The following is a 57671-nucleotide window of genomic DNA, read 5'->3' on the forward strand; positions in this document are numbered from 1 at the left end:
TCGTGGCCGACCCGGGCGGCGCCGCCTTCTACGGCCCGAAGATCTCCGTCCAGGCCAAGGACGCCATCGGCCGCACCTGGCAGATGTCGACCATCCAGCTCGACTTCAACCTGCCGGAGCGCTTCGACCTGGAGTACACGGCCGCGGACGGCTCCAAGACCCGCCCGGTCATGATCCACCGCGCGCTGTTCGGCTCGATCGAGCGGTTCTTCGCGGTGCTCCTGGAGCACTACGCGGGCGCCTTCCCGGCATGGCTGGCGCCGGTGCAGGCGACCGGCATCCCGATCGGTGACGCGCACGTCGAGTACCTGGAGCAGTTCGCGGCGAAGGCCCGCACGCGCGGGCTGCGGGTCGAGGTGGACTCCTCCTCCGACCGCATGCAGAAGAAGATCCGCAACGCGCAGAAGCAGAAGGTCCCGTTCATGGTCATCGCGGGCGACGAGGACATGGCCAACGGAGCCGTCTCCTTCCGCTACCGCGACGGATCGCAGGAGAACGGCATCCCCGTCGACGAGGCCATCGCGAAGATCGTGAAGGTCGTCCAGGAACGCGCGCAGGTCTGATCCGCACGACGGCACGGGCCCCCGGGAGCGATCCCGGGGGCCCGTGCCGTCGTACCCCCAGGACGCCATATGCTGCACATATGACGAGTGAGCCGGAGCAGCAGTGGGGAGTGGGGACGCAGGACGCATTCCAGCGTCTGTGGACGCCGCACCGGATGGCCTACATCCAGGGCGAGAACAAGCCGACCGGCCCCGGCGCCGACGACGGCTGCCCCTTCTGCTCGATCCCGGCCAAGTCCGACGAGGACGGACTGGTCCTCCGGCGCGGCGAGCGGGTCTACGCGGTGCTCAACCTCTACCCGTACACCGGGGGCCACCTCATGGTGGTGCCGTACCGGCACGTGGCCGACTACACGGACCTCACCGTCGAGGAGACCGCCGAGCTCGGCGAGCTGACCAAGCAGGCGATGACGGCGCTGCGGGCCGCCTCCGGGGCGCACGGCTTCAACATCGGCATGAACCAGGGCACCGTGGCCGGCGCCGGCATCGCCGCGCACCTCCACCAGCACGTCGTCCCGCGCTGGGGCGGCGACACCAACTTCATGCCGGTCGTGGGCCACACCAAGGTGCTGCCGCAGCTGCTCGGGGACACCCGCACGATGCTGGCGGACGCCTGGCCCTCCGCCTGAACCGGCGACGCCCCGGCACCCGGCCGAGCGCCGCGCCGGGGGCGGAAGGGTCTGGGCGGGTCTGGCGGGTGCCCCGGCCGGGGCACCCGCGCTCAGGCGTCGTAGACGTCGGCCTTCTTGGGCGCCGCCTCCTGCACCGCCCCGCTGAGGGCCGAGGAGCGGGCGCCGAACTTCTCGGTGTCCACGCCGTTCTCCGCCAGGACCTTGATCGCGGCGGAGTGCACCGCGCGCAGCACCGGCGTCGCGGCGCGCAGCGCGTCGTCGGCCATGAAGCGGTGCCGCCACGGCTTGTCCGCCCAGGCGTGCCGCAGGCCGAAGGGCTCGGGCAGGGTCAGCTTGCCACCCAGCCAGTACAGCAGCGGCGGGTACCAGGTCAGCGGCGCGCGGGCGGCCAGGCGCACCACCTCGTCCGCGTCGACGAGGGGGAGCTTGACCGTGCGGGTCTCCCAGAACTTCACCGACTTCTGGACCGACTTCTCCTTGGCGGCCGGTGCCGTGGTGAACAGCGGGTGCACGGGGCCCAGCGCGTGGCCGGTGACCTCGATGCGCAGGGTCTCGTGGAGGACGGTCACCGTGATCAGCATGGTGATGACGAGCTGGCCGTCCCACAGGGTCCACTGCACCCCGAGGTAGTGGCGGTCGCCGGCGCCGAACTGCTGCTTGTTGCAGATCTCCTGTATGGCGTGCGGCTTGACCTGGTACGCCTCCACGTCCGTGCCCTCGGGCCGGGACACGGCGGTGGCGTTCTCGCCGATCGGCGTGACGATCCAGTGGCGCACGGAGGGCTTGGTGAAGCCGCCGGTGTGCAGGGGGCCGCGCTCCAGCATGCGCAGCCGGTCGTGGATCGCCTTGATGACGTCCCAGCTGCGGAAGGGGTTGATCTCGCGGTCCGGGTCGGCGGGGACCAGCTCCTCGGCGAGCTGCCAGCTGCCCCACCGGGTGCCCATGCCGAGTATGCCCTTGGGGCCGGCGTAGAAGACGGAGTTGGACTGCTGCTCGGCGCTGAGCCGGGCCAGGGACTGGCGCAGCTGCTCGGCGGCGGTCTCGCCGGGGCTGCTCGGCACCGCCTCCGGGACCTTGGCGCCCACGCTGCCGCCGGAGAGCAGGCTCTCCCACTGCCCCCGCAGGGCGTGCGCGGTGCGTTCGCAGATCCGCTTGGCCCAGAACCAGCCGATGACGGGAGCGACGACACACGCGCGGGCGTACCAGCCCCAGAACCCGTCGAAGGGCATGCGGAGCAGGAAGAGGACCGCGAGGGCCCCCACCCCCACCAGCAGCGTGGTGGCCAGGGCTCCGGCCCGCTTGTCCTCCCGCCGGGTCATGGTGGTGCGGATCTGGAAGACCAGCAGCCAGACCAGCAGGCCCGGCAGGAAGAGCACGCCGCACAGGACCATGATCGCGCTGAGCCAGTTGTCGCGCTCCCGGCGGATGCGGTGGGCGGCGAGGCTGTGCTCGACGACCACGTGCGGCTGGGTGCCGAAGGACTGGACGAGCGGCGCCCGCCCGGAGCCCAGCATCCGGTCGATGATCGCCCGGGAGAACGCCTCGCCCAGGTTCGGGCGGAACAGCTTGATCCGGGGCGGTGCGACGGCCGACTTGTGCCACTCGTTGTTGGCCTTGAGGATCTCGTCGGCCTCGTTGTCCCGGTAGGACGCCGAGGCCAGCGCGAAGGTCGGCGTGTGCCCCTCGTCACCCGTGCGCGGCACCTGCGGACCGAAGAAGTCCGCGTAACCGCTCTCAACGGTCATTCCCCGCCCCCGATCGCCGCGACTGTCGTCTTGCGGTCTTCCCGACTTCCTTGCCGCGCACACCTGTTGATCAGGTCTTCAGCGTATCCGCAGCGGGGCCGGTTCGTCTGCGGACGGCGACAACCCGTGTGCGGACGGGACCGGCACGGTGCCGCACGGGGTGAAGCGTTCCGGGCACGCGCGGCGTGCGCGGCGCGTGCGCGGGCGCCCGGCGACGGCCCCCGCGGGCGCCGGGCGCCGCCTCACGACGCCCGTCCCGGGCCGCACCCACCGCCGGGCGCGCGCCCCGGGCGGGACGCCTCCCGAGCCCGCTACGACGCCGCCCGGAGCTCCTGACGGAGGCGCTGCGCGACCTGCGGCGGCATCGGCTCGTGCCGCGCGTAACGGCGGCTGAAGCGGGCCGTGCCGTGGGAGAGCGAGCGCAGGTCCACGGCGTACCGGCCGATCTCGATCTCGGGCACGTCGGCCCGGACGAGGGTGCGGCCGGCGGCGTACTGTTCGGTGCCCGAAACCCGCCCGCGGCGGCCCGACAGGTCGCTCATCACCGGGCCCACGTAGTCGTCGCCGACCAGGACCGTGACCTCGGCGACGGGTTCCAGCAGGTGGATCGTCGCCTGGGCCGCGGCCTCCCGCAGGGCCAGCGCGCCGGCCGTCTGGAAGGCGGCGTCGGAGGAGTCCACCGAGTGCGCCTTGCCGTCCAGCAGGGTCACCCGCACGTCGATCAGCGGATGCCCGTCGGCCACCCCCCTCGCCGCCTGCGCCCGCACGCCCTTCTCCACGGACGGGATGAACTGCCGCGGCACCGCGCCGCCGACGACCTTGTCGACGAACTCGATGCCGGAGCCGCCGGGCAGGGGCTCCACCTCGATCTCGCAGATCGCGAACTGGCCGTGCCCGCCGGACTGCTTGACGTGCCGGCCCCGCCCGGACGCCGTGGAACCGAAGGTCTCCCGCAGCGCCACCTGGTGCGGCACCACGTCGACCTGGACGCCGTAGCGGCTGCGCAGCCGCTCCAGGGCGACGTCGGCGTGCGCCTCGCCCAGGCACCACAGGACCACCTGGTGGGTGTCCTGGTTCTGTTCGAGCCGCATCGTGGGGTCCTCGGCGACGAGCCGGGCCAGCCCCTGGGAGAGCCGGTCCTCGTCGGGTTTGCTGTGCGCCCGGATGGCCAGCGGGAGCAGCGGGTCGGGCATCTCCCAGGGTTCCATCAGCAGCGGGTCGTCCTTGGCGGACAGGGTGTCGCCGGTCTCGGCACGGCCGAGCTTCGCCACGCACGCCAGATCTCCGGCGATCACCTGCGGCACGGGGCGCTGCTGCTTGCCGAACGGGGTGGTCAGGGCACCGATGCGTTCGTCGACGTCGTGGTCCTCGTGCCCTCGGTCGGCCAGCCCGTGCCCGGAGACGTGGACGGTCTGGTCGGCGCGCAGGGTGCCGGAGAAGACCCGCACGAGCGACAGGCGGCCCACGTAGGGGTCGGAGGAGGTCTTGACGACCTCGGCGACCAGCGGGGCGCCGGGGTCGCAGGGCGTCAGCTCGCGCGGCTTGCCGTCGATCGTGGTCACCCGGGGCGTGCCGTGCTCCAGCGGCGTCGGGAACCCGCCCGTGAGCAGGTCCAGCAGCTCGACCGTGCCGAGGCCCTGGCGGGCGCCGTCCGCGGCCGGGGCGGCGGCCAGGACGGGGAAGAACACCCCGCGGGCCACGGCACGCTCCAGGTCCTCGATCAGGATGCCGGTGTCGATGTCCTCGCCGCCGAGGTAGCGGTCCATGAGGGTCTCGTCCTCGCTCTCGGCGATGATCCCCTCGATCAGCCGGTTGCGGGCGTCCGCGATGAGCGGCAGTTGGTCGGGGCCGGGCTCGGACTCCTCGCGCTCGCCGCTGGAGTAGTCGAACAGCTTCTGCGACAGCAGCCCGATCAGACCGTTCACCGGCGCGTGCCCGTCCGGCCCCGCGGGGCCGCGCAGCGGCAGGTACAGCGGCAGGACGGCGTCGGGGTCGTCGCCGCCGAACGCCTCGGCGCAGACCCGGGTCATCTCCTCGAAGTCGGCGCGGGCCGCCTCCAGGTGGGTGACGACGATGGCGCGGGGCATGCCGACGGCCGCGCACTCGTCCCAGACCATGCGGGTGGAGCCGTCCACGCCGTCGGAGGCCGAGACGACGAAGAGGGCCGCGTCCGCCGCGCGCAGACCGGCCCTGAGCTCCCCGACGAAGTCGGCGTATCCGGGGGTGTCGAGGAGGTTGACCTTGATGCCGTCCCATTCGACGGGCACCAGGGAGAGCTGCACCGAGCGCTGCTGCCGGTGCTCGATCTCGTCGTAGTCGGAGAGCGTGCCGCCGTCCTCCACGCGGCCCGCCCGGTTCACCGCTCCCGCGGTCAGTGCGAGAGCTTCCACCAGGGTTGTCTTGCCCGATCCGGAGTGGCCGACCAGCACCACATTCCGTACGGACGCGGGGTGGTCGGCCGCCTGTGCCCTGCCGGCGGCTCCGGGGTGGGTGTGCGCCTTGTCGCCCATGGTCCTGCCTCCCGTGCACGGTGAGGTCGCTGTGGGCGCGGACCGGCGGAATCCGCGTGCGGTGCGGCTCCGGCGGCGCCCGCGGTACTCCGAGCTTTCCACTCCCCTCACGGTGCGTCCATACGGCGGACGCCGACGGCCGCCGGGGTGGCGCCGCGGGCGGATCCGTGCCCCGGACTCCCGTGCCCCGGTGGGCGGTCCGGGCGGGTGCCCGGCCGCCCGCGCGGGTGCGTGACTACGATGGGCCAGCCGGTGGCCAGCAGGGGCCGCGCGGCCACACCGACCGTCGGGAAGGCCATGCTGAACAAGTACGCGCGTGCATTCTTCACGCGTGTCCTCACGCCGTTCGCCGCGTTTCTCATCCGGCGGGGGGTCAGCCCCGACACGGTCACGCTCATCGGTACCGCCGGCGTGGTCGCGGGTGCGCTGGTCTTCTACCCCATGGGGGAGTTCTTCTGGGGCACGGTGGTGATCACGCTCTTCGTGTTCTCCGACCTGGTCGACGGCAACATGGCCCGCCAGCTGGGCCGCTCCAGCCGCTGGGGCGCCTTCCTGGACTCCACCCTCGACCGGGTCGCCGACGGGGCGATCTTCGGCGGCTTCGCCCTGTGGTACGCGGCCGGCGGCGACGACACGGTGCTGTGCGCCGTCTCGATCTTCTGCCTGGCCAGCGGCCAGGTCGTGTCGTACACCAAGGCACGCGGCGAGTCGATCGGCCTGCCGGTCGCGGTGAACGGACTGGTGGAGCGGGCCGAGCGGCTGGTGATCTCCCTGGTCGCCGCCGGTCTCGCCGGGCTGCACGCGTTCGGCGTGCCCGGCATCCAGTACCTGCTGCCGGTCGCCCTGTGGATCGTCGCCGTCGGCAGCCTCGTCACGCTCGTGCAGCGGGTCGTCACCGTGCGCCGGGAGGCCGCCGAGGCGGACGCGGCGGCGGGTGACCCGCCGGCCAGGTCCGCGACGGCCGGGGACGCGACGGCCGGGGACGCGACCGCGCCGGACACCGGCGCGGCCGGCCCGCGCACCGGCGACGACGACACCGCGGGCGGCGCGGTCGCGGACCGCGGCCACCGCCGGGGGAGCGGGGCGGCGACGTGAGTGCCCGGGAGCGCCTGACCGACGGCCTCTACGGCGCCGGCTGGAGCACGGTGAAGAAGCTGCCCGAGCCCGCCGCCGCCGGACTGGGCCGGACCATCGCCGACGTCGCGTGGCGGCGGCGCGGCACCGGCGTGCTGCGCCTGGAGGGCAACTACGCGCGGGTGGTGCCCGACGCGGACCCGCGGCGGCTCGCCGAACTCTCCCGCGCGGGCATGCGGTCCTACCTGCGCTACTGGATGGAGTCCTTCCGGCTGCCCGCCTGGAGCGAGGAGCGCATCAGGAACGGCTTCGAACCCGACGACCTGCACCACCTCACCGAGGGCATGGCGGCCGGCAAGGGCGTCGTCCTGGCACTGCCGCACCTCGCCAACTGGGACCTCGCCGGCGCCTGGGTCACCACCCGGCTGGGCATCCCCTTCACCACCGTCGCCGAGCGCCTGAAGCCGGAGACGCTGTACGACCGGTTCGTCGCCTACCGCGAGGGCCTCGGCATGGAGGTCCTGCCGCACAGCGGCGGCACGGCCTTCGGCACCCTGGCCCGGCGGCTGCGCGACGGCGGCCTGGTCTGCCTGGTCGCCGACCGGGACCTGTCCGCCTCGGGCGTCGAGGTGGACTTCTTCGGCGAGACCGCGCGGATGCCGGCCGGCCCCGCCCTGCTCGCGCAGCAGACCGGGGCCCGGCTGCTGCCCGTGACCCTCTGGTACGACGACACCCCCGTGATGCGGGGCCGCGTGCACCCGCCGGTCGAGGTGCCCGCGTCAGGTACGCGCGCCGAGAAGACGTCCGTCATGACACAGGCGCTGGCCGACGCCTACGCCACCGGGATCGCCGCCCATCCGGAGGACTGGCACATGCTCCAGCGCTTGTGGCTCAAGGACCTCGACCCCGCCCGCGACCCCGCCCGGAAGGCCCGGGAGGACACCCCGTGAGAATCGGCATCGTCTGCCCCTACTCGTGGGACGTGCCCGGCGGCGTCCAGTTCCACATCCGGGACCTCGCCGAGTACTTCATCCGCCTGGGCCACGAGGTCTCGGTGCTCGCCCCCGCCGACGACGAGACCCCCCTCCCGCCGTACGTCGTCTCGGCCGGCCGCGCGGTACCGGTGCCCTACAACGGCTCGGTGGCCCGGCTGAACTTCGGCTTCCTGTCGGCGGCCCGGGTCCGGCGCTGGCTCCACGAGGGAGCCTTCGACGTCATCCACATCCACGAGCCGACCTCGCCCTCACTGGGCCTGCTGACCTGCTGGGCCGCCCAGGGGCCGATCGTCGCCACCTTCCACACCTCCAACCCGCGCTCGCGCGCCATGATCGCCGCCTACGCGATCCTCCAGGCGGCCCTGGAGAAGATCAGCGCGCGGATCGCCGTCAGCGAGTACGCCCGCCGCACCCTCGTCGAGCACCTGGGCGGCGACGCGGTGGTCATCCCCAACGGCGTCGACGTCGACTTCTTCGCCCGGGCCGAGCCGAAACCCGAGTGGCAGGGCGACACCATCGGCTTCATCGGCCGCATCGACGAACCCCGCAAGGGCCTGCCCGTGCTGATGCGGGCCCTGCCGGAGATCCTCGCCGCCCGCCCGCAGACCCGGCTCCTGGTGGCCGGACGCGGCGACGAGGAGGAGGCCGTCGAGAAGCTGCCGGCGGACCTCCGCTCCCGCGTGGAGTTCCTCGGCATGATCAGCGACGAGGACAAGGCCCGCCTGCTGCGCAGCGTCGACCTCTACGTGGCCCCCAACACCGGCGGCGAGAGCTTCGGCATCATCCTCGTCGAGGCCATGTCCGCCGGCGCCCCCGTCCTCGCCTCCGACCTCGACGCCTTCGCGCAGGTCCTCGACCGCGGCGAGGCCGGCGAGCTGTTCCCCAACGAGGACGCCGACGCGCTCGCCTCCGCGGCCGTACGGCTCCTGGCGGACCCCGAACGCCGCGCCAAGCTCCGCGACCGCGGCAGCACCCACGTCCGCCGCTTCGACTGGTCGACCGTCGGCGCCGACATCCTCTCCGTCTACGAGACGGTCACCGCCGGCGCGGCAGCCGTGGCCGCCGACGACCGCACCACCGGCCTCTGGTCCCGCTTCGGCCTGGCCCGGGACTGAACCCCTCGGGGGCGCCCGGGTGCCCTGGGCCAGGGGGCGTGCCTTGCCCGTGCGGCCTCCGGCGTGACTTCGGGGCCCGGGGCGGGGCGTGCTTTGCCCGTGCGGCCTCCGGCCTGACTTCGGGGGCCGGGCGGGGCTGGGTGCCCTGGGGCCAAGGGTGGACCCCTCCAGCCCGTCCGGCGTTTGAGGACGAGGCCGTCCAGGCCGACGCGGGGGTTCGGGGGCGGCAGCCCCCGAGGACAGCACCGACGGCCGACGGCACCGCACCGACAGCCGACGGCACGTCACACCACCCGCACCCCCAGCGGAGCGCCCCGGTAGCCTTGCCGCCCGTGACCGCAACCCTCATCTGGATCCTCGTCGCCCTCGTCCTGATCGGCCTCTACCTGAGCTGGACGGCGGGACGCCTGGACCGGCTGCACGCGCGGATCGACGCCGCGCGGGCCGCGCTGGACGCCCAGTTGCTGCGCCGCGCCTCGGTGACGCAGGAACTGGCCACCTCGGGCGTGCTCGACCCCGCCGCCTCGATCGTGCTGTACGAGGCGGCGCACGCCGCCCGGCAGGCGGTGGAGGAGCAGCGGGAGGTGGCCGAGAGCGAGTTGAGCCAGGCCCTGCGCGCGGTGTTCGCGGAGGCGCCGCAGGTCGACGTGGTCCGGGAGGCGCCCGGCGGAGAGGCCGCGACGCTCGAGCTGGCCGAGGCGGTGCGCCGGGTGCCGATGGCGCGCCGCTTCCACAACGACGCCGTCCGGGCGGCCCGCGCGCTGCGCCGGCACCGCAAGGTGCGCTGGTTTCGGCTGGCGGGGCACGCCCCGTTCCCCATGGCGTTCGAGATGGACGACGAGCCGCCGGCGGCCCTGATCGAGCGGGCGGCGTAGCACCGCCCCCGCGCACGGCACGCACCCCGCACCCGGCCGGTGGCCCCGAAAACGATCCACCGGCTTCCCATTGGCCCTTGCTGTGGACTGGTCCGCTCACGTTTCCTCGGTGCAGCAGAATCCGTCCCCATCCCCTCAGTGAGGTCACTCGTGTCCAGCACGCTCTCCGAAAACCAGGGTCCCGAGACCGGCACCGCCCGCGTGAAGCGCGGCATGGCCGAGCAGCTCAAGGGCGGCGTGATCATGGACGTCGTCACGCCGGAGCAGGCGAAGATCGCCGAGGACGCGGGCGCCGTCGCGGTCATGGCCCTGGAGCGGGTCCCGGCCGACATCCGCAAGGACGGCGGGGTGGCCCGCATGTCCGACCCGGACATGATCGAGGGCATCATCGAGGCGGTGTCCATCCCCGTGATGGCCAAGTCCCGCATCGGCCACTTCGTCGAGGCCCAGGTGCTGCAGTCGCTCGGCGTCGACTACATCGACGAGTCCGAGGTCCTGACCCCGGCCGACGAGGTCAACCACTCCGACAAGTGGTCGTTCACCACGCCGTTCGTGTGCGGCGCCACCAACCTGGGCGAGGCCCTGCGCCGGATCGCCGAGGGCGCCGCGATGATCCGCTCCAAGGGCGAGGCCGGCACCGGCAACGTCGTCGAGGCCGTACGTCACCTGCGCCAGATCAAGAACGAGATCGCCCGGCTGCGCGGCTTCGACAACCACGAGCTGTACGCCGCCGCCAAGGAGCTGCGCGCCCCGTACGAGCTGGTCAAGGAGGTCTCCGAGCTGGGCAGGCTGCCGGTCGTGCTGTTCTCCGCCGGCGGTGTGGCCACCCCGGCCGACGCCGCGCTGATGCGCCAGCTCGGCGCCGAGGGCGTCTTCGTCGGCTCCGGCATCTTCAAGTCCGGCGACCCGGCCAAGCGCGCCGCCGCCATCGTGAAGGCGACCACCTTCTACGACGACCCGAAGATCATCGCGGACGCGTCCCGCAACCTCGGCGAGGCCATGGTCGGCATCAACTGCGACACCCTCCCCGAGACCGAGCGCTACGCCAACCGCGGCTGGTAGGCGCCGGATGCCCGCTTCCCCCGTGATCGGTGTCCTGGCCCTCCAGGGCGACGTACGGGAGCACCTGGTGGCCCTGGCCGCGGCAGACGCCGTGGCCAGGCCCGTGCGGCGCCCCGAGGAACTCGCCGAGGTGGACGGTCTCGTCCTGCCCGGCGGCGAGTCGACCACCATCTCCAAGCTGGCCGTCCTGTTCGGCCTGCTGGACCCGCTGCGGGCCCGCGTGCGCGAGGGCCTGCCCGTCTACGGCACCTGTGCCGGGATGATCCTGCTGGCCGACAAGATCCTCGACCCGCGTTCCGGGCAGGAGACCGTCGGCGGCATCGACATGATCGTGCGCCGCAACGCCTTCGGACGGCAGAACGAGTCCTTCGAGGCGGCGTTGGACGTGCGGGGCGTGGCCGGCGACCCGGTGCACGGCGTCTTCATCCGCGCCCCGTGGGTCGAGTCCGTCGGGGCCCGCGCGGAGGTGCTCGCCGAGCACGACGGCCACATCGTCGCGGTCCGTCAGGGCAACGCGCTGGCCACCTCGTTCCACCCCGAGCTGACGGGCGACCACCGCGTGCACGCGCTGTTCGTGGAGATGACGCGCGCGTGGCGGGGGGCCGAGTCCTTGTAGGATTCCATGCGTTCGTTGCAGGGATGGGTTACGCGAAGGAGACAGGCAGATGTCCGGCCACTCTAAATGGGCCACGACGAAGCACAAGAAGGCCGTCATCGATGCCAAGCGCGGCAAACTCTTCGCGAAGCTGATCAAGAACATCGAGGTCGCGGCCCGGATGGGGGGTGCCGACCCCGAAGGCAACCCCACGCTCTACGACGCCATCCAGAAGGCCAAGAAGCAGTCGGTTCCCAACAAGAACATCGACTCGGCGGTCAAGCGTGGCGCGGGCCTGGAGGCCGGCGGTGCCGACTACGAGACGATCATGTACGAGGGGTACGGCCCGAACGGTGTCGCGGTGCTCATCGAGTGCCTCACCGACAACCGCAACCGTGCCGCCTCCGAGGTCCGCGTCGCCATGACGCGCAACGGCGGTTCCATGGCCGACCCGGGCTCCGTCTCCTACCTGTTCAACCGCAAGGGCGTCGTGATCGTTCCCAAGGGCGAGCTGTCCGAGGACGACGTGCTCGGTGCCGTGCTCGACGCGGGCGCCGAGGAGGTCAACGACCTCGGTGAGTCCTTCGAGGTCATCAGCGAGCCGACCGACCTGGTCGCGGTGCGCACCGCGCTCCAGGACGCCGGCATCGACTACGAGTCCGCCGACGCCAACTTCGTCCCGACCATGCAGGTCGAACTGGACGAGGAGGGCGCGAAGAAGATCTTCAAGCTGATCGACGCGCTGGAGGACAGCGACGACGTGCAGAACGTCTTCGCCAACTTCGACGTCAGCGACGAGATCATGGAGAAGGTCGACGCGTAGCCGTGCCCGCACCGGGACGGCCCGGTACGGACGCGGTGGAACGGCACACCGGGCCGACGGGAGAACCCGTCGGCCCGTTGGCATGCCCGGCGTTGTCGGTGGCAGCGGATAGCCTGCACGGACGGACGACGGCCAGGGAAGGTGGAGCGTTGCGCGTACTGGGGGTGGACCCGGGACTGACCCGGTGCGGCGTCGGGGTGGTCGAGGGAGTGGCCGGACGGCCGCTGACCATGCTCGGCGTCGGGGTCGTGCGGACGCCCGCCGACGCGGACCTGGGCCGGCGCCTGGTCGCCCTGGAGGAGGGCCTCGAACAGTGGCTGGACGAGCACCGGCCCGAGTTCGTCGCCGTGGAACGCGTCTTCAGCCAGCACAACGTACGCACCGTCATGGGCACGGCCCAGGCCAGCGCCGTCGCCCTGCTGTGCGCCTCCCGCCGCGGCCTGCCCGTCGCCCTGCACACCCCCAGCGAGGTCAAGGCCGCCGTCACCGGCTCGGGCCGCGCCGACAAGGCCCAGGTCGGAGCCATGGTCACCCGGCTGCTGCGGCTCGACGCGCCTCCGAAGCCCGCCGACGCCGCCGACGCCCTCGCCCTCGCCATCTGCCACATCTGGCGGGCCCCCGCCCAGAACCGTCTCCAGCAGGCCGTCGCCCGGCACGCCGGGGCCGCGCCGTCCGCGGCCCGCGGACCCGCCGCCCGCCGCCGTACGGCCGCCGCACCCGCCGCGGGGCCCGCCGCGGCACCGAACCCACCGAAGGGGCGCACCGCATGATCGCCTTCGTCAGCGGCACGGTCGCCGCACTGGCCCCCGACGCCGCCGTCGTCGAGGTCGGCGGCGTCGGCATGGCCGTCCAGTGCACGCCGGACACGCTGTCCTCCCTGCGCGTCGGACAGCAGGCCCGCCTGGCCACCTCCCTGGTCGTCCGGGAGGACTCCCTGACGCTGTACGGCTTCGCGGACGACGACGAACGCCAGACGTTCGAGCTGCTCCAGACCGCCAGCGGCGTCGGCCCCCGCCTCGCCCAGGCCATGCTCGCGGTGCACAGCCCCGACGCGCTGCGCCGGGCCGTCGCCACCGCCGACGAGAAGGCGCTCACGGCGGTGCCCGGCATCGGCAAGAAGGGCGCCCAGAAGCTGCTCCTCGAACTCAAGGACCGGCTCGGCGAACCCGTCGGCGCCCCGGCCGTCGGCGCCCCCGTCACCAGCGGCTGGCGCGACCAGCTGCACGCGGCCCTGATCGGCCTCGGGTACGCGACCCGCGAGGCCGACGAGGCCGTCGCCGCCGTCGCGCCCCAGGCCGAGGCGGCCGGCGGCACCCCGCAGGTCGGCGCCCTGCTGAAGGCCGCCCTGCAGACCCTGAACCGCGCCCGATAGCCCGCGGCCCATCCGCTAGGAGACCTTTTCAGTGAACTGGGACGACACGACCGACACCCCCGCTCCCGAGCGGCTGGTGGGCCCTGTCGCCGACCGGGAGGACCAGGCCGTCGAGGCCGCCCTGCGCCCGAAGGACCTGGGGGAGTTCATCGGCCAGGAGAAGGTGCGCGAGCAGCTGGACCTGGTGCTGCGGGCCGCGCGGGCGCGCGGCGCCACCGCCGACCACGTGCTGCTCTCCGGCGCCCCGGGCCTCGGCAAGACCACCCTCTCGATGATCATCGCCGCGGAGATGGAGGCGCCGATCCGCATCACCTCCGGGCCCGCCATCCAGCACGCGGGCGACCTCGCGGCGATCCTGTCCTCCCTCCAGGAGGGCGAGGTCCTCTTCCTCGACGAGATCCACCGCATGTCCCGGCCCGCCGAGGAGATGCTGTACATGGCGATGGAGGACTTCCGCGTCGACGTCATCGTCGGCAAGGGCCCCGGCGCCACCGCCATCCCGCTGGAGCTGCCCCCCTTCACCCTGGTCGGCGCCACCACCCGGGCCGGCCTGCTGCCGCCCCCGCTGCGCGACCGCTTCGGCTTCACCGCGCACATGGAGTTCTACGAGCCCGCCGAACTGGAGCGGGTCGTGCACCGCTCGGCCAGCCTGCTCGACGTGGAGATCGACGCCGACGGCGCCGCCGAGATCGCGGGCCGCTCCCGCGGCACCCCCCGCATCGCCAACCGCCTGCTGCGCCGCGTCCGCGACTACGCGCAGGTCAAGGCGGACGGCCGGATCGACCGGGAGATCGCCGCGGCGGCCCTGAAGGTGTACGAGGTGGACACCCGCGGCCTGGACCGGCTGGACCGGGCGGTGCTCCAGGCACTGCTGAAGCTGTTCGGCGGGGGACCCGTCGGCCTGTCCACGCTCGCCGTCGCGGTCGGCGAGGAACGTGAGACGGTGGAGGAGGTGGCCGAACCGTTCCTGGTACGGGAGGGCCTGCTGGCCCGCACCCCGCGCGGCCGGATCGCCACCCCGGCGGCGTGGACGCACCTCGGCCTCGTGCCGCCCCGTTCGCAGGCCGCCGGAAACGGACAAGGGGACCTGTTCGGGGCGTGACCGTGGCGACGGTGGCCCGACCAGGAACCCGGGTGCCATGCTGAGCGTTGTTCCCTGCGCGCGGACTCGCCTAGACTCCGCCGATGCCGCCCTTGTGGGCGGCGCCACACACCCCCAACCAACAGGCCGTTCACCAGCACGGTCATGTGAAGGAAGTTCCGACCCGTGAGTCTCCTGACCCTCCTCCCGTTCATTGTGCTCATCGGGGCCATGTTCCTGATGACCCGGTCGGCCAAGAAGAAGCAGCAGCAGGCCATCGAGATGCGGAACCAGATGCAGCCGGGTTCCGGCGTCCGCACCATCGGGGGCATGTACGCCACGGTCAAGGAGGTCAGCGAGGACACCGTCCTGCTCGACGCCGGACCGGGCGTCGAGCTGCTGTTCGCCAAGAACTCCATCGGTGCCGTCCTCAGCGACGAGGAGTACAACCAGATCGTCCACGGCATCGAGCACGACCTGAAGTCCGACGGCGACCTCGTGCCGGACGACGCCTCCTCCCTCACGGAGACCGGCGAGCCCTCCGACGCCGCCACCGACGACAAGCCCGTCGACTTCGGCAAGAAGGACGCGGCCGACGAGCCGTCCGACGCCGTCGACGAGGCCGGCGCGGAGGGCACGGCGAAGAAGTCCGACGGCGGTTCCGAGGCCAAGTAGGCGAAGCGGGCCCGGCGGGCGACACCGGTCGCGCCCCCGCAGGGGCGCGGGCCCTGCCCGTGTCCCCGTGGGGACGACGGCCCGCCCGAGCCTCACCGTCACCCTCGGCCCCGGCGCCCCGGCCGGCCCGGAGGCGTCGCCCCGGGTTCGGCGACCGGCCCGCTGATCATCCTCGGCCCCTCGCTCCACGACCCGGTCGTGGAGGTCGAGGGCCGCGGGGAGCAGTGGGGCGGCGTCAACCGACCGGGCCCGCCGGACCCGCCCGCGCACTCGCCGGCCGGGCCGGCGAACGCTCCGTTCCGCTCGGCCGGTCGGCACCACCGCCGGCCCTGCGGTCGGTGGCCGGTCGGCCGGTCATCGACCGGCGGCGTGCTCGGTGCCGACCAGCCGGACGACGGGTCGCCCCCGCCGTCCGTAGGCCTCGCCGGGGACGCGTACCCCCCGATCTCCCGCGCCCCGCTCGTCGCACCGGCCTTGGAGGGAGCGCGAGCCCGCCGGAAAGTTCCCGGCGACGGTGCCGGCCGGGCCCACGGCGGTCCGGGCGAACCCACCGACGCCCCGCCCTCCCGAGCGGGGTACGACGACGGCCGGGAGGTCGTGGCCACCCAGGCCGTGGCCACCCAGGCCGTGGCCTCCCGTCGTCGGCCCAGCCAACCCGTCGGCCTCCCGCAGTCGCGGGCGCGGCCGGCCCCTCAGGAAAGCGACGATGACCGACATCCGAGAACTGCTGCTCAGCCGCATCCGGGACGTGCCGGACCACCCGGAGCCGGGGGTGATGTTCAAGGACATCACCCCGCTCCTCGCGGACCCCGCGGCCTTCACCGCCCTCACCGACGCCCTCGCCGGGATCGCGGCGACCACGGGAGCCACGAAGATCGTCGGCCTGGAGGCCCGCGGCTTCATTCTCGGCGCCCCGGTCGCCGTCCGCGCGGGCCTGGGCTTCATCCCCGTGCGCAAGGCGGGCAAGCTTCCCGGAGCCACCCTCAGCCAGGCCTACGACCTGGAGTACGGCTCCGCCGAGATCGAGGTGCACGCCGAGGACATCTGCGCCGGCGACCGGATCCTGGTGGTGGACGACGTGCTCGCCACCGGCGGCACCGCCGAGGCGTCCCTCCAGCTCGTCCGCAGGGCGGGCGCCGAGGTCGCGGGCCTCGCCGTGCTCATGGAGCTGGGCTTCCTCGGCGGCCGTGCCCGGGTGGAGCCGGTGCTGGCCGGCGCGTCGCTGGAGGCGCTGCTCACGATCTGAGCCGCCGCCGCAGCACAGCCGCCCGCCCGCCGCCGCAGCACAGCCGTCGCCACGGCCCAGCCGCCGCAGCCGCCCGCCCGCCCAAGCACAGCCGCCGTCGGTAGTCACGCGGCAGGCGGTGTCCGCGTCCAGCCGTCCTCGCCCGTAGTGCGGCAGGCGGTGTCCGCGTCCGGCCGCCGTCGGCAGTCGCGCGACAGCCGCCGGCCGCCGTCGCGCACCGGGAGCCGGGGAGCACAGCCCGGCCCGCCCCCCGGCGCCGGTGGCAGCGGGTGCGCTCCCGTCCACCGGCTCGCGCGGGGCGGGGCGTCACGGGCAAACCCTCCCCGGCGCGGGGAGGGGCAGCCCCGGGCCCCGGGCCGGGGGAGGGCAGCCCCGGGCCGCCGGGCGCCCCGGAACCCCCGCGCACGTCCCGTGCGTCCCGGGATCGGACAGGTCTCACACCGCTCCCCGGGTCATCCGCGGGCGCGGCATGGCTACCATGGACTCTTCCGGAGCCTGACCGGGGGACCCGGATCGCGCACGAGGAGTCCTCTTGCCAGACGAGGCCCAGCACCTGACCGCCGCCAAGCCCGAGCCCGCCTCGGCGCCCGCGGCCAAGCCCGCGCCCAGCGCCCCGCAGGCGAAGAACGACACCCGCGGTCCGGTCCGGCACGCCCAGGCCACCCCCGTCGACAAGCCCGAGCAGCCGCGGCCCAAGCCCTCCCCGCCCCCGGAGCGCTCCGCCCCCGCGGTCCGTCAGAACACCGGCCAGCCCGCCCGCTCCGGCTCCTCCAACCGCGTCCGCGCCCGTCTCGCCCGGCTCGGCGTGCAGCGCGCGAACCCGTACAACCCGGTCCTGGAGCCCTTGCTGCGGATCGTGCGCGGCAACGACCCCAAGATCGAGAACTCCACCCTCCGCCAGATCGAGAAGGCGTACCAGGTCGCCGAGCGCTGGCACCGCGGCCAGAAGCGCAAGAGCGGTGACCCGTACATCACGCACCCACTGGCCGTCACCACCATCCTGGCCGAGCTGGGCATGGACCCGGCCACGCTGATGGCCGGGCTGCTGCACGACACCGTGGAGGACACCGAGTACGGCCTGGAGGACCTGCGCCGCGACTTCGGCGACGTGGTCACCCTGCTCGTCGACGGCGTCACCAAGCTGGACAAGGTCAAGTTCGGCGAGGCCGCCCAGGCCGAGACGGTGCGCAAGATGGTCGTCGCGATGGCCAAGGACCCCCGCGTCCTGGTCATCAAGCTCGCCGACCGCCTGCACAACATGCGCACCATGCGCTACCTCAAGCGCGAGAAGCAGGAGAAGAAGGCGCGCGAGACCCTGGAGATCTACGCGCCGCTCGCCCACCGCCTGGGCATGAACACCATCAAGTGGGAGCTGGAGGACCTCGCCTTCGCGATCCTCTACCCCAAGATGTACGACGAGATCGTCCGCCTGGTCGCCGAGCGCGCCCCCAAGCGCGACGAGTACCTCGCCGTCGTCACCGACGAGGTGCAGCAGGACCTGCGGGCCGCCCGCATCAAGGCCACCGTCACCGGCCGCCCCAAGCACTACTACAGCGTCTACCAGAAGATGATCGTCCGCGGCCGGGACTTCGCGGAGATCTACGACCTGGTGGGCATCCGCGTCCTCGTGGACACCGTCCGTGACTGCTACGCGGCCCTCGGCACGGTGCACGCGCGATGGAACCCGGTCCCCGGCCGGTTCAAGGACTACATCGCGATGCCCAAGTTCAACATGTACCAGTCGCTGCACACGACGGTGATCGGACCGGGCGGCAAGCCCGTCGAGCTGCAGATCCGCACCTTCGACATGCACCGCCGCGCCGAGTACGGCATCGCCGCGCACTGGAAGTACAAGCAGGAGGCCGTGGCCGGCGCCTCCAAGATCCGCACCGACGCGCCCAAGTCGTCCGGCAAGAGCAAGGACGACCACCTCAACGACATGGCGTGGCTGCGGCAGCTGCTGGACTGGCAGAAGGAGACCGAGGACCCGGGCGAGTTCCTGGAGTCCCTGCGCTTCGACCTCTCCCGCAACGAGGTCTTCGTCTTCACGCCGAAGGGCGACGTCATAGCGCTGCCCGCCGGTGCCACCCCCGTGGACTTCGCCTACGCGGTGCACACCGAGGTCGGCCACCGCACCATAGGGGCACGCGTCAACGGCCGCCTCGTCCCGCTGGAGTCCACCCTCGACAACGGCGACCTGGTGGAGGTCTTCACCTCCAAGGCGGCCGGCGCCGGACCCTCCCGGGACTGGCTCGGCTTCGTCAAGTCGCCCCGCGCCCGCAACAAGATCCGCGGCTGGTTCTCCAAGGAGCGCCGCGACGAGGCGATCGAGCAGGGCAAGGACTCCATCGTCCGCGCCATGCGCAAGCAGAACCTGCCCATCCAGCGCATCCTCACCGGCGACTCCCTGGTGACCCTGGCGCACGAGATGCGCTACTCGGACATCTCCGCCCTGTACGCGGCGATCGGCGAGGGCCACGTCTCCGCGCAGAACATCGTGCAGAAGCTGGTGCAGGCCCTCGGCGGCGAGGAGGCGGCCACCGAGGAGATCGACGAGTCGGTCCCGCCGGCCCGCAGCCGCCGCAAGCGCCGCTCCAGCGCCGACCCCGGCGTCGTCGTCAAGGGCGTCGAGGACGTGTGGGTGAAGCTGGCCCGCTGCTGCACCCCGGTGCCCGGCGACCCGATCATCGGCTTCGTCACCCGCGGCAGCGGCGTCTCGGTGCACCGCAGCGACTGCGTCAACGTCGACTCGCTGTCCCGGGAGCCCGAACGCATCCTCGACGTGGAGTGGGCGCCCACCCAGTCGTCGGTCTTCCTGGTCGCCATCCAGGTCGAGGCGCTGGACCGCTCCCGGCTGCTCTCGGACGTCACCCGGGTGCTCTCCGACCAGCACGTCAACATCCTGTCCGCGGCCGTGCAGACGTCCCGCGACCGGGTCGCCACCTCCCGCTTCACCTTCGAGATGGGCGACCCCAAGCACCTGGGACACGTCCTGAAGGCGGTCCGGGGCGTGGAGGGCGTCTACGACGTCTACCGGGTCACCTCGGCCCGCAACCGCACCTGAGGGCCGGGCAACCGCACCCCGGGGGACTGGACACGGAAGGGGGGCTGCCGCACCGGCCGGTGCGGCAGCCCCCCCCTTCCGTGTGTCCCGGGCGGACCGGCGGCTCAGCCGCCGAACTCCTGCAGTCCCTTCAGCGCCTGGTCGAGCAGCGCCTGACGGCCCTCGAGCTCCCGCTCCAGCTTCTGCGCCTTCGCGTCGTTGCCCTGCGCGCGGGCCTGCTCGATCTGCCCCCGCAGCTTGTCGACCGCCGCCTGCAGCTGACCGGTCAGCCCCGCGGCACGCGCGCGTGCCTCCGGGTTGGTCCGGCGCCACTCGGTCTCCTCGGCCTCCTGGAGCGCCCGCTCCACGGCCTGCATCCGGCCCTCGACCTTCGGGCGGGCGTCCCGCGGCACGTGGCCGATGGCCTCCCAGCGCTCGTTGAGCGTCCGGAACGCGGCCCGGGCGGCCTTCAGGTCGGTGATCGGCAGGAGCTTCTCGGCCTCCCCGGCCAGTTCCTCCTTCAGCTTCAGGTTCTCCGCCTGCTCGGCGTCCCGCTCGGCGAACACCGAACTGCGGGCGGCGAAGAAGACGTCCTGCGCGCCGCGGAAGCGGTTCCACAGGTCGTCCTCGTGCTCGCGCTGCGCCCGGCCGGCCGCCTTCCACTGCGCCATCAGGTCGCGGTAGCGCGCGGCCGTCGCACCCCAGTCCGTCGAGTTCGACAGCGACTCGGCCTCGGCGACCAGCTGCTCCTTGGTCCGGCGGGCCTCCTCGCGCTGCGCGTCGAGCTGCGCGAAGTGCTGCTTGCGCCGCTTGGAGAACGCCGAGCGCGCGTGCGAGAACCGGTGCCACAGCTCGTCGTCGGACTTGCGGTCCAGCCGCGGCAGGCCCTTCCAGGTGTCCACCAGGGCCCGCAGCCGCTCCCCGGCCGCCCGCCACTGGTCGGACTGCGCCAGCTCCTCGGCCTCCGCGACCAGGGCCTCCTTGGACCGGCGGGCCTCCTCGGCCTGCCGGGCCCGCTGCGCCTTGCGCTCCTCGCGCCGCGCCTCCACCAGCTCCACCAGCTTGTCCAGCCGGGCCCGCAGGGCGTCCAGGTCGCCCACCGCGTGGTGCGCGTCGACCTGCTCGCGCAGGTGGTCGATGGCCGTCCGGGCGTCCTTGGAGGACAGGTCGGTGGTCTTCACTCGCTTCTCGAGGAGGCCGATCTCGACAACCAGGCCCTCGTACTTGCGCTCGAAGTAGGCCAGGGCTTCCTCGGGGGAACCCGCCTGCCAGGAACCGACGACCTTCTCACCGTCGGCCGTACGCACGTACACGGTGCCCGTCTCGTCGACGCGGCCCCACGGGTCGCTGCTCACAGCGCCTCCTCCACATGATGCCGTCGAGGGGCAAGGAAGCTCCCCCGGGCATCGTCCACAGTTTCGTCACGGCCAACATAAGCGACCGACGGGACCCCTGTCCGCATCCCGCGCGACCGGGATTGCCCAGTTGACGGTCAGGATTCCGTCACCGTGGCCTTGTTGATCACGACCGTCGCGTGGGGCGCGGTGTTGCCGGTGGTGGGGTCGGGTCCGGAGGCGCCCGCGGCGGCGATCTTCTTGAGCACCTTCATGCCCGCGTCGGAGACGGTGCCGAACGGGGTGTAGTTGGGCGGGAGCTGGCTGTCCTGGTAGACCAGGAAGAACTGGCTGCCGCCACTGTCCTTCTGCCCGGTGTTGGCCATCGCGACCGTGCCCGCCGGGTACGTGTTGTCCTTGAGGCTCTTGTCCTTGAGGTTCTCGTCCGGGATCGTGTAGCCCGGCCCGCCGGTGCCGGTGGCCGTCGGGTCACCGCACTGCAGCACGTAGATGCCCTCGGTGGTGAGCCGGTGGCACTTGGTGTGGTCCAGGTAGCCCTGGTCCAGCAGGAAGCGGAACGAGTTCACCGTGTGCGGGGCGGCCTTCGCCTTGAGGTCCACGTCGATGTCGCCGCAGGTGGTCTCCAGCTTCATCGTGTACGACGCCGACGTGTCGAGCTCGAGCGCCGGCTCCTTCTTCCACGTCTTCGTCTTCGGCTCGCCCGGCGCGGGCTTCTCGCACGGGTCGGGCGCCTTGCTCGTCGGGGCCGCGCTCGGGGTGACCTCCGAGCCCGCGGTGGCGTCGGCGTCGTCGTCCTGCTGGAAGGCCCCGGCCGTGTACAGCGCCCCGCTGCCGATCAGCACCACGCCGAGCACCGACGCGATCACCGCGTTGCGCGTGCGCGCCTTGCGCCGTGCCTCGGTGCGCCGCTGCTGCTGGCGCAAGAACTTCTCCCGGGCGAGCTGACGCCGCCGCTGTTCCTGGCTGACCACCGGGTTGTCTCCTCATGCGTCTCGTGTGCCGGCCGGTACGCGTGCGTGCGGTGAAGCCGACCGCCTGCGTCTGCCCCGTACCGTATATGGGTTCGCTGAGGAATCGGCAGCGCCGGTAGGCTCTGACCACGGGCGCAGCCCGCCGAAAGCCTCCCGTAACCCACACAACGAAGGACGATCGTGCTCATTGCCGGGTTCCCCGCCGGGGCCTGGGGGACGAACTGTTATCTCGTCGCCCCCGCCGCCGGTGAGGAGTGCGTGATCATCGACCCCGGCCACCAGGCCGCCGACGGCGTCGCGGAGGCGGTCCGCAAGCACCGGCTGAAGCCGGTCGCCGTCGTCCTGACCCACGGCCACATCGACCACGTCGCCTCGGTCGTCCCGGTCTGCGGAGCGCACGACGTGCCGGCCTGGATCCACCCCGAGGACCGCTACATGATGAGCGACCCGGAGAAGGGCATCGGCCGCGCCATCGGCATGCCGCTGATGGGCGAGCTGACCGTGGGCGAGCCGGACGACCTCCGCGAACTCACCGACGGCACGCGGCTGGAGCTGGCGGGGCTGGACTTCTCCGTCGCCCACGCGCCGGGCCATACCAAGGGGTCGGTGACCTTCGGCCTGCCCGAGGCGGCGGACATCCCGCCCATCATGTTCTCGGGCGACCTGCTGTTCGCCGGCTCCATCGGACGCACCGACCTGCCCGGCGGTGACATGGCCGAGATGCTCGACTCGCTGGCACGCGTCTGCCTGCCGCTCGACGACTCGACCGTGGTGCTGTCCGGACACGGCCCCCAGACGACCATCGGCCGGGAGCGCGCCACCAACCCGTATCTGCGGCAGGTGGCGGACGCCGGCCAGGGAGCGGACCTGGACGCTCCCCGACGAGGAATGTGACGACTACTTCCGTGAGCACCTTCAAGGCCCCCAAGGGCACCTACGACCTGATCCCGCCGGACAGCGCCACCTACCTCGCCGTGCGCGAGGCCATCGCCGCCCCGTTGCGCGGCTCCGGCTACGGCTACATCGAGACGCCGGGCTTCGAGAACGTCGAGCTGTTCGCGCGCGGTGTCGGCGAGTCCACCGACATCGTCACCAAGGAGATGTACGCCTTCGAGACCAAGGGCGGCGACCGGCTCGCCCTGCGCCCCGAGGGCACCGCCTCCGTGCTGCGCGCCGCCCTGGAGGCCAACCTGCACAAGGCGGGCAACCTCCCGGTCAAGCTCTGGTACTCCGGCTCGTACTACCGCTACGAGCGCCCGCAGAAGGGCCGTTACCGCCACTTCTCGCAGGTCGGCGCCGAGGCGATCGGCGCGGAGGACCCGGCGCTGGACGCCGAGCTGATCATCCTCGCCGACCAGGCGTACCGTTCGCTGGGCCTGCGCACCTTCCGCATCCTGCTCAACAGCCTCGGTGACCAGGAGTGCCGGCCGGTGTACCGGGCCGCGCTGCAGGACTTCCTGCGCGGCCTCGACCTGGACGAGGACACCCTGCGCCGGGCGGAGATCAACCCGCTGCGCGTGCTGGACGACAAGCGGGAGTCGGTGCAGAAGCAGCTCTCCGGCGCCCCGCTGCTGCGCGACTACCTCTGCGACGCCTGCAAGGCGTACCACGAGGAGGTCCGCGAGCTGATCACGGCGGCGGGCGTGGCCTTCGAGGACGACCCCCGGCTGGTGCGCGGCCTGGACTACTACACGCGCACCACCTTCGAGTTCGTCCACGACGGCCTCGGCTCCCAGTCCGCGGTGGGCGGCGGCGGCCGTTACGACGGGCTGTCCGAGATGATCGGCGGACCCGCCCTGCCGTCCGTCGGCTGGGCGCTCGGCGTCGACCGCACCGTGCTGGCCCTCCAGGCCGAGGGTGTCGAGCTCGAACTCCCCGCCACCACCAGCGTCTTCGCCGTACCGCTCGGCGAGGAGGCCCGCCGGGTGCTGTTCACCAAGGTCACCGAGCTGCGCAAGAACGGCGTCGCCGCCGACTTCGCGTACGGCGGCAAGGGTCTCAAGGCTGCCATGAAGGCCGCCCACCGCTCCGGCGCCCGCTACGCGCTGGTGCTCGGCGAGCGCGACCTCGCCGAGGGCGTCGTCCAGCTCAAGGACATGGAGTCCGGTGAGCAGAGCGCGGTCGGGGTCAACGAGATCGTCGCCGAGCTGGAGTCACGGCTCGGCTGACACGGCGTCCCGGCGCCGGGTGCCGGCGGGTACCCGGCGCCCTCGTCAACCCGGGGGCCGTCGTCGCCCGCCGGAGTGGTCCGCGGCGAGCGGGTGTGCGATCCGGGTACGGACGTTGGCCGGAACCGCACGCTCCGGGCGGGTGTCCGTAGGTTCATGTGCTCGCGGGGTCGGGTGTTCACAGGGGGGTGCGGCACAATGGCCGTGCCCGAAGCAGGTCCACCACCCAGTGACGGAATCGGCGTGATGAGCAAGACGACAGTCAAGGACGTCTCGATGGAGCCCCAGTCCTCGCCGGAACGCGCCGGAGCACCCCGCAGGGAGGGCGCCGGCCGGGCCCTCGCCCTGCTCCTGGTGATCACCGGCGCCGCGGGCGTGCTCGCGGCCTGGGTCATCACGCTGGACAAGTTCAAGCTGCTCGAGGCGGAGGTCAGGGGCGAGAAGTTCGTCCCCGGGTGCAGCCTCAACCCGATCGTCTCCTGCGGCAGCGTGATGGAGAGCGACCAGGCCTCGGTGTTCGGCTTCCCGAACCCGATGCTCGGCCTCGTCACCTACGGCATCGTGGTCTGCGTCGGCATGAGCCTGCTGGCCGGCGCCCGCTTCCCCCGCTGGTACTGGCTCACCCTCAACGCCGGCATGCTCTTCGGCACGGTGTTCTGCGCCTGGCTGATGTACCAGTCCCTGTACCGGATCAACGCCCTGTGCCTGTGGTGCTGCCTGGCCTGGGTCGCCACGATCATCATGTTCTGGTACGTCACCTCCTTCAACGTCCGCAAGGGCTTCCTGCCCGCCCCCGCCGGGCTGAAGGGCTTCTTCGGCGAGTTCACCTGGGTCCTGCCAGTGCTGCACATCGGTGTGATCGGCATGCTGATCCTGACCCGCTGGTGGACCTTCTGGACGGGCTGACCGCCCCGCCGCACTGTCGGTGCGGTCCTTTAGGGTTGCCGACGTGGAGCCCGACCTGTTCACCGCCGCCGCAGAAGAACGCCAGGAGAAGGACCCCGCCGGCAGTCCCCTGGCGGTCCGGATGCGCCCCCGCACCCTCGACGAGGTGGTGGGGCAGCAGCACCTGCTCAAGCCCGGCTCGCCCCTGCGCCGGCTGGTCGGCGAGGGTTCCGGAGGCCCGGCCGGCCCCTCCTCGGTGATCCTCTGGGGCCCGCCCGGCACCGGCAAGACCACCCTGGCCTACGTCGTCTCCAAGGCGACCAACAAGCGCTTCGTCGAACTGTCCGCGATCACCGCCGGGGTCAAGGAGGTCCGCACGGTCATCGACGGCGCCCGCCGCGCCTCCGGCGGGTACGGCCAGGAGACCGTCCTGTTCCTGGACGAGATCCACCGCTTCAGCAAGGCCCAGCAGGACTCCCTGCTGCCCGCCGTCGAGAACCGCTGGGTCACCCTGATCGCGGCCACCACCGAGAACCCCTACTTCTCGGTCATCTCCCCGCTGCTGTCCCGGTCGCTCCTGCTCACCCTGGAGCCCCTCACCGACGACGACCTGCGGGGCCTGCTGGCCCGCGCCCTGACCGACGACCGCGGCCTGAAGGGCTCCCTCACCCTCCCCGAGGACACCGCCGAACACCTGCTCCGGATCGCCGGCGGCGACGCCCGCCGCGCGCTCACCGCCCTGGAGGCCGCCGCCGGGGCCGCGCTCGACAAGGGCGAGCCGGAGATCTCCCTGACCACGCTGGAGGAGACCGTCGACCGGGCGGCGGTGACCTACGACCGGGACGGCGACCAGCACTACGACGTCGCCAGCGCCCTGATCAAGTCCATCCGCGGCTCCGACGTGGACGCCGCCCTGCACTACCTGGCCCGGATGATCGAGGCCGGCGAGGACCCCCGCTTCATCGCCCGCCGGCTGATGATCTCCGCCAGCGAGGACATCGGCCTCGCCGACCCGAACGCGCTGCCCCTCGCGGTCGCCGCCGCCCAGGCCGTCGCCATGATCGGCTTCCCCGAGGCCGCGCTCACCCTCAGCCACGCCACCATCGCCCTCGCCCTCGCGCCCAAGTCCAACGCCGCCACCACGGCCATCGGCGCCGCTCTGGAGGACGTGCGCAAGGGGCTGGCCGGCCCCGTGCCGCAGCACCTGCGCGACGGGCACTACAAGGGCGCCGCCAAGCTGGGCCACGCCCAGGGCTACGTCTACCCGCACGACCTGCCCGAGGGCATCGCCGAGCAGCAGTACGCCCCGGACGCCCTGAAGGACCGCGCCTACTACGCACCCACCCGGCACGGTGCCGAGGCGCGGTACGCGGACGCCGTCGAATGGACCAGGAAGCACCTCGGTCGGAAGCGGTCCTGAGCACCCTGTAGAATCTCCTGAGCGCTGCGTCCCGTTGTCCGGTCCCGTCAGGAGAGCCGGCGTCACCAGAGCGGGACATCCAGCCGGAGACCCGGCCCCCGGGCGGGGATCTCCAGGAGCGTCGCGCACCGGCGAACGGTGTCGCGGGCAGCCCACCACCACCCGGAACCCGGGAGCGGTCGGTGGGCCACTCGCGTGCTGCACGTATGTGCCCAGACCAGGGGAGCGGCTGCCCGGCAGGTCCACACCCGGACCCGCGGGGTTTCCCCGGCTGCGGATGCGACCTCCCTCAACCCTGGTGAGCCGACGCAACGGAAAGCGAAAAGAGACAGTGGCGAATCAGTCCCGCCCCAAGGTCAAGAAGTCGCGTGCCCTCGGTATCGCGCTGACCCCGAAGGCCGTCAAGTACTTCGAGGCCCGCCCCTACCCGCCGGGCGAGCACGGCCGCGGCCGCAAGCAGAACTCGGACTACAAGGTCCGTCTGCTGGAGAAGCAGCGTCTGCGCGCGCAGTACGACGTGAGCGAGCGCCAGCTCGTCCGCGCCTACGAGCGGGCCGCCAAGACCACCATCAAGACCGGTGACGCCCTCGTCATCGAGCTGGAGCGCCGCCTCGACGCGCTGGTCCTGCGTTCGGGCATCGCCCGCACGATCTACCAGGCCCGCCAGATGGTCACGCACGGCCACATCCAGGTCAACGGCAAGAAGGTCGACAAGCCCTCCTTCCGTGTCCGCCCGGACGACGTCGTGCAGGTCCGTGAGCGCAGCAAGGACAAGACGCTCTTCACGATCGCTCGTGAGGGTGGCTTCGCCCCCGAGGGTGAGACGCCGCGCTACCTCCAGGTGAACCTCAAGGCCCTGGCGTTCCGCCTGGACCGCGAGCCGAACCGCAAGGAGATCCCGGTGATCTGCGACGAGCAGCTCGTCGTCGAGTACTACGCCCGCTGACCCCAGCAGGCACGCGGTACCTCAGCCCGCCGTCTCCCCACCCCCACGGGTGGGCGAGGCGGCGGGTTCGTGCGTCCCGGAGGCCGCGGGTGCGGGCGGTGCCGGCCGGTGGGCGGCCCGCACCGCCGGCGGGGTCCGCGGCCGGCCGAGCGCCCGGGACACCGCCGCGTCCCGGTCCAGCAGCGCCCCCCGGCGCACGCACTCCTCGTACACGGCATCGCCGAGCTCCCGCCGGGCCCGCGCCTCGCACATCGCCCGCGGCGCCCCGTAGTGGGCCGAACCGAACAGCCGCAGCCCCACCGGACGCCACATCGCGCCCGCCGCCCCCTGGAGCACCGCCGCCTCGGCGGCGTCCCCCTCGGACAGCGTCACCAGCGCCAGCAGCTCCAGCGCCAGCACCGACCCGAGCAGGTCACGGAACCGGTGCGCCCCGGCCAGGCTGTCCCCGAGCAGCGCGCGCGCCGACGCGCAGTCGCCGTCCCGCCAGGCCGCGTACGCCAGCACGTACAGGGCGTAGCCGCGGGCCCACCGCTCGCCGTGGTCGTCGCACACCCGCCGGATCTCCTCGCACCGGCGCACCGCCTCCGCCAGGTGCCCCTGGAAGGCCCGGGCCATGGCCAGCTCCACCTGCCCCATCAGCACGTTGCTGTTGAGCTCCCCGGCCTCCCCGTAGCGTTCCAGCGCCGACCCCAGCAGCCGCTCCGCCCGGGACAGGTCGTCCGTGACCAGCGCCACGCACCCCCTGCGGTGCTCCGCGTAGGCCGCCGCGAGGGGGTTCGCGGTCCGGTCCGCCTCCCGGCCGCACTCCTGCAGCGCGGCCAGCGCCGGCCCGGTGTCGCCCTGGAGGATCGCCACGTGCCCGAGCACCCACAGGGCCTTCAGCCGCGGCGGCTCGTGACCGGAGTCGACGCGCGCGGCCTGCTCCAGCCAGTGCCGCCCCTCCGCGAGCCGCCCGCAGCCGACCCAGTAGAACCACAGCGCACCCGCCAGGTGCTGGCCCAGGTGCGCCTCCTCCGGATCGGTGAGCGCCAGCTCCAGCGCGCCGCGCAGATTCGGCAGCTCCGCCTCCGCCCGGGCGGCGATCTCCGCCTGGCGCGGGGAGAACCAGTCCAGCTCCCACCAGGTGGCCAGCCCCACGTACCAGTCCCGGTGCCGCCTGCGCAGCCGTTCCTCGTCGCCCGTCCCGGCCAGCCACTCGGCGCCGTACTCCCGCAGGGTGTCCAGCATCCGGTAGCGCACCCCGGCGGGCGACTCCTCGCGGACCACCACCGACTGGGCCAGCAGGGCGGACAGCACCTCCAGCACGTCCTGGGCGGGCAGACCGTCCCCGCCGCACACGTACTCGGCCGCCTCCAGGTCGAACCCGCCCGCGAACACCGACAGCCGCGACCACAGCAACCGCTCCGGGGGCGTGCACAGTTCGTGACTCCACCCGATCGCGGTGCGCAGCGCCCGGTGCCGGGGCAGGGCGTCCCGGTTCCCTCCGCTCAGCAGCCGGAACCGGTCGTCGAGCCGCTCCAGCAACTGTCCGGCCGACAGCGTGCCCAGCCGCCCCGCGGCCAGTTCCACGGCCAGCGGGAACCCCTCCAGCCGCCGGCACAGCTCCCGCGCCACCGCCTCGTCCCCGACCGGGGCTCCCCGCCGCTCCGCCCGCTCGGCCAGCAGCCGCACCGCCTCGTCCTCGTCCATCGGCGCCAGCGCGAACAGCCGCTCCCCGGCCACCGCCAGGGGCCGCCGCCCCACCGCCAGCACCCGCAGCCCCGGCGCCCGGGCGAGCAGGTGGGCCACCAACTCGGCGCAGGCGTCCACCAGGTGCTCGAAGCCGTCCAGCACCAGCAGCAGGCGACGGTCCGCGAGGTGGGCGGCCAGCACCTCGCGGGGCGGGCTACAGGTGTGGTCGGTGACGCCCAGCGCCGCCACCGTCTCGTGGTCGACGCAGTCCGGGTCCCGCAGGGCGGCCAGATCCACCCGCCACACCCCGTCCGGGGGCGCCCCGAGCGCGGCGGCCCGGGCGGCCAGCCGGGACTTGCCGATCCCGCCGGGTCCGGTCACCGTCACCAGGCGCGAGGCCCCCAGGGCGCGGGACAGGGAGGCGAGTTCGGCCGAGCGCCCGACGAAGACGTCCGGTTCCAGGGGCAGATTGCCGTTCACCGGGGTACCGGACCACCGAATCGACTGCATGGAACACGGAGCGTACTGGCCCGTATTCACCGCGTACAATCGCTTCCCGCGTTTCCCCCGGCCGCCCCACGGTAATGCGGTACGGAGTCGCACCACCGGCGCGATAGGCTCGGTGCCACGACTTTCTCGATGTCCAGGCAGGTTAAGGGAGCGGGTGCACAGTGTCCGGTGGAGAGGTGGCCGGCATTCTGGTGGCCGTGTTCTGGGCGATCCTGGTGTCCTTCCTCGCGGTGGCTCTCGCGAGGCTGGCCCAGACGCTCAGGGCGACCACCAAGCTGGTCGCGGACGTGACCGACCAGGCCGTTCCGCTGCTCGCCGACGCCTCCGCCGCGGTGCGGTCCGCGCAGACCCAGATCGAGCGGGTCGACGCGATCGCGTCCGACGTCCAGGAGGTCACCTCCAACGCCTCCGCCCTGTCCACCACCGTCGCCTCCACCTTCGGCGGCCCCCTGGTGAAGGTCGCCGCCTTCGGCTACGGCGTGCGCCGCGCCCTCGGCGGCCGCACCGAGGAGGACGCGCCGGCCCGGGCGTCACGGCGCACCGTGATCGTGGGCCGCACCGTCCCCGGTGCGCGACGGGCCAAGCGCACCCGCGGAAAGAGGGACTGACCCAGCGATGTTCCGCCGTACCTTCTGGTTCAGCACCGGCGTCGCCGCCGGCGTGTGGGCCACCACCAAGGTCAACCGCAAGCTGAGGCAGCTCACCCCCGAGCACCTCGCCGTCACCGTGACGAACAAGGCGCTGGAGGCGGGCGGCCGGCTGCGCGAGAGGGCCGCCGACTTCGCCGTCGAGGTCCGCGACAACATGGCCCGCCGGGAGGCCGAACTGGGCGACGCCCTCGGCCTCTCCGCCCCCGTGGACGGCGAACTGCCCCCGCCCCGGCACCGCGCCGCCATCGAGAACCGCAACACCGCCCCGTACGTCGAGGGTTCGGCGATCCGGCCGACCCACCGGACGTACACGACGTACCCGTACAACCGGAATGAGGACCACTGATGGAGTCGGCCGAGATCCGCCGCCGCTGGCTGAGCTTCTTCGAGGAGCGCGGGCACACCGTCGTCCCTTCGGCGTCGCTCATCGCGGACGACCCGACTCTGCTGCTCGTCCCGGCCGGCATGGTCCCGTTCAAGCCCTACTTCCTGGGCGAGGTCAAGCCGCCCTTCGCCCGCGCCACCAGCGTGCAGAAGTGCGTGCGCACCCCGGACATCGAAGAGGTCGGCAAGACCACCCGGCACGGCACGTTCTTCCAGATGTGCGGCAACTTCTCCTTCGGCGACTACTTCAAGCAGGGCGCCGTCGAGCTGGCCTGGGAACTGCTCACCAGCCCCCAGGACAAGGGCGGTTACGGCCTCGACCCGGAGCGCCTGTGGATCACCGTCTACGAGGAGGACGACGAGGCCGAGCGCCTGTGGCGGGACGTCGTCGGCGTGCCCGCCGAGCGGATCCAGCGCCTGGGCAAGAAGGACAACTACTGGGACATGGGCGTCCCCGGCCCCTGCGGGCCGTGCTCCGAGATCAACTACGACCGCGGCCCCGAGTTCGGCCCCGAGGGCGGCCCCGCCGTCAACGACGAGCGGTACGTGGAGATCTGGAACCTCGTCTTCATGCAGTACGAGCGGGGCGAGGGGTCCGGCAAGGACTACCCGATCCTCGGCGAGCTGCCCAGCAAGAACATCGACACCGGCCTCGGCCTGGAACGCCTCGCCATGATTCTGCAGGGCGTGCAGAACATGTACGAGATCGACACCTCCATGGCCGTCATCGACAAGGCCACAGAGCTGACCGGCGTCCGCTACGGCGACGCCCAGCACTCCGACGTGTCGCTGCGCGTGGTCACCGACCACATGCGCACCTCGGTCATGCTCATCGGCGACGGCGTCACCCCGGGCAACGAGGGCCGCGGCTACGTGCTGCGCCGCATCATGCGCCGCGCCATCCGCAACATGCGGCTGCTCGGTGCCACCGGCCCGGTCGTCAAGGACCTGGTCGACGTCGTCATCGCCATGATGGGACAGCAGTACCCCGAGCTGATCACCGACCGCGAGCGCATCGAGAAGGTCGCCCTCGCCGAGGAGAACGCCTTCCTCAAGACGCTCAAGGCCGGCACCAACATCCTGGACACGGCCGTCAGCGAGACCAAGGCCGCCGGCTCCACCGTGCTGCCCGGCGACAAGGCGTTCCTGCTCCACGACACCTGGGGCTTCCCCATCGACCTCACCCTGGAGATGGCCGCCGAGCAGGGCCTCTCGGTGGACGAGGACGGGTTCCGCCGCCTGATGAAGGAGCAGCGGGAGCGCGCCAAGGCCGACGCCAAGGCCAAGAAGACCGGCCACGCCGACCTCGGCGCCTACCGCGAGATCGCCGACCGCGCCGGGGCCACCGACTTCATCGGCTACACCGACACCGAGGGCGAGACCACGGTCGTCGGCATCCTCGTCGACGGCGTCTCCTCCCCGGCCGCGACCGAGGGCGACGAGGTCGAGATCGTCCTCGACCGCACCCCGTTCTACGCCGAGGGCGGCGGCCAGATCGGCGACACCGGCCGGATCCGCACCGACTCCGGCGCCGTCGTCGAGGTCCGCGACTGCCAGACGCCGGTCCCGGGCGTCCACGTGCACAAGGGCGTCGTCCAGGTCGGCGAGGTCACCGTCGGCTCCCGGGCCCACGCCTCCATCGACGACCGCCGCCGCAAGGCCATCGCCCGCGCCCACTCGGCCACCCACCTCACCCACCAGGCCCTGCGCGACGCGCTCGGCCCGACGGCCGCCCAGGCCGGTTCGGAGAACCAGCCGGGCCGCTTCCGCTTCGACTTCGGCTCGCCGTCCGCCGTGCCGCAGACGGTGATGCTGGACGTCGAGCAGAAGATCAACGAGGTGCTGGCCCGCGACCTCGACGTGCGCGCGGACATCATGGGCATCGACGAGGCCAAGAAGCAGGGCGCCATCGCCGAGTTCGGCGAGAAGTACGGCGAGCGGGTCCGCGTGGTCACCATCGGTGACTTCTCCAAGGAGCTGTGCGGTGGCACCCACGTCCACAACACCGCCCAGCTGGGCCTGGTGAAGCTGCTCGGCGAGTCCTCCATCGGGTCCGGCGTGCGCCGCATCGAGGCCCTGGTCGGGGTCGACGCCTACACCTTCCTGGCCCGCGAGCACACGGTCGTCAACCAGCTCACCGAGCTGCTGAAGGGCCGCCCGGAGGAGCTGCCGGAGAAGGTGTCCGCCATGCTCGGCAAGCTGAAGGACGCCGAGAAGGAGATCGAGAAGTTCCGCGCCGAGAAGGTGCTCCAGGCCGCCGCCGGTCTCGCCGAGTCGGCCAAGGACGTGCGCGGGGTCGCCGTGGTGACCGGCCGGGTGCCGGACGGCACGACCGCCGACGACCTGCGCAAGCTGGTCCTCGACGTGCGCGGCCGGATCCAGGGCGGCCGGGCCGCCGTCGTGGCCCTCTTCACCGTGAACAACGGCCGGCCGCTGACGGTGATCGCCACCAACGAGGCGGCCCGCGAGCGCGGCCTCAAGGCCGGCGACCTGGTCCGTACGGCCGCCAAGACCCTCGGCGGCGGCGGTGGCGGCAAGCCGGACGTGGCCCAGGGCGGCGGCCAGAACCCGGCCGCCGTCGGTGAGGCCGTCGAGGCCGTCGAGCGGCTCGTCGCCGACACGGCCAAGTAGGGCGGCCGGGCCATGCGCAGAGGACGCCGGCTCGCGATCGACGTCGGGGACGCCCGGATCGGGGTCGCCTCGTGCGACCCCGACGGCATCCTCGCCACGCCCGTCGAGACCGTCCCCGGCCGGGACGTGCCGGCCGCCCACCGGCGGCTGAGGCAGCTGGTCGAGGAGTACGAGCCGATCGAGGTCGTCGTCGGTCTCCCTCGCTCCCTCAAGGGGGGCGAGGGCCCGGCCGCGGCCAAGGTGCGGGGCTTCGCCCGGGAACTCGCGGGCATGATCGCCCCGATTCCGGTGAGGCTCCTCGACGAGCGCATGACGACCGTGACAGCCAGTCAAGGGCTGCGGGCGTCGGGCGTGAAGTCCAGAAAGGGACGTTCCGTCATCGATCAGGCGGCCGCTGTGATCATCCTCCAGCAGGCCCTCGAATCCGAACGGGTGTCAGGTACACCACCCGGTGAGGGCGTCGAAGTGGTCACCTGATCGCGATACGGTAACGTTCCGCGCGATGCGGCGGTGTTCGAACAGCCGCCGCACAGAAAGAGGCGGGGCGGACGCCGGAACCAGAGCCGCGCGACCGCCACCTCGCGGCTCTAGGGGATCGATGACTGAGTATGGCCGGGGCCGGGGCTCCGAACCGTGGCATCCGGACGACCCGTTGTACGGGGACGGCGGATGGGCAGGGCAGCAGGCCCCGGAGGGACCGCCCTCCTACGGCGGCCGGCAGCAGTACCCGCAGCAGCCGCAGGCGCAGCAGCAGTACGGCGAGTGGGGCGCGGGCGAGCAGGGTGGTCACGGCGGGCAGCAGCAGTACCCGCAGCAGTACGACGAGTACGGCCGGCCCTACGAGCAGCAGCAGTACGGACAGCAGTCCCAGCACGACCCCTACGGCAGGCCCTACGCCGCACAGCAACAGCAGTCCCAGCAACCTCACCAGCACCAACAGCCGTACGACAGCGGCAGTTGGCCGGCCGCCTCGCACCCGCAGGACCCGTACGCCGTCGGCCCCGACCCCTACGGGCAGCAGGCCGGGGCCTACGCGGCCCAGCAGGCCGACTACTACGGCACCTCCGAGGCCTACCCGCCGCCCGAACCTCCCGGCCGCCGAGGCGCCCGCCCCGAGCCCGAACCGGAACCGGAAGCGGAAGCGGAACCGGAGGCGGAGGGCCGCACCGACTGGGACCCGGGACCGGACCGGGGCGAGCACGCCTTCTTCGCCGGCGGTGATGACGACGGCGACGACGGCGACGACGGCGACGACGCCGATGACGGCCGGGGACGCGACGAGCGCCGGGGCCGGGGCGGCAAGGAGAAGAAGAAGCGCGCCGGCTGCGCCTGCCTCGTGGTGGCCCTGGTCCTCGGCGGCGGTCTGGCCGGGGTGACCTATGTCGGCTGGCAGTTCTACCAGGATCGTTTCGGCGGCGCCGAGGACTTCGCGGGTGACGGCAACGGCCAGCAGGTCACCGTGTCGATCCCCAAGGGCGCCTTCGGCAACCGCATCGGCCAGCTGCTCAAGGACGCCGGCGTGGTCGCCAGCGTGGACGCCTTCGTCGCCGCCCAGGCGGGCAATCCGGAGGGCAAGTCGATCCAGGACGGCGTGTACACCCTGGAGAAGCAGATGTCGGCCGAGAGTGCCGTCGCCCTGATGCTCAGCCCCAAGAGCCGCAACAACCTGGTCATCGCCGAGGGCAAGCGGAACGCCGAGATCTACAAGCTCATCGACCAGCGCCTGGAGGTCGAGCCGGGCACCACCGCCGAGGTGGCCGAGGAGGACTGGGAGAAGCTGGGCCTGCCGGACTGGGCGCAGGGCCACGAGAACGTCAAGGACCCGCTGGAGGGCTTCCTCTTCCCGTCCAGCTACGGCGTCTCCAAGGGCCAGAAGCCCGAGGACGTCCTCAAGCGCATGGTCGAGCAGGGCACCAAGACCTACGAGAAGCTGGGCGTCGAGAAGAAGGCCGAGAGCCTCGGCCTGGAGAACCCCTGGCAGCTGATCACCATCGCCAGCCTCGTCCAGGCGGAGGGCACCAGCCACAGCGACTTCCGCAAGATGGCCGAGGTCATCTACAACCGGCTGGAACCCGGCAACACCGAGACCAACGGGATGCTGGAGTTCGACTCGACGTACAACTACATCAAGAACCAGAGCAAGATCGACCTCTCGCTCAAGGAACTCCGCAACTACGACAACCCGTACAACACCTACTTCCACAAGGGCCTGCCGCCCGGCCCCATCGGCAACCCGGGCGAGGACGCGGTCAAGGGCGCCCTCAAGCCCACCGACGACGGCTGGTTCTACTTCATCTCGATGGACGGCAAGACCAGCCAGTTCACCAAGACCAACGCCGAGCACCAGAAACTGGTCGACCAGTGGAACGCCTCCAGGAAGAACGGATGACCGCGCCCCGCCGGGCCGCCGTGCTCGGCTCCCCGATCGCCCACTCCCTCTCCCCGGTGCTGCACCGCGCCGCGTACGCGGAGCTGGGGCTGGAGGGCTGGCGGTACGACCGCTTCGAGGTCGACGAGAAGGCGCTGCCGGGATTCTTCGAGACGCTCGGCCGTGAGTGGGCGGGGCTGTCGCTGACCATGCCGCTGAAGCGGGCGGTGATCCCGTTGCTGGACGACGTCAGTGCCACCGCCGCCTCCGTCGACGCGGTCAACACCGTCGTGTTCGCCGAGGACGGCCGCCGCACCGGCGACAACACCGACATCCCGGGCATGGTCGCCGCGCTGCGCGAGCACGGCATCGAGAAGGTCGACACCGCGGCGATCCTCGGCGCCGGGGCCACCGCCTCCTCCGCCCTGGCCGCGCTGTCCCGGATCTGCACCGGTGAGGTGGCGGTCTACGTGCGCAGTGAGGCCCGCGCCGCCGAGATGCGCGAGTGGGCCGAGCGGCTGGAGGTCACCGTGCGCATCGCCGCCTGGGACGACGCCGAGGAGGCCCTGCACGCCCCGCTGGTGGTCACCACGACCCCGGCCGGCGTCACGGACCCGCTGGCGGCGAAGGTCCCGGAGCGCCCGGCGGCCCTCTTCGACGTGCTCTACGACCCCTGGCCCACCATCCTCGCCGCCCGCTGGTCGGCGTACGGCGGCGCCGTGGTCGGCGGGCTCGACCTGCTGGTGCACCAGGCGGTGCTCCAGGTCGAGCAGATGACCGGGCGCGCCCCGGCCCCGCTGGGCGCCATGCGCGCGGCGGGCGAGCGGGCCCTCGCGGCCCGCTGACGCCCGCCCCGCCCCGGGGCCCGTACGGTCTCCGCCGCGCGCGCTGCGGCCCACGGGTGTGTGCGGTCCTCGCGCCCGGGACGCTCCCGCCCGCCCCGGTCTCGCGTCCCGGTCGCACGTCCGCCTGATGGACCGACGGCCGGGACCGACGCCCGGACGTGGGAGGATCGGACCTGGCGGACCGGGGCCCGCGCACCCCGTCCGCGTCGCAGCCGCACGCGACCGCGCGTGTGCGCAGGGCAGTACCGGGGCGCGAGCACGGAGGAGCACACCGTTGAGCAGGTTGCGCTGGCTGACCGCGGGGGAGTCCCACGGTCCCGCACTCGTCGCGACGCTGGAGGGTCTGCCCGCCGGCGTGCCGATCACCACGGAGATGGTGGCGGACCACCTGGCGCGGCGGCGGCTGGGCTACGGACGCGGTGCCCGGATGAAGTTCGAGCGCGACGAGATCACCTTCCTCGGCGGTGTCCGGCACGGCCTGACGCTGGGCTCCCCGGTCGCGATCATGGTGGGCAACACCGAGTGGCCGAAGTGGGAGCAGGTCATGGCGGCCGATCCGGTGGACCCGGAGGTGCTGGCCGGCCTCGCCCGCAACGCCCCGCTGACCCGCCCCCGCCCCGGCCACGCCGACCTGGCGGGCATGCAGAAGTACGGGTTCGACGAGGCGCGTCCGGTGCTGGAGCGGGCCTCGGCCCGTGAGACGGCGGCCCGGGTGGCGCTCGGCGCGGTGGCCCGGTCGTACCTGAAGGAGACCGCCGGGATCGAGATCGTCTCGCACGTGGTGGAGCTGGCGGCGGCGAAGGCCCCCTACGGGGTGTACCCGAAGCCCGAGGACGTGGAGCGGCTGGACGCGGACCCGGTGCGCTGCCTGGACGCGGACGCCTCCGAGGCGATGGTCGCCGAGATCGACCAGGCCCACAAGGACGGCGACACCCTCGGCGGTGTGGTGGAGGTCCTGGCCTACGGGGTGCCGGTGGGGCTCGGCTCGCACGTGCACTGGGACCGGCGCCTGGACGCGCGGCTGGCCGCGGCCCTGATGGGCATCCAGGCCATCAAGGGCGTGGAGGTCGGCGACGGCTTCGACCTGGCCCGGGTGCCCGGCTCGAAGGCGCACGACGAGATCCTCGCCACCGACGACGGCATCAAGCGCGCCACCGGCCGGTCCGGCGGCACCGAGGGCGGGCTGAGCACCGGCGAGCTGCTGCGGGTGCGCGCGGCGATGAAGCCGATCGCGACCGTGCCCCGGGCGCTGCGCACGGTGGACGTGGCCACCGGCGAGGAGGCGGCGGCCCACCACCAGCGCTCCGACGTGTGCGCGGTGCCGGCCGCCGGGATCGTCGCCGAGGCGATGGTGGCGCTGGTGCTGGCGGACGCGGTCGCGGAGAAGTTCGGCGGCGACAGCGTCCCCGAGACCCGCCGCAACGTGCGCTCCTACCTCGACGCGCTGGCCGTCCGGTGAGCCCGCGGATCGTCCTGGTCGGCCCGATGGGCGTGGGCAAGTCCACCGTGGGCCGGCTGCTGGCCGACCGTCTCGGCGTCGGTCACCGCGACACCGACGACGACATCGTCGCCGCGCAGGGCCGCAGCATCGCCGACATCTTCGTCGACGAGGGCGAGGACGCCTTCCGCGCCCTGGAGAAGGACGCCGTGCGGGCGGCCCTGGAGGGCCACGACGGTGTGCTGTCGCTCGGCGGCGGTGCCGTCCTCGACCCCGGCACCCGCGCCCTGCTCGCCGCGCAGCGGGTCGTCTACCTCTCGATGGACGTCGAGGAGGCGGTCCGGCGCACCGGCCTGAACACCGCCCGCCCGCTGCTCGCGGTCAACCCGCGCAAGCAGTGGCGGGAGCTGATGGAGGCCCGGCGGCATTTGTACGAGGAGGTCGCCACGGCCGTCGTCCCGACCGACGGCCGTACGCCCGAAGAGGTCACCGAAGCCGTCCTGGACGCACTGGAGTTGAAGCAAGCATGAGCAGCGAGGCCGTGACCCGCATCGCCATCGGCGGCACCGCCGGAACCGAACCCTACGACGTCCTGGTGGGCCGGCAGCTCCTCGGCGAACTCGCCGGGCTGGTCGGCGACCGGGCCAAGCGGGTCGCCGTGCTGCACCCCGAGGCCCTCGACGAGACCGGGGAGGCGCTCCGCGCCGACCTGGCGGAGCAGGGCTACGAGGCGATCGCGATCCAGGTGCCCAACGCCGAGGAGGCCAAGACCGCCGAGGTCGCCGCCTACTGCTGGAAGGCACTGGGCCAGTCCGGGTTCACCCGCACCGACGTCATCGTCGGCGTGGGCGGCGGGGCCACCACCGACCTGGCCGGGTTCGTCGCCGCCACCTGGCTGCGCGGCGTGCGCTGGATCGCCGTCCCCACCACGGTGCTCGCCATGGTCGACGCCGCCGTCGGCGGGAAGACCGGCATCAACACCGCCGAGGGCAAGAACCTCGTGGGCGCCTTCCACCCGCCCGCCGGTGTGCTGTGCGACCTGGCCGCGCTGGACTCGCTCTCCGTCAACGACTACGTCTCGGGCCTGGCCGAGGTCATCAAGGCCGGCTTCATCGCCGACCCGGTGATCCTGGACCTCATCGAGGCCGACCCGCAGGCCGCCCGCACCCCCGCCGGTCCGCACACCGCCGAACTCATCGAGCGGTCCATCCGGGTCAAGGCCGACGTCGTCTCCGAGGACCTCAAGGAGTCCGGCCGCCGGGAGATCCTCAACTACGGCCACACGCTCGGCCACGCCATCGAGAAGAACGAGCGCTACAAGTGGCGCCACGGCGCCGCGGTCTCGGTCGGCATGCACTTCGCCGCCGAACTCGGCCGCCTCGCCGGCCGCCTGGACGACGCCACCGCCGACCGCCACCGCACGGTCCTCCAGTCCGTCGGACTGCCGCTGCACTACCGCCACGACCAGTGGCCGCGGCTGCTGGAGACCATGAAGGTCGACAAGAAGTCCCGCGGCGACCTGCTGCGCTTCATCGTCCTCGACGGCCTCGCCAAGCCCACCGTCCTGGAGGGGCCCGACCCGGCCGTCCTGCTCGCCGCCTACGGCGAGGTGGGGGAGTAGCACCCGCGGAACCCGCGGAGCAGCATCCGCCGGGCCGCGGAGCAGCATCCGCCGGGCCGCGGAGCAGCACCCGCCGGCTCCGCCGTCCGCGCCCACCCGGACGGCGGGCCCGGCAGCCCCGGCGGGCCCCGCCGCCCACCGGAACATCTCCCACGGGAAGCGGGCACTCCGGACCGCCCCCGGCCGTTGCCACAACAACGGCTGGGGGCGGTCCTGTTCGAACGGCGGTGCCCATGCCTTTAGTCTGTGGGCCAGCGGGGTACCCCCTGCTGTCAGCGCCCATCGCCTGTACGAGACGGAGTGGCACCGGATGCAGCACGCAGTGGGTTCTCCGCTGCCGCCGCCCCATCATCAGGGGCACGGACCGGCCGGCGGCTGGTCACCGGCCGCACACCACCCCGGGCCCCACCCGGGAGCGCACCAGGGCCCCCCGCCCGCCCCCGCGCCGCCCCCGCCGCCGGGCTACCCCGTGCCCCCGCCGGGACCGGCCCCGCACGCCCCGGCCCCCCAGCCCGCCCCGGGCCCCCGGCACGCCTCCGTCGCGCCGCCGCCGGACACCACGGGCCACATGCAGCTGCCCCCCGGCGCCCCGGTCGCCGTCCCGCCGCAGACCGCCGCGGCGCCCGCCGATCCCTCGGCGACGGCCATCGCGGTCCTGCTCATAGGCCCCGCGGGGGCCGGCAAGACCAGCGTGGCCAAGTACTGGGCGGACCACCGCCGGGTGCCGACCGCCCACATCAGCCTGGACGACGTACGGGAATGGGTCCGCTCCGGGTTCGCCGACCCGCAGACCGGGTGGAACGACAACTCCGAGGCCCAGTACCGCCTGGCCCGCCGCACCTGCGGCTTCGCCGCGCGCAACTTCCTCGCCAACGGCATCTCCTGCATCCTCGACGACGCCGTCTTCCCCGACCGCCCCGTGGTGGGCCTCGGCGGCTGGAAGCGGCACGTGGGTCCCGGACTGCTGCCCGTCGTCCTGCTGCCCGGGCTGGACGTCGTCCTGGAGCGCAACGCCGAGCGCAGCGGGAACCGCCGCCTCAGCGACGAGGAGGTCGCCCGCATCCACGGCCGCATGGCCGGCTGGTACGGCTCCGGGCTGCCCATCATCGACAACTCCCAGCTCGGCATCCCGGAGACCGCCAAGCTCCTGGACGACGTCCTCGCCCGCTCCCTCGCCAGCCCGCCGGCCTGGTGACCTCGACCGCGTAGCGGGCCCCGGGGGCCGCACCTCACCCGGACGGTCGGCCGCCCCGGCCGCCCCACCTGGGGGCCCGCCCCGGCGGCCCCCGCACGGCCCCTCCCGACCGGCGGCATCCGGCCCGCGCTCATAGGCTCGGGGCATGTCAGAGGTGTACGCGGCCCGCCGGGCGCGGCTCAGGGATTGCTGCAACGCGGGGGGCAGCGCGGCGGCGCTCGTCTCCCGGCCCGCCAATGTGCGCTACCTCGCGGGTGCCGCGCCCGCGGGCGCGGTGCTCCTGCTGGGCCCGGCCGAGGACCTCCTGGTCTGCGCCGGCCCGCCCGAGGACCGGTCCCCGCAGGCCCGGCCGGACGAGTCGCTGCGCCGGCACGTGGTGCCCGGCGGCGCGGGCGACCCCGCGGTCGCGGCCACCGCGCTCGCGGCCGGCCAGGGCGCCGACGCCCTCGCCGTGGAGGAGCACCACCTCACCGTCGCCCGCCACCGCGCCCTCGGATCCGCCGCACCCGGCCTGCGCCTGGCCGACGTGGGCGGTGCCGTGGAACAGCTGCGCGTGATCAAGGACGAGGAGGAGATCTCCTGCCTGCGCATCGGCGCCGAGATCACCGACCAGGCCCTCGGCGAGCTGCTGGAGTCCATCCTCGTCGGCCGCACCGAACGGCACCTCGCCCTGGAGCTGGAGCGCCGCCTCGTCGACCACGGGGCCGACGGCCCGGCCTTCCCCACCTCGGTCGCCACCGGCCCGCACGCCGGACGGCGCGGCCACCGGCCCACCGACCGCCGGGTGGAGGAGGGCGACTTCCTCTCCGTCTGCCTGGGCGCCGCCTACCGCGGCTACCGCTGCGAGATCGGCCGCACGTTCGTCATCGGCACCGCTCCGGCGGCCTGGCAGATCGAGCTGTACGACCTCGTGTTCGCAGCCCAGCGGGCGGGCCGGGAGGCCCTCGTGCCCGGTGCCGCCTGCCGCGACGTGGACCACGCCGCACGCCAGGTCCTGGACGCCGCCGGGTACGCGGAGGCCCTCCCCGAGCTCACCGGTCACGGGGTCGGACTGGAAATCGACGAGGACCCTCAGTTGGGCCCCGCGGCCATGGGTAAACTGGACGCTTGCGTGCCGGTCACCGTCGAACCGGGGGTCCACCTCCCCGGCCGGGGCGGTGTCCGGATCGATGACACGCTCGTCGTGCGCCCCGAGGCGGACGGCGGACCCGAGCTACTCACCATCACGACCAAGGAGCTGCTCGCGCTGTAGCCGCGTCGAGTGCCTGCCCCGGGTCGTCTCACGTCAGTCCAGGAGATTCCGCAACGTGGCTTCCACGAACGACCTCAAGAACGGCATGGTGCTCAAGCTGGAAGGCGGCCAGCTCTGGTCCGTCGTCGAGTTCCAGCACGTCAAGCCCGGCAAGGGCCCGGCCTTCGTGCGCACCAAGCTGAAGAACGTGCTGTCCGGCAAGACCGTCGACAAGACCTTCAACGCCGGCGTCAAGGTCGAAACGGCCACCGTCGACAAGCGCGACATGCAGTTCTCCTACATGGACGGCGACTACTTCGTCTTCATGGACATGGAGACCTACGACCAGCTGCACATCGACCGCAAGGTCGTCGGCGACGCCGCCCACTTCCTCGTCGAGGGCTTCGAGGCCACCGTGGCCACGCACGAGGGCGAGGTGCTCTCCGTCGAGCTGCCGGCCGCCGTCGAGCTGACCGTCAAGGAGACCGAGCCCGGCGTGCAGGGCGACCGCTCCACCGGCGGCACCAAGCCCGCCACGCTGGAGACCGGCCACCAGATCCAGGTCCCGCTCTTCATCGTCACCGGCGAGAAGATCAAGGTCGACACCCGCAGCAGCGACTACCTCGGCCGGGTGAACGGCTAACCGTGGCTGCCCGCAACACGGCCCGCAAGCGCGCCTTCCAGATCATCTTCGAGGGCGACCAGCGCGGTGCCGACGTCCTGACGGTCCTCGCGGACTGGATCCGGCACTCCCGGACCGACACCCGGCAGCCGCCGGTGAGCGAGTACACGATGCAGCTGGTCGAGGGCTACGCGGAGCACGCGCAGCGCATCGACGAGCTGATCTCCCAGTACTCGGTCGGCTGGACGCTCGACCGCATGCCCGTCGTCGACCGCAGCATCCTCCGCCTCGGCGCCTACGAGCTGCTCTGGGTCGACGGGACGCCGGACGCGGTGGTCCTGGACGAGATGGTGCAGCTGGCCAAGGAGTTCTCCACCGACGAGTCGCCGTCGTTCGTCAACGGCCTGCTCGGCCGGCTCAAGGAACTCAAGCCCTCGCTGCGCCGCGACTAGGCGGTACCGGCAGCCGGAGCGGGTTTCCCACCCGGCGTCGGGCACCGCCCGCTCAGCCATCGACGGCCCGCGGCCCGGCAGGGCGCCGCGGGCCGTTCGCATGCCGGGGGCGCGGGCGCGGCCGGTCGGGTACACGCCCTGCGAGGGCCCAGGGTGTGGCCGGGGCAGGGGCAGGGGCGCTTCCGGCCCCTCCGCGCCTGCTGCGGGCCCCGGGGCCGCACCCCGTCACGAAAACCGCCGGGGCGGCTGGAACCCTGTGAGAGGGTTCCAGCCGCCCCGGCGGTACGTTTCTCCTCAACGCGCGCGGCGCGTCGCCGATCAGTTCTCCTCGTGCACCGCGACCGCGCGCCGCGCGTCCGCGTCCAGCACGCCCCAGCTGATCAGCTGCTCGGTGAGGACCGACGGCGACTGGTCGTAGATGACGGCGAGGGTGCGCAGGTCGTCCTGGCGGATCGAGAGCACCTTGCCGTTGTAGTCGCCGCGCTGCGACTGGATCGTCGCCGCGTAGCGCTGCAGGGGACCCGCCTTCTCGGCCGGCACCGTGGCCAGCCGCTCCAGGTCCAGGACCAGCTTGGGCGGCGGCTCGGCGGCACCGCCGGGGGTGGTACCGGGCAGCAGCTCCTGCACCGGCACGCCGTAGAAGTCCGCCAGCTCCGCGAGGCGCTGCACGGTCACGGCGCGGTCACCGCGCTCGTAGGACCCGACCACGACCGCCTTCCAGCGTCCCTGGGACTTCTCCTCGACACCGTGGAGGGAAAGGCCCTGCTGGGTGCGGATCGCCCGGAGCTTGGCCCCGAGCTGTTTGGCGTATTCGCTGGACATATAGCTCCCCGGCACTGTGTCTACGCGTCCGGTCTGGATTCCGGGCCGCGCGGCTGGTAACTCACTGTGAGGTTACGCAGCGTTACTCTCGCCCGTCAAGCCGAATGGTCCACCCCGACGCTTCCGTGGTAATCGTCGCCGGTTGCTCCGAACGGGTGATTCAGGGGCGGCCCGGGGGTGATCGCGGCGGGATCGGGGCGCGTGACGGCCCGCGAGCGGCACCTGATAGCGTAGGGCCGCACATCCGACGTCCTTTAAGGTCCGTCCCGTGAGGCGGAGAAGGAGGTCCGTTTCCCATGGACGAACAGCAGGACGCGCCCCCCGGCGGGCGGCCCGTTCTCGAAGGCCCCGACATCGCGCGGGTCCTGACCCGCATCGCCCACGAGATCGTCGAGCGCGCCAAGGGCGCCGACGACGTGGTGCTCCTCGGCATCCCGACGCGGGGTGTCTTCCTCGCCCAGCGGCTGGCCGCCAAGCTGGAGCAGATCACCGAGCGCAAGGTCCCGGTCGGCTCGCTCGACATCACCATGTACCGCGACGACCTGCGCATGCACCCCCCGCGCGCGCTGGCTCGCACCGAGATCCCCGCGGACGGCATCGACGGCCGCCTGGTCGTCCTCGTCGACGACGTGCTCTTCTCCGGCCGCACCATCCGCGCCGCCCTCGACGCGCTGAACGACATCGGGCGCCCGCGCGCGGTGCAGCTCGCCGTGCTCGTCGACCGCGGCCACCGCGAACTGCCCATTCGCGCCGACTACGTCGGCAAGAACCTCCCCACGTCGCTGCGGGAGACGGTCAAGGTCCTGGTCGCCGAGGAGGACGGTCGCGACACCGTGCTGCTCGGCGCGAAGCAGACCGCCCAGTAGCGCTTCGGCACGCCCGTCGGCGCGCGTGCGGGCACATGCCGCCCTCCCGCGCCCCCGGCTGCCCGAATCGCCTGACTTCCCCGCCTTTTCCGCATGAACTGTCTTACGGAGCCTGACAGATGCAGCGTCATCTCATCTCGGCCGCCGACCTCTCCCGCGACGACGCCGTCCTGATCCTCGACACCGCCGAGGAGATGGCCCGGGTCGCCGACCGGCCGATCAAGAAACTCCCCACCCTGCGCGGTCGCACCGTCGTCAACCTCTTCTTCGAGGACTCCACCCGGACCCGGATCTCCTTCGAGGCCGCCGAGAAGCGGCTGTCCGCGGACGTCATCAACTTCACCGCCAAGGGCTCCAGCGTCTCCAAGGGCGAGTCCCTCAAGGACACCGCCCAGACCCTGGAGGCCATGGGCGTCGACGCGGTCGTCATCCGGCACAGCGCCTCCGGCGCCCCCTACCGGCTGGCCACCTCCGGCTGGATCGACGCCACCGTCGTCAACGCCGGCGACGGCACCCACCAGCACCCCACCCAGGCCCTGCTGGACGCCTTCACCATGCGCCGCCGCCTGGTCGGCCGGGACGCCGGACTGGGCAAGGACCTCGGCGGACGTCGCATCACCCTGGTCGGCGACATCCTGCACAGCAGGGTCGCCCGCTCCAACGTCGACCTGCTGCACACCCTCGGCGCCGAGGTCACCCTCGTCGCGCCGCCCACCCTGCTCCCGGTCGGCGTCGAGACCTGGCCCTGCGAGGTCTCCTACGACCTCGACTCCACGCTCACCAAGTCCGACGCCGTGATGCTGCTGCGCGTGCAGCGGGAGCGGATGAACGCCGCGTTCTTCCCGACCGAGCGCGAGTACTCCCGGCGCTACGGCCTCGACGGCGACCGCATGCGCCGGATGCCCGACCACGCCATCGTGATGCACCCCGGCCCGATGGTCCGCGGCATGGAGATCACCGCCGACGTCGCCGACTCCGACCGCTGCACCGTCGTGGAGCAGGTCGCCAACGGCGTGTCCATCCGGATGGCCGTCCTCTACCTGCTGCTCGGCGGCAACGAACCCGCCCTCACCCACGCCCGCGCGACGGAGGAGAAGTAAGACCATGAGCAAGACCCTGATCCGCGGTGCGAAGGTGCTCGGCGGCCCGCCCCAGGACGTCCTGATCGACGGCGGCACCGTCGCCGAGGTCGGCACCGGACTGTCCGCCGAGGGCGCCGAGACCGTGGACGCCGACGGCAAGGTGCTGCTGCCCGGCCTCGTCGACCTGCACACCCACCTGCGCGAGCCCGGCCGCGAGGACTCCGAGACCGTCCTCACCGGCACCCGGGCCGCCGCGAGCGGCGGCTACACCGCCGTGTTCGCCATGGCCAACACCTTCCCCGTCGCCGACACCGCCGGTGTCGTCGAGCAGGTCTGGCGGCTCGGCAAGGAGCACGGCTACTGCGACGTGCGGCCGGTCGGCGCCGTCACCGTCGGCCTGGAGGGGAAGCAGCTGGCCGAGCTGGGCGCCATGCACGAGTCGGCGGCCGGCGTCACCGTCTTCTCCGACGACGGCAAGTGCGTCCACGACGCCGTGATCATGCGCCGCGCCCTGGAGTACGTGAAGGCCTTCGACGGCGTCGTCGCCCAGCACGCCCAGGAGCCCCGGCTCACCGAGGGCGCCGAGATGAACGAGGGTGTCGTCTCCGCCGAACTCGGGCTCGGCGGCTGGCCCGCGGTCGCCGAGGAGGCGATCATCGCCCGGGACGTGCTGCTCGCCGACCACGTCGGCTCCCGCGTGCACATCTGCCACCTGTCGACCGCCGGCTCCGTCGAGATCGTCCGCTGGGCCAAGGCCCGCGGCATCCGCGTCACCGCCGAGGTCACCCCGCACCACCTGCTCCTCACCGACGAGCTGGTGCGCACCTACAACCCGGTCTACAAGGTCAACCCGCCGCTGCGCACCGAGCGGGACGTGCTCGCCCTGCGCGAGGCGCTGGCCGACGGCACCATCGACATCGTCGCCACCGACCACGCCCCGCACCCGCACGAGGACAAGGACTGCGAGTGGGCCGCCGCCGCCATGGGCATGGTCGGCCTGGAGACCGCCCTGTCGGTGGTGCAGGAGACCATGGTCGACACCGGCCTGCTGGACTGGGCCGGCGTCGCCGACCGGATGTCCTTCGCCCCCGCCCGGATCGGCCGGGCCGCCGGACACGGCCGCCCCGTCTCGGTCGGTGAGCCCGCCAACCTCGTCCTCGTCGACTCGGCATACCGTGGATCCGTGGACCCCGCGGGCTTCGCCTCGCGCAGCCGCAACACCCCCTACGAGGGTCGTGAGCTGCCGGGCCGTGTCACCCACACCTGGCTCCGGGGCAAGGCCACGCTCGTCGACGGGAAGCTCACGTGACCTCTGTAATCCTGCTGGCCGCCGAGAAGCAATCGGCGGAAGTGACCGACTGGGCCGCCCGCATCGGCTGGATCGTCGGCCTCGCCCTCTTCGTCGCCTTCCTCTACTGGCTGATGCGCGAGGGCTGGAAGTGGCGCGGCACCCTCCAGGGCGACCTGCCCGAACTGCCGGAGACACCGGACGACCCCGGCGCTGCGCTGCTGACCATGAGCGGCCGCTACCACGGCTCCACCACCGCCGGCCAGTGGCTCGACCGCATCGTGGCCCGCGGCCTGGGCGCCCGCAGCCGGGCCGAGCTCACGCTCACCGAGGCGGGGCTGGACGTCGTCCGCCCCGGGGCAGGCGACTTCTTCGTCCCCGCCGCGGCCCTGCGCGGCGCCCGCCTCGACAAGGGCATCGCCGGCAAGGTCCTCACCGAGGGCGGCCTGCTCGTGGTGACCTGGGCCCACGGCGAACGGGTCATCGACTCCGGGTTCCGCTCCGACCGGGCGGCCGAGCACACCGAGTGGGTCGAGGCCCTCAACACCATGATCTCCAAGACGGAAGGCGCACGATGACAACCTCCACCAGGGGAGCCGCCAGGGTTCCCGCCGTACTCGTCCTGGAGGACGGCCGGATCTTCCGCGGCCGTGCCTACGGGGCGGTGGGGGAGACCTTCGGCGAAGCGGTGTTCTCCACCGGCATGACCGGTTACCAGGAGACCCTCACCGACCCGTCCTACCACCGCCAGGTCGTCGTGATGACTGCCCCGCACGTCGGCAACACCGGCGTCAACGACGACGACCCCGAGTCCCAGCGCATCTGGGTCGCCGGCTACGTCGTGCGCGACCCCGCCCGGGTGCCCTCCAACTGGCGCTCCCGCCGCACCCTGGACGACGAGCTGTCCGCCCAGGGCATCGTCGGCATCAGCGGCATCGACACCCGCGCCCTCACCCGCCACCTGCGCGAGCGGGGCGCCATGCGCGTCGGCATCTTCAGCGGCGACGCCGTGCGCGACGACGCCGCGCTGCTCGCCGGCGTGCGGGAGGTGCCCGCGATGGAGGGCGCCGACCTGGCCGCCGAGGTCGCCACCAGCGAGCCGTACGTGGTCCCCGCGGAGGGCGAGAAGCGGTTCACCGTCGCCGCGATCGACCTCGGCATCAAGGGCATGACCGCGCAGCGCATGACCCAGCGCGGCATCGAGGTGCACATCCTGCCCCCGACCGCCACCGTCGAGGACGTGTACGCCGTCGACCCCGACGGCGTGTTCTTCTCCAACGGTCCCGGCGACCCCGCCACCGCCGACCACGCCGTCTCCGTCATGCGGGGCGTGCTGGAGCGCGGCACCCCGCTGTTCGGGATCTGCTTCGGCAACCAGATCCTCGGCCGCGCCCTCGGCTTCGGCACCTACAAGCTGAAGTACGGCCACCGCGGCATCAACCAGCCCGTGCAGGACCGCGCCACCGGCAAGGTCGAGGTCACCTCGCACAACCACGGCTTCGCCGTCGACGCCCCGCTCGACACGGTCTCCGACACCCCGTTCGGCCGTGCCGAGGTGTCCCACGTGTGTCTCAACGACAACGTGGTGGAGGGGCTGCGCCTGCTCGACCGGCCGGCCTTCAGCGTCCAGTACCACCCCGAAGCGGCGGCGGGCCCGCACGACGCCGCCTACCTGTTCGACCGCTTCGTCTCCCTGATGGAGGGCCAGCGTGCCTAAGCGCACCGATATCCAGTCCGTCCTGGTCATCGGCTCCGGCCCGATCGTCATCGGTCAGGCCGCCGAGTTCGACTACTCCGGCACCCAGGCGTGCCGCGTCCTCAAGGCCGAGGGCCTGCGGGTCGTCCTGGTGAACTCCAACCCGGCGACGATCATGACCGACCCGGAGATCGCCGACGCCACCTACGTCGAGCCGATCACCCCCGAGTTCGTCGAGAAGATCATCGCCAAGGAGCGGCCGGACGCCCTGCTGCCCACCCTGGGCGGCCAGACGGCCCTCAACACGGCCATCTCCCTGCACGACAACGGCGTCCTGGAGAAGTACGGCGTCGAGCTGATCGGCGCCAACGTGGAGGCGATCCACAAGGGCGAGGACCGCGACCTGTTCAAGGAGGTCGTGGAGGAGGTCCGCCGTAAGATCGGCCACGGCGAGTCCGCCCGCTCCTACATCTGCCACTCCATGGACGACGTCCTCAAGGGCGTCGAGGAACTCGGCGGCTACCCGGTCGTGGTCCGCCCCTCCTTCACCATGGGCGGCGCCGGATCCGGCTTCGCCCACGACGAGGACGAGCTGCGCCGCATCGCCGGCCAGGGCCTCACCCTCTCGCCGACCACCGAGGTGCTCCTGGAGGAGTCCATCCTCGGCTGGAAGGAGTACGAGCTGGAGCTGATGCGCGACAAGCACGACAACGTCGTGGTCGTCTGCTCCATCGAGAACTTCGACCCCATGGGCGTGCACACCGGCGACTCCATCACCGTCGCCCCCGCCATGACGCTCACCGACCGCGAGTACCAGACCCTGCGGGACATCGGCATCGCCGTCATCCGCGAGGTCGGCGTCGACACCGGCGGCTGCAACATCCAGTTCGCGGTGAACCCCGAGGACGGGCGGATCATCGTCATCGAGATGAACCCCCGGGTCTCCCGCTCCTCCGCGCTCGCCTCCAAGGCCACCGGCTTCCCGATCGCCAAGATCGCCGCCAAGCTGGCCGTCGGCTACACCCTGGACGAGATCCCCAACGACATCACGCGCGAGACGCCGGCCTCCTTCGAGCCGACCCTCGACTACGTCGTCGTCAAGGCCCCCCGGTTCGCCTTCGAGAAGTTCCCCAGCGCCGACTCCACCCTCACCACCACCATGAAGTCGGTCGGCGAGGCCATGGCCATCGGCCGCAACTTCACCGAGGCGTTCCAGAAGGCGCTGCGCTCGCTGGAGAAGAAGGGCAGCCAGTTCACCTTCGTCGGCGAGCCCGGCGACAAGGACGAACTGCTGCGCGAGGCGGTCCGCCCCACCGACGGCCGGATCAACGCCGTCATGGGAGCCATCCGCGCGGGCGCCACGCCCGAGGAGGTCTTCGAGGCCACCCGGATCGACCCGTGGTTCGTCGACCAGCTCTTCCTCCTCAAGGAGATCGCCGACGACCTGGCCGCCGCCCCCGAACTGAACCGCGAGCTGATCGCCGAGGCCAAGCGGCACGGCTTCTCCGACCAGCAGATCGGCGAGATCCGCGGACTGCGCGAGGACGTCGTGCGCGAGGTCCGCCAGGTGCTGGGCATCCGGCCCGTCTACAAGACGGTCGACACCTGCGCCGCCGAGTTCGCCGCGCGGACCCCGTACTTCTACTCCTCCTACGACGAGGAGAGCGAGGTCGCGCCCCGCGAGAAGCCCGCCGTCATCATCCTGGGCTCCGGCCCGAACCGCATCGGCCAGGGCATCGAGTTCGACTACTCCTGCGTCCACGCCTCCTTCGCGCTGTCCGACGCCGGGTACGAGACCGTGATGGTCAACTGCAACCCGGAGACCGTCTCCACCGACTACGACACCTCCGACCGGCTCTACTTCGAGCCGCTCACCCTGGAGGACGTCCTGGAGATCGTCCACGCCGAGCAGCAGGCCGGCCCGGTCGCGGGCGTCGTCGTCCAGCTCGGCGGGCAGACCCCGCTCGGCCTCGCCCAGGCGCTCAAGGACAACGGCGTGCCCATCGTCGGCACCCCGCCGGAGGCCATCCACGCCGCCGAGGACCGCGGCGCCTTCGGCCGCGTGCTGAAGGAGGCCGGCCTGCCCGCCCCCAAGCACGGCACCGCCACCGCCTTCGCCGAGGCCAAGGCCATCGCCGACGAGATCGGCTACCCGGTCCTCGTGCGGCCGTCCTACGTGCTCGGCGGACGCGGCATGGAGATCGTCTACGACGAGACCCGGCTGGAGTCCTACATCGCCGAGTCGACGGAGATCAGCCCCGACCGGCCGGTACTGGTCGACCGCTTCCTCGACGACGCCGTCGAGATCGACGTGGACGCCCTGTACGACGGCGAGGAGCTGTACCTCGGCGGTGTCATGGAGCACATCGAGGAGGCCGGCATCCACTCCGGCGACTCGGCGTGCGCCCTGCCCCCGATCACCCTCGGCGGCTACGACATCAAGCGGCTGCGCGCCTCCACCGAGGGCATCGCGCGCGGCGTCGGCGTGCGCGGGCTGATCAACATCCAGTTCGCCCTCTCCGGCGACATCCTGTACGTCCTGGAGGCCAACCCGCGCGCCTCGCGCACCGTCCCCTTCACCTCGAAGGCGACCGCGGTGCCGCTCGCCAAGGCCGCCGCGCGGATCTCGCTGGGCGCCACCATCGCCGAACTGCGCGCCGAGGGCCTGCTCCCGGCCACCGGCGACGGCGGCGAACTCCCGCTGGACGCGCCGATCTCCGTCAAGGAGGCCGTGCTGCCCTGGACCCGCTTCCGGGACATCCACGGCCGGGGCGTCGACACCGTCCTCGGCCCGGAGATGCGCTCCACCGGCGAGGTCATGGGCATCGACTCGGTCTTCGGCACCGCCTACGCCAAGTCGCAGGCGGGCGCCTACGGGCCGCTGCCCACCAAGGGCCGGGCGTTCATCTCGGTCGCCAACCGCGACAAGCGGTCGATGATCTTCCCGGCGCGCGAGCTGGTCGCCCACGGCTTCGAACTGCTCGCCACCTCCGGCACCGCCGAGGTCCTCAAGCGCAACGGCATCCACGCCACCGTCGTGCGCAAGCAGTCCGAGGGCACCGGACCGAACGGCGAGAAGACCATCGTCCAGCTCATCCACGACGGCGAGGTCGACCTCATCGTCAACACCCCCTACGGCACCGGCGGCCGCCTCGACGGCTACGACATCCGCACCGCGGCCGTGGCGCGCTCGGTGCCCTGCCTGACCACGGTGCAGGCGCTCGCCGCCGCCGTCCAGGGCATCGACGCCCTGCACCGGGGCGAGGTGGGCGTCCGTTCCCTCCAGGAACACGCGGAACACCTGACCGCCGCCCGCGACTAGCCGGAAGAGGGGGACACCGTCCACACGGTGTCCCCCTCCTCATGAGGACACCTGGGACACCCACGACGATGTACGACCTCTTCTTCCGCCTCCTCTTCCAGCGCATGGACCCGGAGCGGGCGCACCACCTGGCCTTCCGCTGGATCCGCCGGGTGGCGGGCGTGCCGGTGCTGCGCACCCTGGTGGCCGCCGTGCTCGCCCCCCGCCACCGGGAGCTGCGCACCGAGGCCCTCGGGCTGCGCCTGCACAGCCCCGTGGGGCTCGCGGCCGGGTTCGACAAGAACGCCGTCGGGATCGACGGCATGGCCATGCTCGGCTTCGACCACGTCGAGATCGGCACGGTGACGGGCGAGCCGCAGCCCGGCAACCCGCCGCAGCGGCTGTTCCGGCTGGTGCCGGACCGGGCCCTGATCAACCGCATGGGCTTCAACAACGAGGGCTCGCTGGCCGTGGCCGCCCGGCTGGCCTCCCGCACCCCCGTCTTCCGCACGGTCGTCGGGGTCAACATCGGCAAGACCAAGGTGGTCCCCGAGGCCGAGGCCGTCGCCGACTACGTGACGTCGGCCGAGCGCCTGGCACCGCACGCGGACTACCTGGTGGTCAACGTCTCCTCGCCGAACACGCCCGGTCTGCGCGACCTCCAGGCCGTCGGCCACCTGCGCCCGCTGCTGACCGCCGTCCGCGAGGCCGCCGACCGGGCGGTCCCGGCCCGCCGGGTGCCGCTGCTGGTCAAGATCGCGCCGGACCTCGCCGACGAGGACATCGACGCGGTCGCCGACCTGGCCGTGGAGCTCGGCCTGGACGGGATCATCGCCACCAACACCACCATCGCCCGCGACGGCCTCGGCCTGCGCTCCGACGAGACGCTCGTGCAGGAGACCGGCGGCCTGTCCGGCGCGCCGCTGAAGGAGCGCTCCCTCCAGGTGCTGCGACGGCTCTACGCGCGCGTGGGCGACCGCATCACCCTGGTGGGCGTCGGCGGCATCGAGACCGCCGAGGACGCCTGGCAGCGCATCCTGGCCGGCGCCACGCTGGTCCAGGGCTACAGCGCGCTCGTCTACCGGGGCCCCTTCTGGTGCCGCGGCCTGACCAGGGGGCTGGCCGCACGGCTGCGCACGAGCCCCTACGACACGCTCGCCGACGCGGTGGGCGCCGACGTGAGGAGGACCGCATGAGCGGACTCGAGCCCTTCGGCGCGCGGCTGCGCCGGGCGATGGACGAGCGCGGCCCGCTGTGCGTCGGCATCGACCCGCACGCCTCCCTGCTGGCCCAGTGGGGACTGAACGACGACGTCGGCGGCCTGGAGCGGTTCAGCCGCACCGTCGTCGAGGCGGTCGCGGACCGGGTGGCCGTGCTGAAGCCGCAGAGCGCGTTCTTCGAGCGGTTCGGCTCCCGGGGCGTGGCCGTGCTGGAGCGGACGGTGCGCGAGGCCCGGGAGGCCGGCGCGCTGGTCGTCATGGACGCCAAGCGCGGTGACATCGGCTCCACCATGGCCGCCTACGCCGAGTCGTTCCTGGCGAAGGGCGCCCCGCTGTTCTCCGACGCGCTCACCGTCTCCCCGTACCTCGGCTACGGCTCCCTCGCCCCGGCGGTCGCGCTGGCCCGGGAGAACGGCACCGGCCTGTTCGTGCTCGCGCTCACCTCCAACCCGGAGGGCCAGGAGGTGCAGCACGCGGTGCGCGCCGACGGCCGGACGGTCGCGGCCACCGTGCTGGGGCACCTCGCCGCCGAGAACGCCGGTCAGGAGCCGCTGGGCTCCTTCGGCGCGGTGGTCGGCGCCACCCTCGGCGATCTCGCCGCTTACGACCTGGACGTCAACGGCCCGCTGCTGGCCCCCGGCATCGGCGCGCAGGGGGCCACGGCGGCCGACCTGCCGGCGGTGTTCGGGAGCGCGGTGCGCAACGTCGTGCCGAACGTCAGCCGGGGCGTGCTGCGCCACGGTGCCGACGTGGTCGCGCTGCGTGACGCCGCGGACCGTTTCGCGGAGGAGATCAGGACCGCGGTCGCGTCCGGCCGGGCTCCCGACGAGGGGTTCCGTGAGGGGCAGTGACCTGGAGACATCCACAAATCCCGTGCGTTTTGCCCGAAATGTCGGCTCTCGCGAGAGCTGACCTGGACTTTTCCGCTGTTCTCGCTGACTCTGGCCGAGTTGGCCGCTAGTCTCCGACGCAGAGTGAACGGGCAAGCGTGTTGCTCGTGGCTCCCCAGGTGTGGGGCGACTAGGTTCCTCACCGGTCCGTATCCGACAGTTCGACATCCGAGGTGACGTAGGCGTGGCTCTTCCGCCCCTTACCCCTGAACAGCGCGCAGCCGCGCTCGAAAAGGCCGCCGCGGCTCGCCGGGAGCGGGCCGAGGTCAAGAATCGACTCAAGCACTCCGGCGCCTCCCTCCACGAGGTCATCAAGCAGGGCCAGGAGAACGACGTCATCGGCAAGATGAAGGTCTCCGCCCTGCTCGAGTCCCTGCCCGGCGTCGGGAAAGTCCGTGCCAAGCAGATCATGGAGCGTCTGGGCATCTCCGAGAGCCGCCGCGTGCGGGGTCTCGGCTCCAACCAGATCGCGTCCCTGGAGCGGGAGTTCGGCAGCACCGGCTCCTGAGTCCCGGGCAGTGGGGGACAGCTGGAATAATCGCCGTATGGCAGCAACACCCCGGGGGACCACCCCCGAACCCCCGGACGCAGGTCCGCGGCTGACCGTGCTCTCCGGCCCCTCCGGGGTCGGCAAGAGCACGGTCGTCGCCCATATGCGCAACGAACACCCCGAGGTCTGGCTCTCGGTCTCGGCGACGACCCGCAAGCCCCGCCCCGGCGAACAGCACGGCGTCCAGTACTACTTCGTCAGCGACGAGGAGATGGACAAGCTGATCGCCAACGGCGAGCTGCTGGAGTGGGCCGAGTTCGCCGGCAACCGCTACGGCACGCCCCGCGCGGCCGTGCTGGAGCGCCTGGAGGCGGGCGTGCCCGTCCTGCTGGAGATCGACCTCCAGGGCGCCCGGCAGGTCCGCGAGACGATGCGCGAGGCCCGGCTGGTCTTCCTGGCCCCTCCCTCCTGGGAGGAGCTGGTGCGCCGGCTCACCGGCCGGGGCACCGAGTCGCCCGAGGTCATCGAGCGCCGCCTGCTGGCCGCGAAGACCGAGCTGGCGGCGGAACCGGAGTTCGACGCGACCCTGGTCAACACCTCCGTCGAGGACGTGGCCCGCGAGCTGCTAGCCTTGATGAACGTCGAGTGATCCTGAGCGATCGTTCAGTGATCATCCAGTGATCACCCGTACAGCATCTTTCCCATCCATCGGAAGGTAGAGCGTGTCCTCTTCCATCTCCGCGCCCGAGGGCATCATCAACCCGCCGATCGACGAGCTCCTCGAGGCCACCGACTCGAAGTACAGCCTCGTGATCTACGCGGCCAAGCGGGCCCGCCAGATCAACGCGTACTACTCGCAGCTCGGCGAGGGCCTCCTCGAGTACGTCGGTCCCCTCGTCGACACCCACGTCCACGAGAAGCCGCTCTCGATCGCGCTGCGCGAGATCAACGCGGGACTGCTGACCTCCGAGGCCGTCGAGGGCCCCGGTCAGTAAGCGGGCGGTGCCGCATTCAGTAGGCGTCACCACAGACCCGGCAGGGTGCCTGCCGGGTCTGTGGTGTGTCATGGGGTCGTACGTTTTCCAGATCGGGGAGAGACGGTGGACAAGCCGAAGGTCGTCCTGGGCGTCAGCGGCGGCATCGCCGCCTACAAGGCGTGCGAGCTGCTGCGGAGGCTGACCGAGTCCGGGCACGACGTCCGGGTCGTGCCCACCGCCTCCGCCCTGCACTTCGTCGGCGCCGCCACCTGGTCCGCGCTGTCCGGCAACCCGGTGTCCACCGAGGTGTGGGACGACGTGCACGAGGTGCCGCACGTCCGCATCGGCCAGCACGCCGACCTGGTGGTCGTCGCCCCGGCCACGGCCGACACGCTGGCCCGGGCCGCCCACGGCCTGGCCGACGACCTGCTCACCAACACCCTGCTCACCGCCCGCTGCCCGGTGGTCTTCGCCCCCGCCATGCACACCGAGATGTGGGAGCACCCCGCCACCCAGGACAACGTGGCGACCCTCCGCGCGCGCGGCGCCGTCGTCATCGAGCCGGCCGTCGGCCGCCTCACCGGCGTCGACACCGGCAAGGGCCGGCTGCCCGACCCCGGCGAGATCTTCGAGGTCTGCCGCCGGGTCCTCGCCCGCGGCACCGTCGGCCCCGACCTCGCCGGCCGGCACGTCGTCGTCAGCGCCGGCGGCACCCGGGAGCCGCTCGACCCCGTCCGCTTCCTCGGCAACCGCTCCTCCGGCAAGCAGGGCTACGCCCTCGCCCGCACCGCCGCCGCCCGGGGCGCCCGGGTGACGCTCGTCGCCGCCAACGCCGCCCTGCCCGACCCGGCCGGGGTGGACGTGGTGCCGGTCGGCACGGCCCTGGAACTGCGCGAGGCGGTGCTCCGGGCGGCCGCGGACGCCGACGCGGTGGTGATGGCGGCGGCGGTCGCCGACTTCCGCCCGGCCGCCTACGCCGCCGGAAAGATCAAGAAGCAGGACGGCCGGGAGCCGGAACCCGTCGCCCTGGTCCGCAACCCCGACGTGCTCGCCGAGATCGCCGCCGACCGGGCCCGCCCCGGCCAGGTGGTCGTGGGCTTCGCCGCCGAGACCGACGACGTCCTCGCCAACGGCCGCGCCAAGCTGAAGCGCAAGGGCTGCGACCTGCTGGTGGTCAACGAGGTGGGCGAGCGCCGCACCTTCGGCTCGGAGGAGAACGAGGCCGTGGTGCTCGGCGCCGACGGCAGCGAGACGCCCGTGGCACACGGACCCAAGGAGGCCCTGGCCGACACCGTGTGGGACCTCGTGGCCCGCCGGCTCGCCTGAGGGCGCTCCGGCGCCCGGGGCTGTCTCGAAAGGCCCCGTGCGCGGGCGTGGCGCATCTGGTCAACCGCCCCCGGCTGCGGGCAGAATGCCCGTGCCGCAGGTCACAGCACTCCCGAGAGGCGAGACGGCATGACCCGCGGCCGAGTGCGACCGATAAACTGTCCGACGGACGGCGCCGGGTGCAGCCCCCGCCGTCCGCCCATGATCAGCCAGCAGCCGCTGCAACCCCAGGGAGCATCGTGTCCCGTCGTCTGTTCACCTCGGAGTCCGTGACCGAGGGTCACCCCGACAAGATCGCTGACCAGATCAGCGACACCATCCTCGACGCCCTCCTGCGTGAGGACCCCACCTCCCGCGTCGCCGTCGAGACCCTGATCACGACCGGACTGGTGCACGTCGCCGGCGAGGTCACGACCAAGACGTACGCGGACATCGCGACGCTGGTCCGCAACAAGATCCTCGAGATCGGCTACGACTCGTCGAAGAAGGGCTTCGACGGGGCCTCCTGCGGCGTCTCGGTGTCGATCGGCTCGCAGTCCCCGGACATTGCGCAGGGCGTCGACACGGCCTACGAGACCCGCGTAGAGGGCGACGACGACGAACTCGACCGGCAGGGCGCCGGCGACCAGGGCCTGATGTTCGGCTACGCGACGGACGAGACGCCGACGCTGATGCCGCTGCCCGTCTTCCTCGCGCACCGCCTGGCCAAGCGCCTGTCCGACGTGCGCAAGAACGGCACGATCCCCTACCTCCGCCCCGACGGCAAGACCCAGGTCACCATCGAGTACGACGGCGACAAGGCCGTCCGCCTGGACACCGTCGTGGTCTCCTCCCAGCACGCCAGCGACATCGACCTGGAGTCGCTGCTGGCCCCCGACATCCGCGAGTTCGTCGTGGAGCCGGAGCTGAAGGCGCTGCTCGACGAGGGCATCAAGCTGGACACG

The 57671-nt window shown here is 72.5% G+C and carries 52 protein-coding genes (2 of these 52 cut by a window edge); 46 read left to right on the top strand and 6 right to left on the bottom strand.

What is annotated here, in order from left to right:
* Together thrS and AB0F01_RS12210 are read left to right on the top strand one after the other, a co-directional pair.
* A protein-coding gene (thrS, locus tag AB0F01_RS12205; protein ID WP_362093230.1) for a threonine--tRNA ligase crosses the window boundary here: on the top strand, positions 1-563 show its 3' portion. It extends 1414 nt beyond the left edge of the window; the window shows 563 of its 1977 coding nt (coding positions 1415-1977); the start codon falls outside the window, past its left edge; the stop codon is at positions 561-563.
* Positions 564-643: 80 nt separating this feature from the next.
* Positions 644-1192: an HIT domain-containing protein gene (locus tag AB0F01_RS12210; RefSeq protein WP_362093233.1), complete on the top strand. Its 549-nt coding sequence runs from the start codon at positions 644-646 to the stop codon at positions 1190-1192.
* Positions 1193-1284: 92 nt separating this feature from the next.
* On the opposite strand, the gene AB0F01_RS12215 is transcribed toward AB0F01_RS12210, so the two are convergent.
* Together AB0F01_RS12215 and AB0F01_RS12220 are read right to left on the bottom strand one after the other, a co-directional pair.
* Positions 1285-2940, bottom strand: coding sequence for a hypothetical protein (locus AB0F01_RS12215; RefSeq protein ID WP_362093235.1), 1656 nt, complete (start codon positions 2938-2940; stop codon positions 1285-1287).
* 311 nt (positions 2941-3251) lie between these two features.
* Positions 3252-5450 carry an elongation factor G-like protein EF-G2 gene (locus tag AB0F01_RS12220; protein ID WP_362093237.1) on the bottom strand — a complete coding sequence of 733 codons (2199 nt, stop codon included), beginning with the start codon at positions 5448-5450 and terminating at the stop codon, positions 3252-3254.
* A 240-nt stretch (positions 5451-5690) separates the two neighbouring features.
* Between AB0F01_RS12220 and pgsA the strand changes: the two genes are divergently transcribed.
* From pgsA to relA, 13 genes are all read left to right on the top strand, one after another.
* Entirely contained in the window at positions 5691-6545 is an 855-nt protein-coding gene (gene pgsA / locus AB0F01_RS12225) for a phosphatidylinositol phosphate synthase (RefSeq protein ID WP_362093240.1), read from the top strand.
* Entirely contained in the window at positions 6542-7474 is a 933-nt protein-coding gene (locus tag AB0F01_RS12230; RefSeq protein ID WP_362093243.1) for a phosphatidylinositol mannoside acyltransferase, read from the top strand. Before pgsA ends, AB0F01_RS12230 begins: the two co-directional genes overlap by 4 nt.
* On the top strand, positions 7471-8634 hold the full coding sequence (locus AB0F01_RS12235) for a glycosyltransferase family 4 protein (protein WP_362093246.1): 1164 nt from the start codon (positions 7471-7473) through the stop codon (positions 8632-8634). The genes AB0F01_RS12230 and AB0F01_RS12235 overlap by 4 nt, the downstream gene beginning before the upstream one ends.
* Positions 8635-8966: 332 nt before the next feature.
* Positions 8967-9509: a hypothetical protein gene (locus AB0F01_RS12240; protein WP_362093248.1), complete on the top strand. Its 543-nt coding sequence runs from the start codon at positions 8967-8969 to the stop codon at positions 9507-9509.
* 150 nt (positions 9510-9659) lie between these two features.
* A complete protein-coding gene (gene pdxS / locus AB0F01_RS12245) occupies positions 9660-10571 on the top strand; it encodes a pyridoxal 5'-phosphate synthase lyase subunit PdxS (protein ID WP_362093251.1) in 912 nt (303 codons plus the stop codon).
* Positions 10572-10578: 7 nt separating this feature from the next.
* A complete protein-coding gene (gene pdxT, locus AB0F01_RS12250; RefSeq protein WP_362093254.1) occupies positions 10579-11187 on the top strand; it encodes a pyridoxal 5'-phosphate synthase glutaminase subunit PdxT in 609 nt (202 codons plus the stop codon).
* A gap of 49 nt (positions 11188-11236) precedes the next feature.
* Positions 11237-11989 (top strand): YebC/PmpR family DNA-binding transcriptional regulator, encoded by a 753-nt coding sequence (locus tag AB0F01_RS12255; RefSeq protein ID WP_362093257.1) that lies wholly within the window; start codon positions 11237-11239, stop codon positions 11987-11989.
* A 149-nt stretch (positions 11990-12138) separates the two neighbouring features.
* Complete coding sequence (gene ruvC / locus AB0F01_RS12260; RefSeq protein ID WP_362093259.1) at positions 12139-12759, top strand: crossover junction endodeoxyribonuclease RuvC; 621 nt, start codon at positions 12139-12141, stop codon at positions 12757-12759.
* Positions 12756-13361, top strand: a complete 606-nt coding sequence (gene ruvA / locus AB0F01_RS12265) for a Holliday junction branch migration protein RuvA (RefSeq protein WP_362093262.1) — start codon at positions 12756-12758, stop codon at positions 13359-13361. The genes ruvC and ruvA overlap by 4 nt, the downstream gene beginning before the upstream one ends.
* Positions 13362-13392: 31 nt before the next feature.
* Positions 13393-14463 (top strand): Holliday junction branch migration DNA helicase RuvB, encoded by a 1071-nt coding sequence (gene ruvB, locus AB0F01_RS12270; RefSeq protein WP_362093265.1) that lies wholly within the window; start codon positions 13393-13395, stop codon positions 14461-14463.
* 165 nt (positions 14464-14628) lie between these two features.
* Positions 14629-15117, top strand: coding sequence for a preprotein translocase subunit YajC (gene yajC / locus AB0F01_RS12275; protein WP_362093267.1), 489 nt, complete (start codon positions 14629-14631; stop codon positions 15115-15117).
* 706 nt (positions 15118-15823) lie between these two features.
* Positions 15824-16363 (top strand): adenine phosphoribosyltransferase, encoded by a 540-nt coding sequence (locus AB0F01_RS12280; RefSeq protein ID WP_362093270.1) that lies wholly within the window; start codon positions 15824-15826, stop codon positions 16361-16363.
* Positions 16364-16895: 532 nt separating this feature from the next.
* On the top strand, positions 16896-19427 hold the full coding sequence (relA, locus tag AB0F01_RS12285) for a GTP pyrophosphokinase (protein ID WP_362093272.1): 2532 nt from the start codon (positions 16896-16898) through the stop codon (positions 19425-19427).
* A 104-nt stretch (positions 19428-19531) separates the two neighbouring features.
* Here relA and AB0F01_RS12290 read toward each other — a convergent pair whose 3' ends face one another.
* Positions 19532-20761, bottom strand: a complete 1230-nt coding sequence (locus AB0F01_RS12290; RefSeq protein ID WP_362093275.1) for a DUF349 domain-containing protein — start codon at positions 20759-20761, stop codon at positions 19532-19534.
* 137 nt (positions 20762-20898) lie between these two features.
* Positions 20899-21732 (bottom strand): peptidylprolyl isomerase, encoded by an 834-nt coding sequence (locus tag AB0F01_RS12295; protein WP_362093278.1) that lies wholly within the window; start codon positions 21730-21732, stop codon positions 20899-20901.
* Positions 21733-21912: 180 nt separating this feature from the next.
* Between AB0F01_RS12295 and AB0F01_RS12300 the strand changes: the two genes are divergently transcribed.
* From AB0F01_RS12300 to rpsD, 5 genes are all read left to right on the top strand, one after another.
* Positions 21913-22626 (top strand): MBL fold metallo-hydrolase, encoded by a 714-nt coding sequence (locus AB0F01_RS12300; RefSeq protein WP_362093281.1) that lies wholly within the window; start codon positions 21913-21915, stop codon positions 22624-22626.
* Positions 22627-22637: 11 nt separating this feature from the next.
* Positions 22638-23900, top strand: coding sequence for a histidine--tRNA ligase (gene hisS, locus AB0F01_RS12305; protein ID WP_362093284.1), 1263 nt, complete (start codon positions 22638-22640; stop codon positions 23898-23900).
* 246 nt (positions 23901-24146) lie between these two features.
* Positions 24147-24806, top strand: coding sequence for a vitamin K epoxide reductase family protein (locus AB0F01_RS12310; protein ID WP_362093286.1), 660 nt, complete (start codon positions 24147-24149; stop codon positions 24804-24806).
* 43 nt (positions 24807-24849) lie between these two features.
* The gene (locus AB0F01_RS12315; protein ID WP_362093289.1) at positions 24850-26205 is read left to right on the top strand and encodes a replication-associated recombination protein A; all 1356 of its coding nucleotides are present in this window, start codon (positions 24850-24852) and stop codon (positions 26203-26205) included.
* Positions 26206-26536: 331 nt separating this feature from the next.
* Positions 26537-27151, top strand: coding sequence for a 30S ribosomal protein S4 (gene rpsD / locus AB0F01_RS12320; protein WP_362093292.1), 615 nt, complete (start codon positions 26537-26539; stop codon positions 27149-27151).
* 21 nt (positions 27152-27172) lie between these two features.
* Here rpsD and AB0F01_RS12325 read toward each other — a convergent pair whose 3' ends face one another.
* Positions 27173-29332, bottom strand: coding sequence for a regulator (locus tag AB0F01_RS12325; protein ID WP_362093295.1), 2160 nt, complete (start codon positions 29330-29332; stop codon positions 27173-27175).
* A gap of 161 nt (positions 29333-29493) precedes the next feature.
* Here AB0F01_RS12325 and AB0F01_RS12330 point away from each other — a divergent pair, with 161 nt between their 5' ends.
* From AB0F01_RS12330 to nusB, 13 genes are all read left to right on the top strand, one after another.
* On the top strand, positions 29494-29940 hold the full coding sequence (locus AB0F01_RS12330; RefSeq protein WP_362093298.1) for a DUF948 domain-containing protein: 447 nt from the start codon (positions 29494-29496) through the stop codon (positions 29938-29940).
* 7 nt (positions 29941-29947) lie between these two features.
* Positions 29948-30328 (top strand): hypothetical protein, encoded by a 381-nt coding sequence (locus AB0F01_RS12335; protein WP_362093300.1) that lies wholly within the window; start codon positions 29948-29950, stop codon positions 30326-30328.
* On the top strand, positions 30328-32997 hold the full coding sequence (gene alaS / locus AB0F01_RS12340; RefSeq protein ID WP_362093303.1) for an alanine--tRNA ligase: 2670 nt from the start codon (positions 30328-30330) through the stop codon (positions 32995-32997). The genes AB0F01_RS12335 and alaS overlap by 1 nt, the downstream gene beginning before the upstream one ends.
* 12 nt (positions 32998-33009) lie before the next feature.
* Positions 33010-33474 carry a Holliday junction resolvase RuvX gene (ruvX, locus tag AB0F01_RS12345; RefSeq protein ID WP_362093306.1) on the top strand — a complete coding sequence of 155 codons (465 nt, stop codon included), beginning with the start codon at positions 33010-33012 and terminating at the stop codon, positions 33472-33474.
* A 121-nt stretch (positions 33475-33595) separates the two neighbouring features.
* Positions 33596-35386 carry an endolytic transglycosylase MltG gene (mltG, locus tag AB0F01_RS12350; RefSeq protein WP_362093309.1) on the top strand — a complete coding sequence of 597 codons (1791 nt, stop codon included), beginning with the start codon at positions 33596-33598 and terminating at the stop codon, positions 35384-35386.
* Positions 35383-36210, top strand: coding sequence for a shikimate dehydrogenase (locus tag AB0F01_RS12355; RefSeq protein WP_362093312.1), 828 nt, complete (start codon positions 35383-35385; stop codon positions 36208-36210). Before mltG ends, AB0F01_RS12355 begins: the two co-directional genes overlap by 4 nt.
* A gap of 274 nt (positions 36211-36484) precedes the next feature.
* Entirely contained in the window at positions 36485-37669 is a 1185-nt protein-coding gene (gene aroC, locus AB0F01_RS12360; RefSeq protein ID WP_362093315.1) for a chorismate synthase, read from the top strand.
* A complete protein-coding gene (locus AB0F01_RS12365; RefSeq protein WP_362093318.1) occupies positions 37666-38178 on the top strand; it encodes a shikimate kinase in 513 nt (170 codons plus the stop codon). Before aroC ends, AB0F01_RS12365 begins: the two co-directional genes overlap by 4 nt.
* Positions 38175-39269, top strand: a complete 1095-nt coding sequence (gene aroB / locus AB0F01_RS12370; protein ID WP_362093321.1) for a 3-dehydroquinate synthase — start codon at positions 38175-38177, stop codon at positions 39267-39269. The genes AB0F01_RS12365 and aroB overlap by 4 nt, the downstream gene beginning before the upstream one ends.
* 310 nt (positions 39270-39579) lie before the next feature.
* Positions 39580-40464: a Pro-rich N-terminal domain-containing protein gene (locus AB0F01_RS12375; protein WP_362093323.1), complete on the top strand. Its 885-nt coding sequence runs from the start codon at positions 39580-39582 to the stop codon at positions 40462-40464.
* Between the two features lie 145 nt (positions 40465-40609).
* The gene (locus tag AB0F01_RS12380) at positions 40610-41716 is read left to right on the top strand and encodes an aminopeptidase P family protein (protein ID WP_362093326.1); all 1107 of its coding nucleotides are present in this window, start codon (positions 40610-40612) and stop codon (positions 41714-41716) included.
* Positions 41717-41771: 55 nt separating this feature from the next.
* Positions 41772-42338 carry an elongation factor P gene (gene efp / locus AB0F01_RS12385; protein WP_362093329.1) on the top strand — a complete coding sequence of 189 codons (567 nt, stop codon included), beginning with the start codon at positions 41772-41774 and terminating at the stop codon, positions 42336-42338.
* A gap of 2 nt (positions 42339-42340) precedes the next feature.
* On the top strand, positions 42341-42769 hold the full coding sequence (gene nusB, locus AB0F01_RS12390) for a transcription antitermination factor NusB (RefSeq protein WP_362093332.1): 429 nt from the start codon (positions 42341-42343) through the stop codon (positions 42767-42769).
* A 318-nt stretch (positions 42770-43087) separates the two neighbouring features.
* Here the strand turns inward: nusB and bldD are convergent, their stop codons facing one another.
* A complete protein-coding gene (bldD, locus tag AB0F01_RS12395; RefSeq protein ID WP_362093335.1) occupies positions 43088-43591 on the bottom strand; it encodes a transcriptional regulator BldD in 504 nt (167 codons plus the stop codon).
* Between the two features lie 296 nt (positions 43592-43887).
* Here bldD and pyrR point away from each other — a divergent pair, with 296 nt between their 5' ends.
* The 13 genes from pyrR to metK form a co-directional block, all read left to right on the top strand.
* The gene (pyrR, locus tag AB0F01_RS12400) at positions 43888-44457 is read left to right on the top strand and encodes a bifunctional pyr operon transcriptional regulator/uracil phosphoribosyltransferase PyrR (protein ID WP_362093338.1); all 570 of its coding nucleotides are present in this window, start codon (positions 43888-43890) and stop codon (positions 44455-44457) included.
* A 119-nt stretch (positions 44458-44576) separates the two neighbouring features.
* Positions 44577-45557 (top strand): aspartate carbamoyltransferase catalytic subunit, encoded by a 981-nt coding sequence (locus tag AB0F01_RS12405; protein WP_362093341.1) that lies wholly within the window; start codon positions 44577-44579, stop codon positions 45555-45557.
* A 4-nt stretch (positions 45558-45561) separates the two neighbouring features.
* Complete coding sequence (locus tag AB0F01_RS12410) at positions 45562-46848, top strand: dihydroorotase (protein WP_362093343.1); 1287 nt, start codon at positions 45562-45564, stop codon at positions 46846-46848.
* Positions 46845-47405 carry a hypothetical protein gene (locus AB0F01_RS12415; protein WP_362093346.1) on the top strand — a complete coding sequence of 187 codons (561 nt, stop codon included), beginning with the start codon at positions 46845-46847 and terminating at the stop codon, positions 47403-47405. The genes AB0F01_RS12410 and AB0F01_RS12415 overlap by 4 nt, the downstream gene beginning before the upstream one ends.
* Complete coding sequence (gene carA, locus AB0F01_RS12420) at positions 47402-48544, top strand: glutamine-hydrolyzing carbamoyl-phosphate synthase small subunit (protein WP_362093348.1); 1143 nt, start codon at positions 47402-47404, stop codon at positions 48542-48544. The genes AB0F01_RS12415 and carA overlap by 4 nt, the downstream gene beginning before the upstream one ends.
* Positions 48537-51845, top strand: a complete 3309-nt coding sequence (gene carB, locus AB0F01_RS12425) for a carbamoyl-phosphate synthase large subunit (RefSeq protein WP_362093351.1) — start codon at positions 48537-48539, stop codon at positions 51843-51845. The genes carA and carB overlap by 8 nt, the downstream gene beginning before the upstream one ends.
* A 68-nt stretch (positions 51846-51913) precedes the next feature.
* On the top strand, positions 51914-53020 hold the full coding sequence (locus tag AB0F01_RS12430) for a quinone-dependent dihydroorotate dehydrogenase (RefSeq protein WP_362093577.1): 1107 nt from the start codon (positions 51914-51916) through the stop codon (positions 53018-53020).
* Positions 53017-53895, top strand: coding sequence for an orotidine-5'-phosphate decarboxylase (pyrF, locus tag AB0F01_RS12435; RefSeq protein ID WP_362093354.1), 879 nt, complete (start codon positions 53017-53019; stop codon positions 53893-53895). Before AB0F01_RS12430 ends, pyrF begins: the two co-directional genes overlap by 4 nt.
* A 223-nt stretch (positions 53896-54118) precedes the next feature.
* Positions 54119-54442, top strand: coding sequence for an integration host factor (locus AB0F01_RS12440; RefSeq protein ID WP_003977346.1), 324 nt, complete (start codon positions 54119-54121; stop codon positions 54440-54442).
* Positions 54443-54479: 37 nt separating this feature from the next.
* A complete protein-coding gene (gmk, locus tag AB0F01_RS12445; protein ID WP_362093357.1) occupies positions 54480-55073 on the top strand; it encodes a guanylate kinase in 594 nt (197 codons plus the stop codon).
* A 73-nt stretch (positions 55074-55146) separates the two neighbouring features.
* Positions 55147-55419: a DNA-directed RNA polymerase subunit omega gene (rpoZ, locus tag AB0F01_RS12450; RefSeq protein WP_004933985.1), complete on the top strand. Its 273-nt coding sequence runs from the start codon at positions 55147-55149 to the stop codon at positions 55417-55419.
* A 105-nt stretch (positions 55420-55524) separates the two neighbouring features.
* Positions 55525-56727 (top strand): bifunctional phosphopantothenoylcysteine decarboxylase/phosphopantothenate--cysteine ligase CoaBC, encoded by a 1203-nt coding sequence (gene coaBC / locus AB0F01_RS12455; protein ID WP_362093360.1) that lies wholly within the window; start codon positions 55525-55527, stop codon positions 56725-56727.
* Between the two features lie 239 nt (positions 56728-56966).
* Positions 56967-57671 carry the 5' portion of a methionine adenosyltransferase gene (gene metK, locus AB0F01_RS12460; protein ID WP_362093363.1) on the top strand. Its footprint extends 504 nt past the window's final position, so 705 of the gene's 1209 nt are visible here — the first part of the coding sequence; its start codon is at positions 56967-56969; its stop codon lies beyond the right edge, outside the window.

This window comes from Streptomyces sp. NPDC029526 (assembly GCF_040637405.1).
Taxonomy (GTDB): domain Bacteria; phylum Actinomycetota; class Actinomycetes; order Streptomycetales; family Streptomycetaceae; genus Streptomyces.

What these genes read in the sequence shown, in the direction of transcription:
- AB0F01_RS12405 (WP_362093341.1), top strand. Translation starts at nt 44,577, where the DNA reads ATGCAGCGTCATCTCATCTCGGCCGCCGACCTCTCCCGCGACGACGCC.
- AB0F01_RS12325 (WP_362093295.1), bottom strand. Translation starts at nt 29,332, where the DNA reads ATGCAGTCGATTCGGTGGTCCGGTACCCCGGTGAACGGCAATCTGCCC.
- carA (WP_362093348.1), top strand. Translation starts at nt 47,402, where the DNA reads ATGACAACCTCCACCAGGGGAGCCGCCAGGGTTCCCGCCGTACTCGTC.
- AB0F01_RS12255 (WP_362093257.1), top strand. Translation starts at nt 11,237, where the DNA reads ATGTCCGGCCACTCTAAATGGGCCACGACGAAGCACAAGAAGGCCGTC.
- pyrF (WP_362093354.1), top strand. Translation starts at nt 53,017, where the DNA reads ATGAGCGGACTCGAGCCCTTCGGCGCGCGGCTGCGCCGGGCGATGGAC.
- AB0F01_RS12430 (WP_362093577.1), top strand. Translation starts at nt 51,914, where the DNA reads ATGTACGACCTCTTCTTCCGCCTCCTCTTCCAGCGCATGGACCCGGAG.
- pdxT (WP_362093254.1), top strand. Translation starts at nt 10,579, where the DNA reads ATGCCCGCTTCCCCCGTGATCGGTGTCCTGGCCCTCCAGGGCGACGTA.
- AB0F01_RS12375 (WP_362093323.1), top strand. Translation starts at nt 39,580, where the DNA reads ATGCAGCACGCAGTGGGTTCTCCGCTGCCGCCGCCCCATCATCAGGGG.
- AB0F01_RS12210 (WP_362093233.1), top strand. Translation starts at nt 644, where the DNA reads ATGACGAGTGAGCCGGAGCAGCAGTGGGGAGTGGGGACGCAGGACGCA.
- gmk (WP_362093357.1), top strand. Translation starts at nt 54,480, where the DNA reads ATGGCAGCAACACCCCGGGGGACCACCCCCGAACCCCCGGACGCAGGT.
- AB0F01_RS12280 (WP_362093270.1), top strand. Translation starts at nt 15,824, where the DNA reads ATGACCGACATCCGAGAACTGCTGCTCAGCCGCATCCGGGACGTGCCG.
- mltG (WP_362093309.1), top strand. Translation starts at nt 33,596, where the DNA reads ATGACTGAGTATGGCCGGGGCCGGGGCTCCGAACCGTGGCATCCGGAC.
- aroB (WP_362093321.1), top strand. Translation starts at nt 38,175, where the DNA reads ATGAGCAGCGAGGCCGTGACCCGCATCGCCATCGGCGGCACCGCCGGA.
- AB0F01_RS12215 (WP_362093235.1), bottom strand. Translation starts at nt 2,940, where the DNA reads ATGACCGTTGAGAGCGGTTACGCGGACTTCTTCGGTCCGCAGGTGCCG.
- AB0F01_RS12220 (WP_362093237.1), bottom strand. Translation starts at nt 5,450, where the DNA reads ATGGGCGACAAGGCGCACACCCACCCCGGAGCCGCCGGCAGGGCACAG.
- AB0F01_RS12380 (WP_362093326.1), top strand. Translation starts at nt 40,610, where the DNA reads ATGTCAGAGGTGTACGCGGCCCGCCGGGCGCGGCTCAGGGATTGCTGC.
- AB0F01_RS12355 (WP_362093312.1), top strand. Translation starts at nt 35,383, where the DNA reads ATGACCGCGCCCCGCCGGGCCGCCGTGCTCGGCTCCCCGATCGCCCAC.
- pyrR (WP_362093338.1), top strand. Translation starts at nt 43,888, where the DNA reads ATGGACGAACAGCAGGACGCGCCCCCCGGCGGGCGGCCCGTTCTCGAA.
- ruvX (WP_362093306.1), top strand. Translation starts at nt 33,010, where the DNA reads ATGCGCAGAGGACGCCGGCTCGCGATCGACGTCGGGGACGCCCGGATC.
- AB0F01_RS12410 (WP_362093343.1), top strand. Translation starts at nt 45,562, where the DNA reads ATGAGCAAGACCCTGATCCGCGGTGCGAAGGTGCTCGGCGGCCCGCCC.
- pgsA (WP_362093240.1), top strand. Translation starts at nt 5,691, where the DNA reads ATGGGCCAGCCGGTGGCCAGCAGGGGCCGCGCGGCCACACCGACCGTC.
- AB0F01_RS12335 (WP_362093300.1), top strand. Translation starts at nt 29,948, where the DNA reads ATGTTCCGCCGTACCTTCTGGTTCAGCACCGGCGTCGCCGCCGGCGTG.
- alaS (WP_362093303.1), top strand. Translation starts at nt 30,328, where the DNA reads ATGGAGTCGGCCGAGATCCGCCGCCGCTGGCTGAGCTTCTTCGAGGAG.
- bldD (WP_362093335.1), bottom strand. Translation starts at nt 43,591, where the DNA reads ATGTCCAGCGAATACGCCAAACAGCTCGGGGCCAAGCTCCGGGCGATC.
- ruvA (WP_362093262.1), top strand. Translation starts at nt 12,756, where the DNA reads ATGATCGCCTTCGTCAGCGGCACGGTCGCCGCACTGGCCCCCGACGCC.
- AB0F01_RS12310 (WP_362093286.1), top strand. Translation starts at nt 24,147, where the DNA reads ATGAGCAAGACGACAGTCAAGGACGTCTCGATGGAGCCCCAGTCCTCG.